The following is a 57,056-nucleotide window of genomic DNA, read 5'->3' as shown; positions in this document are numbered from 1 at the left end:
TGGGAACAAAATGTTCCCTCCCACGTAATAAATGCCGGGATATTTTTCTTCTAAGGTATATCCTTTCCTTTTCAATTCCAAAAATAGTTCTTTTGGATATGCCTCTCGAAATAAGGATACTGTTAATTCTTCTGCTGGAATTTCATTGGTCGTTTTCCCATATCCTTTATAAAGGCAGGCATATCCAAGTGTTTTGTAAAGAGTGTCTATCGACAGTTCATCCCCCGGTCCTTTGTATTCTAACACATTGTACTTTCGCATGATATGACCGATTTCATTTTTCATCACTTTTTCTGCATTTTCTTCTTTTATGATCAGAAGATCAATACGGATCGGTTCTTTACTCAAATGATACTCCGATATTAAATCAAGTTCCTCGATGTTTTCTTTTAGTTCCAGTTCCGCTGCTGCATAAAACGCAGGATGCCACTGGATCTTTTTGGCTTTGTCTGATGACGATTTCTTTGTCTTTTGCGCGATAATCGTTTCCTCCCTTTTTATTCGGGAGAATCGTCTGATATTTTCGAATCCTCCCTGCTTTTATTTTTATTTGGCTGGTGATTTAAAAGCATTGAAAATTCTGATATCCGACGTTGTGGCTCATATGTTGATAAGCAGCCTTAACGTGGTTTTGATTTGTTTTGAAACGGCTTATGTTGTGAGATAATTTCTCACAGTTTGCCTAATAGATTTTGTTAGAATGTAATGCTTTATTTTTATACATATTCGTGGGAAAACACTATTTTACAACATATCTATAAAATATGATCGTTTTCCCGAAAATGTGTACGTTTAACTTATATCATCTGCTTTCCGAAAGTCTTTAGGTATTCCTGCGCAGTCTTTAGTGATATGTTCAATTTTTTCTGCAAGCGCTCCAAAATTGCATCTTCCTTCAATCCAAGATCATAGCATGTGTCAATAATTCCACGCGCTTCTCCTCTCGCTTCTCCTCTCGCTACATCCTGCTCTATTTCATCTTTCATTAATTCCCGTAATGCTTCGCACATACCATTCGCCCTCCTTACCTTTTGATATATTTCATAGTTCGCACTAACACTTGCCTGCAATACCGCATCTATATTATTCCGCTCTCGCGGTGTCTTCATGTTTTCCGTTTGTTCTAAGAACTTCCTGATATCCTCTATATCGGCATTTGCAGATAAGATTCTTAGACTGCTGTGCATAACCCGGCTTAACCTGCTGATCACCACAATCTGCACTGGGAACAAAATGTTCCCTCCCACGTAATAAATGCCGGGATATTTTTCTTCTAAGGTATATCCTTTCCTTTTCAATTCCAAAAATAGTTCTTTTGGATATGCCTCTCGAAATAAGGATACTGTTAATTCTTCTGCTGGAATTTCATTGGTCGTTTTCCCATATCCTTTATAAAGGCAGGCATATCCAAGTGTTTTGTAAAGAGTGTCTATCGACAGTTCATCCCCCGGTCCTTTGTATTCTAACACATTGTACTTTCGCATGATATGACCGATTTCATTTTTCATCACTTTGTCTGCATTTTCTTCTTTTATGATCAAAAGATCGATACGGACCGGTTCCTTACTCAAATGGTACTCCGATATTAAATCCAGTTCCTCGATGTTTTCTTTTAGTTCCAGTTCCGCTGCTGCATAAAACGCAGGATGCCACTGGATCTTTTTGGCTTTGTCTGATGACGATTTCTTTGTCTTTTGCGCGATAATCGTTTCCTCCCTTTTGTTCGGGAGAGTCGCGTGATATTTTCGAATTCTCCCTGCTTTTTCTTTTATTTGCTGGTAATTTAAAAGCATTGAAAATTCTGATATCCGACGTGGTGGCTTGCTTATTGATATACAAAGCCCTTAACGTGGTTTTGACTTGTTTTGAAACGGCGTATGCTGTGAGGATACTTCCTCACAGTCTGCCTGATAGATTTTGTTAGAATGTAATGCTTTGAATGGATTGTAACATACCGACATATATCTGTCAGTAGTATCACATATTTTTTATTATTTTTGTAATATCTGCACAAAATATGTATTCCAATGTGAAATAGTGCTTCACAATATCTTATTTATTTCATTATCAATTATTCGATTTACCTTTTCCAACCTAGGAGCAAACATCAATCTGTATATTTGTTCGATGGGGCTTTCATAAGATGAATAAACCGGTGGATATAATATAATTTCTTCCAGTAATTCTCTCTTAAAATCCTCATTCTTTATTGGTTCTTCCAAATACTGATATAATTGTTCTAAACGCTGCTCCTACGATGTTGAAAAAATTCTTCTACATTGCGAACACTCATAACTGCCATCCTCTAATGTTCTCAATAACGAATTCACTTTAATTGCTCCAATTAGTTCTGGCTCTCCCTCCACACTCATTCCCAACATCTGTGAATTTATTGAAGACGCTACAGAAAACTTATAATTATAATGATGGCAGTTTTTAGAAAAAGGTTTCCCTGCTTTCTTCATGGCAATCTCTCGTCTGATCTGTTTTTCCTGTGCCTTTTTCCTTTTGCTTTTTGATAATTTTTTCACTGAACCACTCCATATACAATCCATTTTATCAGTCATTATTAAAAATAGCTGAAATTAAATTTGCTGTTTTCTTTGAATCTGTCTGATTACCTGTTTTGCTTATAATAGTCTTTACTTTGTCTATAAATTCGTTAGACAACTTAGACTGCAACACTTTCGTTACCCAGTCAATATCTTCAAAGCTTCTTTTTTCCAAATAAATCTGTTCAAATATATAGGTTGTTCCCTCACCTATCGCAGCTATGATACTGCCGGCAATAATTGCATTTAATATACTTGCACCGATATTAATTCCAGGAATGTTTTTCAAGGCAGCAATTGCTGTTTTCGCTGCAAAGCTTACTGTTCCCACTTCAATAATGGAATTAAAAAATTTTTTCGTCTGCTGGTCATTTTTAATTCCATAGACTTTGGCAATCGCATTAATTTCTGTAATTTCAATAGGTTTCAATATTACAGCATCTGCAATTGAAATGGGCACTGCTCCCACTACAGTACCTGATGTAGTTGCAACACCTATAATTCCCTGACAAAGATATCTTTTTCTGTTTAATTTAAAATTAGCAATATCCTCTGTTCCAGCCTGTAAGCCTTCCGGCATAAGGTCATTCGTTGCATCGATCAACTCCATAATTCCTTCCGGTGCAGCAAAAACGGCTTGTACCATCTCAATATTTTCTTTACGTTCAGGAACCGAATACGATTTTGTAATCACAACAATCACTGGAACACTTGTCTGCCACATCGGGCTTGACTTTTCACTGAACCTCTCTATCTGTGGTCGGTTTTATCTGATCCATTATTTTTAAAATTGCTTTCTCTGCAGTATGCTGTTTTATCAGTCCTTCTTTTGCGTAACCTAAAAAGCTTTCCTGACGGAATAAGGTACAGCACCACAAGTAAAAAGATTCCTCCAAATGTTCCAATCAGCGAAGCCGTATGTAATTTTGTCAGTCTCATTGCCTTTTTATATTTTGTAAAGGGATTCATCGGCAATGTATAATTCTCTTCTTTTGCAATATAATCAAGAATAGCATTTTCTTCTACAACATAATTATAATTTCTTCTTGAATCTTCCTTGCTGCGTATCACATGAATTATACCATCCTCAAGGTTCAGTCTGTGTTTTCCGTATTTTCCCTGCACCTCAACATTTCCCTGTTCATTGTAATAAACCTGTTTTACCAGAAAACAGTTCATGTTTCTGATAATCTGCATCAGTTCCTCTGAAGTTGGAATATTGGTTTTCAAACCATCCGCATACTCTTTGAATCTTTTATTGACAAAGATCCATCGGAAGAGTTCCCATCCACAACCATAAAAAAATGATACTCCAAAAATCCATAAAACAATTTCCCTTAAAGTTTCCATCTCATTTTCCTCCCTTGTTTTTTGATATCCTCATTCTAGCAGACCACACGGACACATAATGTCCATGTACATTTTTAAGAAAAAAAATAGACAGAAATGTTTTTCTTACATCTCTGCCTAAAAAGTATCTTTATTTTCTACTCTTTCCTTTTTTCTCTCAGCTCTAACACCAGCTCATACACCTCCGGTCTGCGCTCTTTCAAATGTTCATCTAACAGATGTCTGCGCTCTTTAAAGCGCTCCGCCAACTCCGGATGCTCCTTTGCGATACGGTCATGCACTTCTTTCCGGTGTGCCTCCAGTTTGCCCGCTAACGTCATCTCGTCCTTGCCGGAGATATTGACGATTTCCTTTAAGTGCTCCTCTAAATGTTCCAGCCACTCATCCTCATCGAGTGCCTCCATGTGCGCCCAACGGCCATGGAATAAATTTTCAACGTCCCCTGTCTGTTTTAATTGCTCAATCTGCAGGACAATCTGTTTTTCGATCTCCTCTTCTGTTTCCGAGCCAAACGCCCAGACAAACTCCTGCACACGGTTATCCGCGCGTTTTCTTGATGCGCTGCGTTCCTCGTTATCCACACCACCCTCAAGCGGATAAGGTCTGTTGATTCCCATATCTTTTAATGCGATATGTATGGTTCTTCGCACGCAGCCCTCCTCTATCAGATAACCGAGTCCTAATTTCCGGAGCTGCTCATTCACATCTGCAATGTGCTCCGTCATGTAAAAGCGGATTCCCTTTTCCTTCAAAGATCTGTATAAAATCTCCAGACGGTCTGCCGCCGTGATATCCAGGCTTCCGATACCTCCTGCATCTAAAATAACTGCTTTGGTATCGTCTTTGATATGCTCCTCAATATCCTTCTGCAGTACCCCGATATTTGCAAAAAACAGGTTGCTGCTGAAACGGTAGATCAGAACGCCCTCCACCGCATGAATCTGGCTGCCTTCCCGCAAATCCCTGAAATGCTGATGGCCGGGCTGGATTCCCAAGAAACATCTTGCCGGTTTTGAAGTACGGATGATCATTTCTGTAAAAGAAAGGATAATTCCGATCAAAACGCCGTTAATCGTGCCAAGCATCAATACACCAAAAAAGGCTCCTATAAAAATGAAGCACTCCGTCCGGCTGACTTTCCACAATCTGACCGCAAGTTCAAACTCCGTCGCACCAAGCAGTGCCGAAATCACGATCGCCGTCAGCACCGGAATCGGCAGATATCCGATAAAACCGGTTCCACATAAAAGAAGAATGATCATCGACACCCCTGCCACGATACCGGTAAGCTGTGTTTTTGCCTGATACTGTTCCCCCATTGCACTACGTGATACCGATCCATTGATCGGACAGCAGCCGGTAAACGCTGCGACAAAATTTCCTATGGAAAATGCAAAAAGTTCCTGATTATCGTCAATCTTATAACCGTTTTTCTGAGCAAAACTGTTCTCTGCGAGCAAAGTCTCAGCCATTATGACAACGGCAACCGACAGGCTTGTGATGATCGCATCCTTCGGTGCAATCACTGAAAAATCCGGTATGCTCCATTCCGGCATTCCGGGTTCTACTGCTGCAAGCGTCTGTACGCCCCACTCCCTGACCGGCAGGAGCCGTGTCATAAGTGCCCCTGCTGCCATCAGTGCAACTGCCATCGGAAACTTTGGGATCAGCTTTTTCGAAACCAGAAGAATCACAAGTGCAAAAAGTCCGATCACAAGCGACGGCAGATTGATCTGACCTGCCGTCCCTGCAATATGCTCTGCCAGTTCAAAAAGTTCTCCAACTCCTGCCGTTCCACCCATCAGCTTTGGCACCTGCATCAGTATGATCGTGGTACAGATTCCGGTGATAAATCCTCCCATGACCGGTGCAGAAATAAAATTGACCAGTTTTCCTGCCTTCATAAAATAAAATGCCAGAAGCCACAGTGCCACAAAAAAAGTCAGTACAGGCACTGCTGCCATGGCCTCTTTCGTTCCGCCTTCAATGCCAAGTCCCACAATAGCTGAACCGATCAATGCTGCCGGAGCCGCATCCACACCAAAAATAAATTGCGGTGACGTGGAAAAAAGCCCAAATAAAATGATCGGAAACACCGAGCCGTATAATCCATAAACTGCCGGAAGTCCTGCAATCTGTGCATACCCCATGGAAATCGGGATAGAAACTGCCATGATGATGATTCCAGCAAGAATGTCCTTTGGAAGATTTTGCTTATCGTAATGTTTTAATGTCTGAAATGGCTGTAATTTCACTTTTCAATCACACTTCTCTCTTTTTATTCAAACCTGACATGCTCTATATTTTTTCTTCCTTACTGTATCACAAATTTTTTAAAATCAAAAGATATTCCCTTGTAAAATCTTCCTATGAATGATACGATATTTTTATGCGCTTTTTCTTACTAATGTGATGAATCGCGAAGGAATTTTTAATGCAGCTGTTTTTATAAAACAGTGCAGAAACGGAGGATTAGATTTCTATGAGTGAATACAGAATGGGGACAAAATGTGTGCAGGCAGGTTACACACCTGGCAATGGAGAACCGAGACAGGTGCCGATCATCCAGTCTACCACTTTTAAATACAGTACCAGCGAGGATATGGGAAAACTTTTTGATTTAGAGGCAGATGGTTATTTTTACAGCCGCCTTCAGAATCCTACCAACGATATCGTCGCTGCAAAGATTGCAGCTATGGAAGGCGGTTCGGCTGCAATGTTAACTTCTTCCGGACAGGCAGCCAATTTTCTTGCCATGTTCAATATCTGTGAATGTGGCGATCATATCGTTGCTTCCTCCTCTATCTATGGCGGAACTTTCAACCTGCTCGCTGTCACGATGGCAAAAATGGGAATCACGACCACATTTGTTTCTCCTGATGCTACTGAGGAAGAATTAAATGCAGCATTTAAGCCAAATACAAAGCTTATGTTTGGTGAGACGATTGCTAACCCTGCACTCACCGTTTTAGATATCGAACTATTTGCAAAAGTTGCCCATGCCAACGGCGTTCCGCTTGTGATCGATAATACATTCCCGACTCCGGTCAACTGCCGCCCGTTTGAATGGGGTGCTGACATCGTAACCCACTCCACGACCAAATACATGGATGGTCACGGAGCTGCCTTAGGCGGAGCGATCGTGGACAGTGGTAAATTTGACTGGATGGCTCACGCTGATAAATATCCGGGACTGTGTACTCCGGATGAAAGTTATCATGGAATCACCTACGCAGAAAAATTCGGTAAAGAAGGTGCTTTTATTACAAAATGTACTGCACAGCTGATGCGTGACTTTGGCTGCATGCAATCCCCACAGAATGCCTTTATTTTAAATCTCGGCTTGGAGTCCCTGCATGTCCGTATGCCAAAACATGTGGAAAACGGTCAGGCTGTTGCTGAATTTTTAGAAAAACATCCTAAAGTTGCCTATGTCAACTATCCAGGACTGCCTTCCAGCAAATATTATGAGCGTGCAAAAAAATATCTGCCAAATGGTGGCTGTGGTGTTGTCTCTTTCGGTTTAAAAGGTGGACGTGGTGCTGCCTCCACATTTATGCAGAATTTAAAACTCGGTGCGATTGAAACACATGTTGCTGACGCAAGAACCTGCTGCCTAAATCCTGCAACATCCACACACCGCCAGATGACCGACGAACAGTTAAAAGAAGCCGGCGTTCCGGCAGAACTTATCCGTATCAGCCTCGGTCTTGAGGATAAGGAAGACTTAATTGCAGATATTTCCAATGCACTTGATTCGATCAGGGAATAAAATAAAAAACATATACAAAAAATGGATGTTTCCTCATTTAATCTATTGGAAACATCCATTTTTATAAATATAACGGATAAATATTAATATTTATCCTGATCTCTGCTCATACCGGCATCAACTGATTTTTTGCTTCTCCCACATACAACAGCGCGTTGTTATGGTTTGACTTAATTTCTTCCTCTGTCAGCTTTCTTATTATCTTCGCCGGATTTCCAAATGCAAGGCTGCCATCCGGGATTTCCATGTTCTGTGTCACAAGAGCCCCTGCACCAATGATACAATTATCGCCGATCACTGCACCATTTAATATGATCGCACCCATTCCGATCAATGTATTATTGCCGACCTCACATCCGTGTACAATCGCACCATGCCCGATCGTCACATCGTTTCCAATGGTAAGCGCATGCCCGTCTCCCACATGAAGGACCGCATTATCCTGTACGTTCGTCCTGCTTCCGATCGTAATCCTGTCAGTATCTCCACGCACCGTTGCATGATACCATATTCCTGAATCTTCTCCGATCGTAACATCTCCTTTTACAATCGCACCTTCTGCTAAATAGTATGCCATGCTGCTCTCCCTTCCGACCGTTTTTACTCCCAGTCCTGTTTCTACTATCCTTAGATCACTTCTTTCCCCTGATCTGACTGATATAAGCCGAGACAACTGCAGCCACACCATCAATCCCAAGTCTGCACTCATCTAAACACAGATCATAATTATCTGCTAATCCCCAGGTTTCCCCGGAATAATAATTATGATACTGCTTTCTTCGACGGTCTGTGTCATCCACGATCATTTTTGCTTTCGACTCTGATACCTGGTGTTTCTCTGCGATTTTTTCAATTCTTGTTTTCTTGTCCCCGCAAAGGAAAATACGAACCGCATCCGCATGTTCTTTGTACGCATAATCCGATGCACGACCGATCACGATGCACGGCTGATCATCAAACAATGCCGTTAATGCCTTTTTCGGTGTCTCACGCACCTTTAAATTCATATCATCCGCAACCATGCTCATCATATCATCAACCTGCCGTTCCCCAAAATAAAACGGATACTTTTCATACACTTTTTTCTCTTTTGCAAGCTCGATCAGTTCCTTTTTGGAATAACACGGAATACCGTATAATTCTGATAACCTTCTTCCTACTTCGTCCCCTTCACATCCGCATTGTCTGGCAATTGTTATAATCATAATGATCCTCCATTCCTGCAAGTCCTTTTATGAAAACCACATTCTTATTTTTATAAGAAGTGCTCTGACCATTCTTTTTCTTTAAAGCCGGTAATTACCGTACTTCCATCTACGATCAATGGACGTTTTACCAACATTCCGTTTGTCGCAAGCAGCTTTAACTGCTCGTCCCCGCTCATTTCGGGAAGCCTGTCCTTAAGCTTCATTTCTTTATATAAAAGTCCGTTGGTGTTGAAAAATTTCTTTAATGGCAGACCGCTCTTTTCATGCCAGTCTTTCAACTCCTCGTAGGACGGATTCTGCTCTACGATGTGACGGTCCGTATATGTAATCTCATGTTCATCCAGCCATTTTTTCGCTTTCTGGCAAGTGGAACATTTGGGATATTCTATAAAAAGCATTGGATGTCCTCCTTTTGGTATGGTATGTTGTTGTTAATTGATATTGTACCACAAATTGGATGGGAGTGGGTACACAAATCCTTTTTCAGATGGTGGCATTTTTTATCGTAACGGGGAACCGTGACAGCTTGCTTTCTCTCGCCTCTATTGTGGTAAAATCAAAGTTGGATTTTTCAACAGCGTGGCAATCACCGGGGCATATTTAGATATTCCATAATCTTCAACAATACTGGTTATTCTAGCGCCTGCATCTTTTGATGAAGCACCACATAAGAAAACCCTTTCATCAGCAGTTCCATAATCCAATACGATAAATCGATCATGAAATATACCGCCTGTCTTTTTCATTGACAAATTTACTGTTGGGTACTCCTTGCAGAAATCTGTAAATTCTATGTTGTGAAGTTTATTATTTCCAACATTATCACTGAATAAAATAATAGCTACTCCGGCCGGAGAATTCTTAAGGTGTACCAGCGTCCTTAAGCCAATATAATTGTCAACGACATATATTGACGACTTTGCCTGCTTATAAATGGTCTCATATACCTCATCTGCACTACTAAATTTTGCGTTAAACATGAGCCACTTTTCATCATCATCTGAAACAAAGCTGTTCATCATATCAGCCAACTCAGATTTTGTCACAACATCCTTCAAGCCTTCTGCAACATCTGAAATCTGCTTTTCAAGAGATATCATATCTGAGTTGATTTTGTTAATTTCTATTCTGTTGTTAGCAGTTTCCATGCTTAACTGAAGTATTTCCCGCTGACCTATTAAATCACGATTTTCTAATATGTAATCTTTCATTTTCTTAAAGGTTCTTATTAATGCCTTGCTCTGCTTAACAGCCAACGGTCCTTTCAAGACAGTCATCAGCATATATAATCCTTGCTCTGTAAATACATGAGGATTATAACGACTTTTTGAACTTATATTTGCGGTACAATTTTTGTACCGCAAATCTTCTAATTCCTCATCTGTCAATTCAAACATAAAATCTTCATCAAATTTTTCAATATTATTTTTTACCTGTCTATTAAATCCCTTCGTATCATAGCCATATATCTCTGCTAAATCAGCATCAAGCAATACCCTTTTACCCCTAATTTTATACAGTTTTTCTTTTAGATATTCTTCTGTTACTTCTATTACTGTAACATCGATTTCTTTCTTTTTATCTTCTGCCATAGAACTCCTCCATCCACTTGGCGTTATGTTTCTGACGACCGCTTAACTTACGATTTCTGTAATACTCCAATTCCTCCCGAAGTTCTGCATTCTCTTTTTCCAGCTCCTCAATTCTTTTTAATGCCTCTTCAAGTGTTACAGTTTTCTCCATTCCCCTGTCCGCCCCTTTCTGTGCTTAAATTGCTTTGGCAGCCAATTATCGTTATCTGCTTTCAACAAGTCATATACATATATCTTATTCGGCTTTCCTAATCCCTGATGGCTTCGATAAATCAGATTATGTACCTCCAGTTCCTTCAGCATCTTGTTAATTTTCTTATTTCCCAGATGCAACAGCTTCATCATTTCTTTGATTGTAAAAATGATAAATGTAGCTCCATATTCATCTCGCCATGCATCACCATTACACTCCGATAAGCAACGCCGATCCAACAAAATCATATAAAGTGCCTTTGCCTCATTCGTTATACTTCTAAATTGATTTTCTTGATACATTTACAACATTCCATAATTTTTGTACTCCTTTCCGATTCATTGTATGAAACTATTTTCTCAAAATTTTTATACGAATCCGGTATATCCAAGATGCTGGAAAAATATCCTCTTTATGATTTTTTCCAATATTCTGGATAAGACATGAATTCGAATTCACTTTATTCTGCACCAATATCATGGTAGTCTATCTATATCTGTGAAACGAGGAATGTACTATGCACACAAGGCTTACCATACCGGAACGGCTGAAAGATTTGAGAGTCGCAGAAAAAAGAATGTCATTGCAGGAATTGTCTGATGCTACCGGCATCCCAAGTTCCACACTTGGCAACTATGAGAAAGATGAAAATGTAGATATGTCACTTGGCAATCTACTGACACTTGCAGACTTTTATCAAGTAAGCACCGATTATCTTCTTTGCCGAACCGAACTACGTGAACATACAAATAAGTCAGTATCCGATCTGCATCTCAATGATGATGCAGTCCAAATACTGACTGATGAAAAATATAATCCACGGTTATTATCAGAATTACTCTCTCATGAAAGCTTCCACAAATTCATGACCGACCTGGAAATCTATATTGATGGATTTAATGATAAAGGCATTCAGATAGCAAACGCTTTTCTTGATGTGATGAGATATAAACTGAACGAACTCGGTGCCGATTCCACCGATGCATTTACAAAAATATTTGATACTTCCCACATTGAGACAGAACAGTATTACATAAACATCCTGTTGGAAGATTTAAAGCCAATCGTCTCTGACCTGAGAAATGCCCATATGAAAGACAGCAACACTGCCAGTGATATTGACTATCAAAGCATGATCAAAAATATCATTGATGGTTTTACTTCTCCAACTCAGTTTGCTACAGAGGATACTCCCGAAGCCTCTAATGATGCTTATATTAACGGACTACTCCTTTTGTTCTGCAAAAATTTGGGAATGAAAATTACCCAGCTTTCTGTCGAAGAAAAACAGACCTTAAAAGAAATATTTTCACGTTCCAAGCCGGCAAAGGAACATAGGAAACTGAGAAGACGAAATCCGAAGTTATAAGATTCAAATTATCCATTTTCAAAACAAGCCACCGAGCATTATCCCTATGTGGCTTGTTTCATCTATGATTATTTCCATTATAAAGTTTAGGTTTCATGTACAATCGACAGCCCAACTTAACTATCTGCTTTCTACTATTGTATATGTTCCTGATTCAAAATTTACATTTAATGTTGCAAATGCACTATTATATTCCCATCGGATTTGCAGAGAGCTCTCCCCTCCGGAGATTGCTACCTCTGCGCCTTCCGAAAATGCTTTATGGGTATTTCGCATGCGGATTAACGCAAGCTGTTTTTGAACCACATCTTTTTTCAGGTCTTCCGCGATCTGATCAGTGGAAAGGTTTGTCCGGTTGATTTCCTTATGTCCGGATTCTCCCGCGCGCCGCACCGCTTCGTGGTCATTTTTTCCGGCAAACAAATCCAGATACCAGACCTGAGGTTTGCCCGGCATAAACATCTGTATGGCACGCGCCAGAAGCATTTTTTCATCCGATTCTCCCAATGCACTGTAATATGTAGCGTTTACCTGATAATACAGATTCTTTTGTCCATGTAAATTTTTGACCATGCCTCCACGGGATACGATCCGGTCAATCAATGACTGGATCTCCTCTTCCGGAAGCAGCCCCTTTAAATCCAGAAGCGGGATGCCATCGTGACAGCCAAGCATGTTGACCGTAGAGATCTTCTTTGCCACGATCTCCTCTGCCCATGCCGCAAGGTACGTTCCGCGCCGGTTCTCAATCGCATCAATGACCAGTCCCGGCAGGAAAAAGTCATAGGTTGCATAGCCTTTTTCTGCAAGTGTCTCATATATTTTTTCATCATACCCTGCGTGGATCTCCGGCAAAAGCGTAAGTCCCAAAGGTTCTGCCAACGTATGGATCTTCTGTAAAAGTTCCCACGTCTCCGGATCATTGAGAAAGTTTTTCTTTCCCGGTGCTTTCGGCGCATAGGCAAAAGCATCCAGCCGCACGATTGCTGCACCGTAAGAGGCTATTTTTTCCAGTGTTTCACGATAAAACTCCCACACTTTTGGTGACTGGATGTTTACATCCATCTGCCCGAGATACTGTCTGCCATGCACCTCCTGATAAAAGGTATTCCAGTACGGCACTTTTTTTCCATCCGGAAATTCCACCATCAGGATCGGCAGCCCGGGTTTGCGGAAAAACATCTGCTTCAGGCAGCTTTCATCCGGCTGGATATAGCCTTCCTCCGTCATGGTTCCATGCCCTTCCCAGAAATGGTTCCAGTCGATGAAAAAATTGCGGTACGCAGAATCCTCCCCTTTTTCCACAAGATCCCGAAACTGCGGGGACTGTGCGGAAGCATGGTTTAAAATAAAATCCAGTTTCAGGTCGATTCCCATATCCTTTAACTGTTCAAGGTCTTTCCGGTTGGCAAGCTGCTCATTCAGGTCATAGTCGATCACGGAAAATCCCCGGTCGAGATCGGAATGGTACAGGCTCGGCAGAATGTAAAAAGAAGAAAATACATTCTGCAAAGCCTCCGTTTTCAGCAATGTTACGATATCCCCAAGATTTCCTCCAAGACTGTCTGGATATGCATTGAGCATCGGTTTACTGTTCATAAACACTTCCGTCCTTTCCCACGATCAATCCTGCATTTTTGCGCTGCACTTCGAGTTTTTCCTGTTCCAGTTCCACCACACGGCAGATAAACGGGCTTGCGGCATTCTCGTCGCGGTTTCTGCGGATGCGCCGCTCCTTTGTCTCCTCCGGGGAACTTTCCAGAAAGACGGATAGATCCACACCATGTAAATCGTCACTGCCTCCGTGCGTCCACTCCAGAAGCAATACAGATATTCCTGAAAAATCGGTTTCTTCTGATGAAATCTCACCATCTTCCCGTCCCAAATGCCGCAATGTGATCGTATCTTTTCCCTCATGAAATGCCGCAAGCACTTCATTGATCCGGTCGAAGTCAATCTCTTTCTTTGTCCCGAGATATCCACGCAGTCCGTCTTCCCCGGCTTCTTTATACACACGCAGCCGTTCTTCGTCGTTGCATTTTGGAATCCGGTGTGGATAATCATCGCCCGAGAGCAGATAACATCCGGTTCCGTCATTTAAAAAATACTGCTGCAATGCCGTTGCAAGTGTTGTTTTTCCGGAACCGGAGCCACCGTAAATGCTGATGACCACCCGGTTTTCGGCATTCCCGTCACACCATTTCTGCACTTTTTCATATAATCTTCCCGCCTCTTTCAGTTCGGTAAAGGCAAACTGATACGCCTCATATTCCCCGGTAAACGGCGGAAGCGGAATTCCCGCATGCATCAGTGCCACACCAGAATACTGTCTGCCGCTTTGTTCTTCCAGATACACAGCATCCGGTTTTAACCCACGCAGGCGGACATAAACGGCTGCCTGATTTGCCTCTGCCCTAAGACGCACTGCGCTGACTAATGCATGATCCTGTTCCTCTGATACCGTCATCCATGCCGCAATTTCATCCATAAACGGATCGGACAGCCGCCAGTAGGTTCCCTCGTTAATGAGTGTTTCATACTTCTTGTATGTTTTAATCTGCTCCCGGATCTGCTGTTTTTCCTCATCGGATAAAAGCGCCGGGTTTAATTCGTAACCGAAGGTTCCTGCCATCGCTGTCACCCCGCGGGTGTGGAAACTTGTCACCCGTCCGGTCTGGTGGTTCGGCACCGCCGAAACGTGCGCCCCCATTGCGGAAACCGGATAGAAAAACGAAGTTCCGTACTGGATCCTTGTGCGGTTGATTGCATCGGTATTGTCACTACACCAGATCTGTGGGGAATAATAAAGCATTCCCGCGTCAAATCTACCGCCGCCACCGCTACATCCCTCCAGCAGAAGATCCGGATACCGGCTGCACAGACGCTCCATAAAATCATAGACACCAAGCACGTAATCATAGGACAGATTTCCGGCATAGACATCTGCCATACTGCGGTTCATATCCCACTTGACATAATCAATTTTTCCCTGATCCAGCACGGCACAAATCTGATCAAATACACAGTCGCGCACTTCTTTTCTGGAAAAATCAAGCAGTAACTGGTTTCTCGAGCGCACCGGCTTTTTCCCCGGAATCTGAATTGCCCAGTCCGGATGTGCCCGGTAAAGATCGCTGTCTTCATTGACCATCTCCGGCTCAATCCAAATGCCAAATTTCACCCCCTGATTATGCACACGGGTAATAAGCTCTGCCAGGCTTCCCCCCAGTTTCTTTTCATTGACCTGCCAGTCCCCAAGGGAAGAATTATCATCGTTTCTTTTCCCAAACCAGCCGTCATCCATCACTACCATATCAATTCCAAGGGAAGCAGCTTCTTTTGCCAGATCCACGATCGTATCTCCCGTAAAATCAAAATAGGCTGCCTCCCAGCTGTTGATCAGTACCGGGCGCTGCATATGGACATATTTGCTGCGGCACACATGGTTGCGGATGCAGTTATGATACTGCTGCGACAGTGCTGACAATCCATCTGCCGAATAGGATAAAATAACTTCCGGCACCGTAAAGGTTTCTCCCGATGCAAGCGGATAAGAAAACAGTTCTTCATTTAATCCGAGAAGCAGGCGCGTCTGGTTGAACTGATCTTTTTCTGCCTCACAGGAAAAATTTCCGCTGTATACAAACAGCATTCCATAACAGTTTCCTGCGGTCTCTGTTGTTCCTTTTTCTGCCAAAATCACTGCCGGATTATACTGATGGCTTGACGTTCCCCTGCGGCTGCCAAACGCAATGGTTCCATGCCCCAGCGGCGTACGCTCCAGATTGCGCTCCATGGCATGCTTTCCATAAAACCGCAGGACATCAAAATCTCCCTGTACAAAATCCAGACAGGCTGCCGCTGCCTTTTCGATCGTAATCTGCCCGGTTCCCGTATTTTTAATCCGGACGCTCCTTGTAATGACATCGTTTTCTTCCAAAACACCATACAGCAGATGAACTTCAACCTGTGCGTTTTCGTCTGCAAGGACAATTTCCAGTGTCTGTGCTTCCTCTTTGTCTGCCCAGACAGCCGGAAGTCCCTGTAACTGGTATTTGCCGCTTCGGATCTCATAACTTTTAAAAAGCAGATCTGCGCTTTCCACCCCTTTTTCATTTTTGATATTCAGCGCAATATTGCGGTAATCCCCAGTTCCAATGGAAGGATACTCCTGTGGCAGCGCATCCAGCGAATATGTGCGATCCATGCCCGCTGCATAAGGATTTCCGGAAAATCCACGGTCTGCATAGGTTAAAACATAATCCATGGGGCTGTTTGTTTTATCTCCATAGTACAGATGCAGCAGATATCCCAGTGGATCGACCTGCATCTGATAAGTTGTATGCGCCGTATGCAGGTTAAATATTTTTTTATTTGGATTGTATATAATTGCCATAGAAGTCACCTCGTTTTATTTTTATCGTTTTATTTTTATCCTTTGACTGCACCGTTTGCCACACCGTTTAAAATCTGTTTCTGGCAGATCACATAAAAGATCAGGATTGGAATCAGTGCCAGAATATAGGAAGCAAATGCCAGATTGTAATTGGTTCCAAACTGTGTCTGGAAATTAAGCTGTGCAAGCGGCAGCGTATTCTGTCCGGTTCCAGACATGATCACAAGCGGTGTCATAACATCATTCCACGTTCCAAGAGCTGTCAGGATTGCAACTGTTGCATGCATTGGCATCATCATTGGAAAGACCACTTTCCAGTAAGTAGTCCATGTGCTTGCTCCGTCAATATCTGCCGCCTCTTCCAGCGCTATCGGAATATTTTTTAAGTACCCACTGTAAAGAAGGACGTTCATTGGCATATAAAATACCAGATACAACAGAATGACACCCGCGCGGTTTCCAAGTCCCATATGCGCCGTCTGCTTTACCAGAGGCATCATTAAGATGGAAAACGGAACAAACATTCCGCTGACAATATACAGATAGATAAATCGGAAACTTTTTCTTCTTGCCATGCCGCGTCCGATCACGTAGCCTGCAATTGAGTGGATCAGGATTGCCAGTACGATCGTTGCCAGTGTGATCAGTAAACTGTTTCCAAGAGAGTGCCAGAAATCGGTCACTTCCATTGCCTGACGGAAATTTTCAAAACTCCACTGTTTTGGGAAAGAAAGTGCTCCCGCCACATCGTTTGTCATCTCACTCGGTTTCTTAAACGCAATGATCACTGCCATATACAGCGGGAAAAATACCGTAACCGTCCCCAAAATCAGAACAATCGTAAGTACCCAGTTTGTTTTCTGTTTTTCTTTCATCATAACTGCTCCTCCTTCTTATTCATGACTGTCATCTGGAAAAGTGAAATCGCCACGATCACAATAAAGAAAATGACTGCATTCGCACTCTGGAATCCAAACTGTCCGCCATCCATACCATTTTTATAAATCAGGTAAGAGATGGATTCGGTGCTCTGTGCCGGACCTCCCTTGGTCAATGACATGATCTGGTCGAATACCATGAGGAAATTCTTTGTGCTCAGTACCAGATTGATCGTCACAAACGGCATCACCAGTGGAAATGTTACTTTCCAGAACTGCTTCCATTTACTGGCTCCGTCAAGCATACTCGCCTCGTAGACTTCCTCCGGTACAGTCTGCAGACCGGAAATATAGATGATGGTATTCATGGCAACTGCCTGCCATACACCAACAATCAGCACACCAATCCATGCGTATTTTTCACTTGCAAGAATACTGTTCTGTAAAAATCCAATATGGAACACATTTCCCACAGTTGGAAGAATGTAAGTAAAAATAAAACTGAAAATATAGCCGATGACAAGTCCTCCTAAAATATTCGGTACAAAATAAATACCGCGCAATGCACTTTTAAAACGGATTGCACTGTTTAATCCAACTGCCATGATCAGACTTAGCACATTTACCAGTATCGTTCCTGCCAGTGCATATTTAAACGTAAACAAATAGCTTTTTCCCACGCGGGAATCCGTAAACAGATCTGCATAGTTCCTGATCCCGACATAATCGTAAGTTCCGTATCCTTTATAATTGGTAAAACTGTAAATCACACCTTTGATCATTGGAAGTGTATTGAATGCAAAAAATAAGATTACAACCGGTATGATAACCGCCCAGAATGTTTTGTCCCTGTTTGACATTTTCTTTTTCATTGTGCATCCCCCTGTTCTTTCTGATAATCCTGTACTTTCCGAATCAGATCCCGGTTGTAGCGCTTCCAGTCGGAATCAAATTTTTTCAAAAACTTTTCCTGTGCATTGTCGCTTGTATCCAGCAGGAACGTCTGGATCATGGCATCCACACTCATCTCACTCGGATAATGGTGATCCTGATAATCTGCCATGCGGTTGTTTTCAATGTAAGGACGCATATCCTCGAGTGTTTCCGGAATTGCAAAATCCCCGTCTTTGCAGGCAATTCCGCCCTGATCATCCAGATAAATCTGAATGGTCTCATCGTCATACAGATATTTTAAAACTTCATATGCAGCCTCTTTATTTTTGCATGCTTTCATTACGGAAAACTGCAGATCAATTCCTGAATTTAATACATTGTCTGATTCGTTATCATTTGCAGGAAATGTAAAAGAGCCGATATTCATGTCCGGGTTGACCGATTTAATCTGGGGAATCGCATAGCTTCCAATCGGATACATGGCAGCTTCCCCGCGGGCAAATGCTGTACATGCATCGTTATAACCATATGCATACGGATTTTTTTCGGCGTAATCCAAAAGCGCACGCATCTTTTCTGCTACCGGTCCATACGTATCGGAAAATGTGGTATTTCCCATATTTACCTGATTGTAGGTATCCGAATCGGTAAGTCCGACTGCCAGCGCATTCCACGGAGCCAGACAGGTCCAGGTATCTTTAAAGCCCAGATACAGCGGAAGTGTTCCGCTCTGTTTTATTTCATCACACAGTGTGGTAAATTCCTGCCAGGTGGTCGGAACTTTCCAGCCATTTTCCTCAAACAGATCTTTGTTATATAAAATTCCTGCCGCGTTTGCCACATATGGAAGTGCATACGTGCCATCCTTTGGAATAAACTCCAGTTCCTTATCCATATCCAGATATGCCTGTTTTACGGTCTGGACTTCATCCAGATCGGAAATATCATCAAACAGATCTGCATCTAAAAAGTTGGAATAGTTGCTGTCCCCTCCGATTGCGATGATATCCGGATAATCCTCCCGGATAAAACGTGTCTTTAAAATAGTCATTGCTTCGTTTGGAGATGAAATCGTCAGATGGATGTCATCATGTGTTTCATTGAACCGCTTTTCAATTTTTTCAAATGCCTTAACTGCTTCCGGTTTGTAGGAAACCACTTCGATTTCGGTTTTCCAGTCTGCCCTTTTTTCACTTCCGCATCCGGCAAGACCCGTCATACACATGCCAAGTGCAAGCACCGCCGCAACACTGCGGAAAATACTTCTTTTTGCCATATTCTTCTCTCCTTTTTTTCAATATATCCGCTTACTCTTTTGATATTCTGATTATAACATACCTTTATGAGTCCTCAAATATCATCATTTTTTTAATTTTATATCAAAATGCGATATTTTATGTTATAATAGACATTGATATAGCATTTTGGTATATAAGGAGTATTTTATGGGCAATATATTATTTAATATTTTTCCGAATGAAAATTTTATTGATCTGTGTATGTATCAGTTTGGATATGAACAGTGTGATCCCGGCCATTCATTCGGGCCTGCAACACGCAACCACTACCTGTTTCACTATATTCTTTCCGGAACCGGAACCCTTATGGCTGACAATGCAAAAGGTGAAACACAGACCTATTCCATAAAAAGCGGGCAGGGATTTATTATTTTTCCCGGTCAGATCAACACCTACATTGCCGATAAACAGCTTCCCTGGGAATATATGTGGATTGAATTTGATGGCTTGCGTATAAAAGAAGCTTTAAGTGTCACAGATTTGTGTAAAGATGCGCCCATTTATCATTCACACTCCAAAGAATTGCGTGAAAAACTTGCTGATGAAATGCTTTATATTGTAAATCATTCTCATGAATCTTCTTTTCATCTCATTGGCCATCTGTATTTATTTATGGATTATCTGCTGCAGTCAGCAAAATCTACTAAGCTGGTTTCCAGTGGGCGCATGAGTGATTATTATATAAAAGAAGCAATCAATTATATTGAACAGAATTTTCAGAATAATATCTCGATCGAAGATATCGCTACAGTATGTGGCATCAACCGAAGTTATTTGGGGAAAATCTTCCGCAACTCAATTGGCCGCTCTCCGCAGGAATTTCTTATGAACTACCGCATGGTAAAGGCTACCGAATTGTTAAAGCTGACATCCTTATCTATTGCGGACATCAGTTCCGCTGTCGGATACGAAAATCAGCTTCATTTTTCCCGTGCATTTAAAAATATTTATGGTGTTTCTCCGCGGGAATGGAGAAACCAGAACAAGTAACAATAGATAAGATAGATATCATTCCTATCAGTCTTAATACTTCAGTATCATTACCTTGTCCCTTGAACACTTCCATATCAGTAAAAAGGACATCCCCTTACCTGTAAAATCTACAGTTCCGGAATGTCCTTTTCCCCATACTTTACTATATTTTTAACACATGATGCTGCTTATCCACAATCTATAAGATGCCAAAATGCCTAAACGCCTGCATAATTGCATCTTCCTTCTCCGGTGTACACTGTGGCTGTCTCGTATTCTCTGATTTAGCCAGATTGAAATTCTCGCCGACATCCAATCTACACTTCTTCTTAATCTGTGCGATATACAGTGATGAAACCTTAAGTCCTGTCTGCTCCAGTACATATGCCTTTATCTGCTCATATGTCGCTTTTCCTTTGAATTCAGATAAATCCATATCCTCCAGAGAGAAGTCCACCTTCACTTTTCTGCTGTCGACCATTCTCCGTTCCACTTCGGTCCGCGCTGAGCAAAGATCCACCGGATCTTTAGCGCCCTTGGAAAGTAAAACAACAGTCTCCACATGTGTTGTATTCCCAAACTGATCCACCGCCCTTACCTTGCAAAGCTCATATCCGCCCTCACAAAGCATCTTAAGATCCCTCGCTAACGTCGCCGAATCACAGCTTACATACACGATCCGCTCCGGCTGCATCTTAAGCATCGTCTCAAGACATACACCATCGCACCCCTTCCGCGGCGGATCGACCACGATCACATCCGGGTGCAGCATATCTGCATCTGTGTCTTTCTTTTTTTCATAAAATGCCGGCAGCACTTCCTCTGCTTTTCCTACAAAAAACTCAGCATTATTGATACCGTTGAGCGCCGCATTATTCTTCGCATCCTCGATTGCCTGTGGGACGACCTCCACCCCATAAACTTTTCCCGCTTTCTGTGCAAGAAAAAGTGAAATCGTGCCGATGCCGCAATATAGATCCCACACGGTCTCTTTTCCGGTCAGTCCCGCATAGTCGAGCGCAAGGCTGTAGAGTTTTTCCGTCTGGACAGGATTGACCTGATAAAATGACTGCGGTGAAATATGGTATGCGACCGCTGTATCAGTCAGTGAAAAATCCTTCGTATCGCGTAGATGGATCATATCGGTAATGTATGGATCGCCCCAGATACATTTCGTCACATCCCCGAGGATCACATTTGTTTTCTTCGTATTCTGATTGATGGAAATGCTCTTCATTCCCTCGATGGCTGTCAATCTGTCGATCAGTTTTTCCACTTTAGGAAGACTATTTCCATTGATAATCACACAGACCATAAGCTCTTTTGTGGAAAACCCATAGCGGATCAGGACATGACGAACCAGCCCCTTACCTGTATTTTCATCGTAAGATGCCACATGACATTCTTTCATATAAGAAAGGACTTCATTTAAAATAATCTGATTTTCCTCCACACCCAGTTTACAGTCATTGACCGGGATAATACTGTGGGTACGCGCTGCATAAAAACCGGCAACCGGATTCCCATCTTTATCCGCACCGATCGGAAACTGTGCCTTGTTCCGGTAGCGGTATGGTTCTTTCATCCCCACGACAGGAAGCATGATTCGGTCGATCAATTCCGGCGCAAAACCACCAATACGAATCAGATTTCCGCGCACTTTGTTCTGCTTAAATTCCAGCTGCTTTTCATAATCCAACGCCTGTATCTGACATCCGCCGCATCTCCTGTGAAGTTCACACTGTGGTGTCACACGAAATTTAGACGGCGATAAAATCTGCTCCACTCTCGCATAACCATAATTTTTCTTCATCTTTGTGATGCGGGCTTCGATCTCATCTCCAAGCACCGCATCTTTAACGAAAAAGGTCATGCCATCGTATTTTCCGATTCCTTCGCCGTCCACGCCCATATCTTCGATTTTCAGTTCTATGATATCATTTTTCTGCATAATTATAATTTCCCGGAGCGTCTGATATTGCTCTCAAGCAGACGGTTGTACCCCTGCCATTCCTGATTATTTTCCGGCACGTTGTTAAAGATTTCGCGCACCGTCTCCATCTTTGCATCGATATTATCCGCAAAACTGAGTGCTAATGCCTCCGGCAGCGCCGGTTTTTTCGGTGAACCAAACTCTAACTCGCCGTGATGTGCTAAAATACAGTGCTTTAACTCGCTTGCCAGTCCCTTTGGAAAATCCGGGATCGTGCGGATCCTGTCACCGACCATCTCGGTTCCGATAATAATATGTCCTAAAAGCTGACCGTCATCCGTGTAATCATTTTCCGGGAATGTGGAAAGCTCCTCTAATTTTCCGATATCATGGAAAATAGCTGCCGTGATCAAAAGATCGCGGTTTAACATCGGATAACAGCCTGCAAAATAATCACAGTGCTTTGCCACACTTAAGCTGTGCTCAAGCAGACCACCGACAAATCCGTGGTGCACAGTCTTTGCAGCAGAGTGGAATTTAAAGCGTTTTTCAAAATCTGCATCTTCCACAAAAAAGCTCTCTAACAGCTTCTTTAAATGCACTTCTTTGATGCTCGCAATCAGACCTTTTAACTCCTCATACATCTGGTCGATATCCTTATCGCTGACCGGAAGGTAATCTTTTGGATCATACTCCCCTTCCTGCACCTTGCGGACACGCTTTACATTCAGCTGTAAATTGCCCTGAAAGCTGGTGATATCACCCATTACGGCTATGTAATCCAGTGAATCGAACTCGTCGATTCCAACAGAACCAGGCTCCCAGATCTTCGCATCCAGTGTGCCCGTTTTGTCCTGTAAGATCAATGTATCATAAGGTTTTCCTGCCTTTGTCAGCGCAGACTGTTTTACTTTACATAGATAGATTTCATTAATTCGCTCGCCCTCTCTGAGGCTCTCAATATACTTCATACTACTCCTTATTCCCTCTTTTATTTTCTAAAATTATTATGCCTGTATCCGCATTTCTGCTTCTAAAACGCATACCAGTGTCCACATTTCTGTTTCTGACATGCATGACTGCATCCGCATTTCTGCTTCTAAAACGCATACCGGTGTCCACATTTCTGTTTCTGACATGCATGGCCGCATCCGCATTTCTGCTTCTAAAATACATGCCTGTATCTGGTTCACATCTCTATGGCAGTACACTGACTTCTACCGTGCAGGTGATTTCCGTATAACCTTCCGGTCCCTGCCGCTCAATCTTCACTTCCACCGTATCTTCCGGCTTTAACGAAAGCAGTTTTTTCTCATAATTTTCTGCCGTAAGAATCTCATCCCCGTCAATCTCCGTAATGACATCCCCGCTCTGAAGTCCGGCAGCCATTGCCGGTGAATCCATACATACATCCTTGATATATGCACCTTTCGGTATCTCATATTCACGTTCGATCGCTGCTGTAACCGTTGTCACTTCAAGTCCAAAGTAAGGGATATCCTGTCCGTTTGACAGCATCTCAATCAATGCTTTTAACTCGGAAATAGAGATCGCTGTCAGCGTATTTTCATCCCCCGCACTGCTGTATCCCTGCATCACGATTCCAATGATCTCGCCATCTACATTGACAAGTGCTCCGCTTCCGTTGCTGCTTCCTACAATATCTGTCGTAAACACACTGTAATTATGATCTATCGTAGAAATACTGTTCGTGGTGGATGTAATATTTCCAGTCAGGATTGAATAATTGGTTCCAAGCGGACTTCCGATCGCGATCGCGATCGTTCCCTGCGTAACAGTCAGTGAATTTCCAAGAACTGCAACTGCGATCGCATTCTTTGTACTTTCGGTAAGTTCTGACGCCTTTACGCTTAACACAGCTATCCCTGTATTGCCATCGTATTTTTTCATTTCAGCTTTCACGACAGCATCATTAATAAATGTGACATAGATTTCCTGTGCATCCGCAATCGCCTTGCGTTCTGTTAAAACCAGCAGTTCCCTGCCATTTTCCGCTACAATGATACCGGAAGCCTGCCCCTTACTCTCATATGGGTTATTAAACCAGTCGGTATCGCTCTTCACACCGGTTACCGTCACGATAAACTTGTTTGCTTCTTTTCCAACCGCATACAATTTATTCTGAAGTTTCTGAAAATCGGCAAGTTCAAGTTCCTGCATTTCATTGTTTGGAACATCCCCAGTGTTATGTTCCGTTTCCGGTTCATCCGTCTGCTCCTGCTGACTGTTTCCCGCTTCTTCTGTCTCCTGCTGCCCGTTTTCCGGCTCTTTATTTTCTCCCTGCTGTCCGTTATTCTCTGTGTCCTTTTGCTCTGTCGATTCCTGCGTATCGTCCTGTCCGCTTTCTTCCGTTTCTGTCACATCATCCTTCGGAATCGTAACGACAGGCTTCTCCTCCGGGTAAAACCAGTTTGAAAACTCCGGCTGCAATAAACTAAACACCAGTGCTGCCACCGTACCAAAAATAACGGCAAGCACTACGGTAAACAATGCTTTTTTTATAAGACGTTTTTTATTCAACGGCTTCTCCTTGATCTGCTCATTAATAAAAGAAAAGCCACCCTTCTCTTTCTCCTGCATGATTTTCCCTTCCTTAACAAAAATGAAAACCGCACCTTATTTATTATAGTTTGAATCACATACGCTTGCAACACTATTTTTGCATTTCCGGCTTTCCTTCCCCCAATTAATGGGATATAATGTGAATAAGCAATGAGCAGTGCCAAATGAGGGAAAAATAAAAAAAGACTGCTTGCAGGCTCTTTTTTGTTTTTTTCTCATTTGATAGGGCGAATGCCCGTCAGCCCGGAAAATCTCTGATTTTTCGGGCTGGCACTGCGGACTAAAGTCGAACACACATATCCGTCAGCATACTGCCACTGCAAACTAAATTTTCAACCACAAGGAATTATAAATCTTATGAATGAAAAAGTTTTAAAAACATTAGAATATAATAAAATCATTGCCCGCTTAGCGGAGCACGCCTCAAGTGAGGATGCAAAGAAACGTTGTCTCTCCCTCACACCGGGCACAGACATCAATGAGATCAATCTTTTACAGTTACAGACCAAAGATGCGCTAAACCGTCTCTTTAAAGGCGGCCGCATCTCTTTTTCCGGTGTCCATGATATCCGTGACTCCCTTAAACGTTTAGAGATCGGTGCAGCCTTAAGCATCACGGAGCTTTTGCGCGTCTGCTCTCTCCTTGAGGCAGCCAAACGTGCAAAAGCATTTTCCCGCGCCAGCATCGGACATACCGGACCGGACCGCCCTGTTTCAGCAGATGAGACAGACGAACTTCCGGTTGATTCCCTGACCGGATTTTTTGACCAGATCGAACCACTCACACCATTATGTGACGAGATCCGCCGCTGCATCTTATCGGAGGACGAAATCGCAGACGATGCCAGCAGCACACTCCGTTCCATCCGTAAATCCATGCGTGGTATGAACGATAAGATCCGTGCACAGATGAACTCGATGATCAACAATACAACTACACGCAGTTATTTGCAGGATGCCGTCATTACGATGCGTGACGGCCGCTATTGTCTGCCGGTCAAAGCCGAAGCAAAATCACAGGTTCCGGGTATGGTGCACGACCAGTCATCTTCCGGTTCCACACTCTTTATCGAACCGCTCGCTGTTGTAAACTTAAACAACGAATATAAAGCTCTTCTTATGAAAGAAAAAGAAGAAATTGAAGTCATTCTCGCCAACTTAAGCAACTTAACGGCAGGATACTCCATGCAGCTTCATACTGACTACAATATACTCACCGAACTTGATTTTATTTTTGCAAAAGCAGCTTTCGCTCAGACTTACAACGGTGTTGCTCCGACTTTCAATACCGACGGACGTATCAACATCAAAAAAGGGCGTCATCCGCTGCTCGACGCCAAAAAAGTTGTACCGATCGATGTACGTCTCGGAGAAGATTTTACGCTTCTGATCATTACCGGACCAAACACCGGTGGTAAAACCGTCTCCTTAAAAACAGTCGGTCTTCTGACATTGATGGGGCAGGCAGGACTTCATATTCCGGCTTCCGAGCGTTCGGAACTCGGAATCTTTGAGGAAGTGTTTGCTGATATCGGAGATGAGCAGAGTATTGAACAGTCTTTAAGTACTTTCTCCTCCCATATGACAAATATCACACGCATTTTAAGTCAGGTAAATGACCGTTCCCTCGTGCTTTTCGATGAGCTTTGTGCCGGAACCGATCCAACGGAAGGTGCAGCACTTGCAATTTCTATTTTGTCAAAATTAAAACTATACGGTGCACGTGTCATGGCAACCACACACTACAGTGAATTAAAAGTATTTGCCTTGCAGACTTCCGGTGTGGAAAATGCCTGCTGTGAATTTGACGTTGAATCATTAAGTCCGACTTACCGCCTGTTGATCGGTATTCCCGGAAAAAGTAATGCGTTTGCGATTTCCACCAAACTTGGTCTGGGTGGGGATATCATCGAGGATGCCAAAGGACGGATCAGCGAAAATGATATGAATTTCGAGGATCTTTTAGCAGATCTTGAAAAGAGCCGCATCACGATTGAAAAAGAACAGCTTGAGATCAACCAGTATAAAGAAGAAATCCAGAAATTAAAAGAACAGCTTGAACAGAAACAGGAACGTTTAGACGCAAGCCGTGACAAGATCCTGCGCGAGGCAAACGAGCAGGCTTACAATATCATCAAAGAGGCCAAAGACCTTGCCGATGAAACGATCCGTAATTTCAATAAATACGGCACCGCACATGCCCCGGTCAGCGAAATGGAAAAAGAGCGTACCAGACTGCGCGATAAGATGAACAACGCACAGAAAAAAATGTCTGATCAGAAAAAAAATGCTGCGCCAAACCATAAAGTTCCCAAAAAACTCCGCATTGGTGACCGCGTGAAAGTCATCAGCATGAATCTAAACGGAACCGTTCACTCCCTGCCAAACGCAAAGGGTGACCTTTATGTACAGATGGGTATTTTACGTTCTCTTGTCAACATCAATGACCTGATCCTGTTAGAGGAAGAAACTTCCCCGACCAGCAAAAAATACGGTCGTACCAGTGCCGGCAAGATCAAAATGAGCAAGTCTGCCTCCGTCTCCACAGAGATCAACCTGATCGGCAAGACCACAGACGAAGCGATCGCTCTTTTAGATAAATACTTGGATGATGCCTACCTTGCACACATTCCGTCCGTGCGTATCGTCCACGGAAAAGGAACCGGTGCACTGCGCAACGCCGTACAGGCACATTTAAAACGTTTAAAATATGTGAAATCATTCCACCTCGGAGAGTATGGCGAAGGTGATGCCGGCGTAACGATTGCCGAATTCAAAGACTGATTTCAGACAAAAAGTAATTTCAGTAAGACAGATTTTATCTGATCCCATGCACAAAGCACTGCCGAAGCAATACCATTTCGTCTGATTTACAAACAGAATAACAACTAACAGGAGGTAATTTTATGGCAGCAAAACAAAAAATACTGATCGTCGATGACGATAATAATATTGCAGAACTGATCTCTCTTTATCTTACGAAAGAGTGTTTTGATACAAAAATTGTAAATGACGGTGAAGAAGCCTTAAAAGCATTCGAACAGTACAATCCGAACCTGATCCTTCTTGATCTGATGCTTCCGGGCATCGACGGCTATCAGGTATGCCGCGAAGTCCGTGCAAAAGCAAACGTGCCGATCATCATGCTCTCTGCAAAAGGCGAGATTTTTGATAAAGTACTCGGTCTTGAACTTGGAGCAGATGATTATATCATGAAGCCGTTCGATTCCAAAGAACTTGTTGCCCGCGTCAAAGCCGTTTTGCGCCGTTACCAGCCGGTCAAAATTGAAGAACCTGCTCCTGAATTAAAATGCGTAAAATACCCGGATCTGATCGTCAACTTATCCAACTACTCTGTTATTTATAAGGACAATCCGATCGACATGCCGCCAAAGGAATTAGAGCTTTTATATTTCCTTGCATCCTCGCCAAATCAGGTATTTACCAGAGAACAGCTTCTCGACCATATCTGGGGCTATGAATACATCGGCGACACCCGCACCGTGGATGTCCATGTAAAACGCCTCCGTGAGAAAATAAAGGACAATGACAGCTGGAGTCTCTCGACTGTCTGGGGAATCGGTTATAAGTTCGAGGTTAAAAATATATGAAACGAACACTCTACCCGAAGCTGCTCGGCGGCTATCTGATCTATGGACTGATCTGTTTTATTATTATTTCAACCTTTGGTTACCATATTACTTTTAACTTCTTAGAGCGCCGGGATGCCTCGACGCTCTATCGGGAGTCTGCGCTGATTTCCTCTAACTATGCGGAAAACTATTTTAAGCGTTCCACAACCTTAGAGGAAATGAAAACACAGCTCTCCACCCTAAGCACTTACCTTTCCAGCGAAATCTGGATCATCGATAAGCAGGGACAGATCCTTTTAAACACAGCTTCTGCTACTTCTCCAGTGGAAAATGCAGAGCCGGAAGTAATTCCTGATTTTGACGTGACTGATTTTGGAAATAAATATTACCGCACCGGAAACTTTTACGGTCATTTTGACTCAGAAACATTAAGTGTGTTTTCACCGATCACTGTAAATTACAAAGTACGCGGCTATGTGATCATACATAAACCGGTCAGCTCCATCGTCAATTTATCCAACCTGCTGACCAATCTTTCCTATCAGACGTTTGCACTTTTATTTCTGGCAGCATTTGTTGTTTTAGCACTCTTTACCTGGATCGTCTATATCCCGATCCGCAAAATTGCCAAAGGCGCCAATGAATATGCCGCCGGAAATTTTGAGGCAAAGATCGATGTCCACTCCAATGATGAGATCGGTTATCTTGCTGCCTCGCTCAACTATATGGCAAATGAATTAAACACGCTTGAGGAGGATCAGCGAAAATTTGTCTCCAATGTCTCACATGACTTCCGCTCTCCGCTGACCTCGATCAAAGGCTACGTAGAAGCAATGCTTGACGGAACAATCCCGGTTGAAATGCAGGATAAATATTTAAACATCATCCTTTTTGAGACAGAACGTTTGAACAAACTGACAAAAAGCCTTCTGGAATTAAACAAATTCGGCTCACACGGTGTTATGTTAGACATCACCAGTTTTGATATCAATCACACAATCCGCATGACCGTACAGACCTTTGAGGGAACCTGTATGGAAAAACATATCCGTTTTAACCTGATCTTAAGCGGTGAGACACTGTTTGTCTCTGCTGATTTCAGCAAAATTCAGCAGGTGCTTTATAACCTGATCGACAATGCACTCAAATTCAGCCATGCAAATTCATCGATCACGATCGAGACGACCGAAAAAAATGAAAAGGTCTTTGTATCAGTCAAAGACACCGGAATTGGTATTCCAAAAGACAGTATCAAGAAAATCTGGGAGCGTTTCTATAAAACCGATCTTTCCCGTGGGAAAGACAAGAAAGGAACCGGTCTTGGTCTTTCCATTGTCAAAGAAATCATCCAGGCTCACGGAGAAAACATCAACTGTATCAGTACCGAGGGTGTTGGTACGGAATTTATCTTTACACTGCCGTTAGCGAAAGAACAGGAGGAGCATGCCTGATGGCATGCTCTTTTACATAACGTGATTATTAAAATTCACCTTTTCAAGGATTTACCGTCTTAGTTTTTGTATATAATCATATTTGTTTCCACTCTTAAGCATTTTCAGCCAAGATATATAATTATTTTTCCCATTCCTTATATTTCTGAATATATTTGTTATTTCCACTCCCATTCTTAATGTATAAGGTAATGATTCTGTCCCAGATACATAAATTACTTTCTCTACTGAAATATCACCTATAATTTTATCTATCTTTGGGATTGCCAAATCTATGGTAACCAACACCTTGCAATTTCTTTCCGTTATATACTACTTTATTCTCTCTGCTCCAGTTCTCGGATCAATCGGAACAAAGCATGCTCCCAAATCATTTAAGGCATACTCCGCATATATTGTTTCCGGTAAATTTGGAAGCATCAACGCAACACTATCATTATTTTTTACTCCTAATGCTGCAAATGCCGATGCTACCCGAGTAATATTAGACAATAATTTTTCATAAGATATTTTATTTCCAAAATAAATGATAGCAGTTTCCTTTAAATGTTTTTTGGCACTGTTTCTCATAAAATCAACTAATTTTACGTCACAGTATTCCATATCATAATTAATGTTTGCACCATAATATTTCATCCACGGCTTGTCTATGGATGGATAGCCCGTGTTTCCCATTTGTTTCTCATCCATTTTCTGCAGCCTCCTTTAACATTTTCATCAATCGTTATCTGACTTTCCAGGCATTTCCCCTCGAATCAACAAATCCGCTATCTTCTGCTTTCAACGCCTCCACGTTTCTTTTTCCATTTGGATGAACCGGCAGTGCCTGACGCAGTTTATATGCCACCGGAATTGCATTCTCTGAAAGCTGTTCTGATAACTTTTTATGAATCCGTGGAATTACAGTTCTGGTATCTGTAACTCCATTTTTTTTCAGTACAACATGAAGTATTGGTTTAAATTTTCCATTGATCTGTACTGCAACTGCTTTGCACTGGGAGACCGCCTCATCCTCTAAAACAATATGCTCTATATCAAACAGATAAATGCGTTTTCCATCCTCACTATAAAAACTGTCACTTGCCCGCCCTTCCACAAAAAGGTAACCATCCTCGTCCACATACCCAATATCTCCGGTACATCCCCATATACAATGGTTCTGATCTTCGTAAAAGTACTTTTTTGTTTCTACCGGATTTTTATAATATTCCTTCATTCTTGCAGGAGAATTGACTCTGATTTCTCCTCTTTGACCATATGATAGTTCCTGATTTGTCTCAGTATCAAACGCAGCAACTGTCACACCCTTTATCGGATACCCAGATGATCGTACCTTATTATGTTCAGGTGAAGTGGACGTAACTGTACTTCCAAGCTCACACATTCCATATCCTTTGATCAATGGTGCATTACACCCACTCTTTCTTAGAAAATCAGTGATTATTTTTTCTTCCTGCGGCGTTACCGCTTCGCCTCCGGTAATCGGATATTTCATCTTTTTCAGGTTTATCTTTTTCCATTTTTTTGATCGTGCAAGTGCCATCCATATACTTGTCGGATTCAGAGTCATTGTCGGTTTATATTTTCTTATGCCATCAATCACCCTTTCTTTTTCAAATTGCAGTTCTGGTATTACTGTCATTCCCATGCGAAGCGGCATTAAAATATCAAGCACATTTCCCGTAGAAAACCAGATTGGAATAACTGCATAAAACGTATCGCCTCTTTCATAATTGAAATCTTCGTTATCATAATGAGCTATTGTTGCATTGATTCCATCATTTGTTAACAAAATCCCTTTTGAAGCGCCTGTAGTTCCGGATGAATACACCATAATACATCCACGATTTTTTTCATAAGATCTCTCAGTCTCTCCATTATAGTCATTCCCATATTTTATAAACGATTTCCAGGAATAAAATCCTTTATGATCTGTTCTTTTTTTATTCCAGTTTTTTTGCCCTGCACATACAACTAATTTTGCCAGCTCTGGCATAGATTCCGTAACAGGCATAACAACTGTTTTATTTATGCCGATACGAGGTACAGCATCCACAATATAAGAAAGCATTTCATCCATAACAAACAAAATTTTCGACTTTGTGTCATTGATCCGCTGTACCATCTGCTCTGTAGTAAATAACGGATTAATAAAATTTGCGATTGCTCCTATCTTACTGCAGGCAATCATCAGATATATAGCTTCCGGTACGGCTGCAGTACAAAGAGTGACACAGTCCCCTTCCTTTATTCCATATTTCACAAGTGATTTTGCACATGCATCCACATTATTAAACAACTGCGCATATGTAATTTTATTTCCATAATACGAAATAGCTGTATCTTTCAGATATTTTGAATTATTGCTATAAATATTCTGATACAACGTACACGCTGGTTCCTTGTTTTGTATATCTGACTGCGTGTAATATTTTAGCCATGGCTTGTCTATGGATGGATAGCCAATTTTCTCCTGTATATTCATCTGTCTGCTCCTTCAAGCTGCAATATTCTTATCGTTTTCTTCCCACTCACCTTGTCATCTTCTCCAACGTTTTATAATCAATCTTCCCACTCTGTGTCAGCGGTATTTCATCCATTTCAATAATTTGTTTCGGTACAAGGTGTACCGGTAATTTTTCTTTGCAATACTGCTGCAAACCTGTCAAAAAGTTATTATTATTTTTACTTTCTGCTGTTCGCTTTACACAGGCAATAGCAGTCGCTATATTTTGTGCATCAAGCTCCACAACCACTGCACACATATCTACCTCTGGGTATTCAGTGATGGTTTCTTCTATACGTTGTGGGAACAGTTTATAAACTATTCCATCTGCATCCTGTGTGATATATATTCTTTTGATTCTTCCCACAAAATGTACAAATCCATCTTCATCCACAAATCCTAAATCACCTGTATGAACCCATAATCTATTCTCTTCATCCCTGTCACAAATCTTCTTTGTTTCTTCCTCATTATCCAGATATCCCAGCATATGACTTGGTGTGCAAAAACATAATTCACCAGTTTCGTTATATTTCAGCATTTCTCCATTATCTGGATTGATTACTTTGATATTTACCTTACAAAGCGGAATTCCAAGTGTGCCTGCTTTATACACATGATTCATAGACGTTGTTACTGTAGCTGCAAATTCGGTCATTCCATATCCCGTTAAATATTTTGCATCTGAATGGTGATTTCGCAACGTTTCATTAAGATAATTTTCTTCTTCCAAACTTAATGATTCTCCCCCTCCCGCCATCGTGATGCAATAACTCATATTCCCGCTTAAACGTTGAACCAATTTTCTGATAATGACAGGTCCAGATACACAGTGATTTGGCTTGTATTTCTTATACTCTTCTATAAATTTTTCAGGATCAACGATCATAATAGAAGTCGTTCCAAGACTCAACGGAAGATGCACATTTAAGCTCAACCCAATTGACAAAAAAGGCGGCATAAACGTAAGAAACGTTTCCCCTCTTGTAAATTTCATTCCTGATTTTTCATATTGCCATGCTACCGCATTAAGGCTGTCATTACTTAACATTACGCCCTTGGGTGTTCCGGTTGTTCCACTTGTATACACAATCACTGACAATTCGTTCTCATGGTAAGATGTCTGCTGTGCTTTCTGATGTTCTCCGGCTTTCAGAAAATCCTTCCACTTCCAAAATCCTTTTGTATTAATTTTGCTTTTTAAAGCAGAAAATTTTTGTACCGGAAAGCCCAAAGAATCTGTCGGTGAAATTGCGAGCACCCTTATTTTTTCTATATCCTCTACAACATTTCTGACTTTTTCTGCTGCCACATCCAGAAAAATAAACATTTTAGAATCTGTATTTCTTACCGTCTCTACAATCTCCTCTTCCGAAAGCGTCATATAAACCATGTTCGCAACCGCACCTATATAATTCAGCGCATATATGCAGTAAATTGTTTCCGGTGTATTCAGTGACATAATCGTAACAGCATCCCCTTTTCGGATTCCCTGTGCCCAGAACGCATCTGCTGTTTTACGGATATTTTCAAAAAGTTTTTGGTATGTAATTTTTTTAGTAAAATACCGCAGGGCTATGCCATCTAAATGTGACTTGTTGTGATCAAATATATACTCATACATCGTACATTTCGGGATTTCACCATAAAGAGCTTCCTCGCTGTAGTATTTCATCCACGGCTTGTCTATGGATGGATAGCCGGTTTTCTTTTGTGTATTCATACATTTTCCCCTCATTGTATCATTTCAAAATCTTCTTCTAACATCTCTATTCCAACACATTCATTACAATATTCTTTATATGTATAGACAGTTTCTTCTCCATAATTACACTCATCAACTTTTATAAATCGCACAATATCACTATTATCTGGACTGTTTGAAACATAAATTGTTTGCTCATATTCCCACTTATAAAATTCATCTAATAATTCCTCTTTACCATCGTCAGTTACATCCACAATAAAAGACATAACCAAATTTTTTGCTACATCTAAATCACAATTTTCATATCCTTCAAAATGACTTACAAAAAATCGCAACATTTTTTCATCATTTATTTCATATCCCTGCTTTATCAACTCAACTCGATCATCTTGTTTTGTACGAAAATGAAGCGCCAATTTATTTTCATATGCTTTTATATCTCCATTCGCAATTGCTTTGTCATAATAAAAATCTGCCTGTTCTATATTTACTGGATAATAAAGTCCATTTGCATACATATATCCCATATTATTCTGCACTAATTTATTATTATAAATTTTTTGTATGCTATAAATTTCTGCCAACTGTTGATAATTTTGTGCACCATATGCATTTTGTGCAGCTAACAACAACGACTCCTCGCTCATAGATTCATTTACAATAGCTGCATTATTATTTGTAATCGTATTAGCAACTGTATTGGTATCTCCATTAATTATGGTAGATTCGATCTTATCTATTCTTTGTGTGATATCCGTCTCGTATTGTGTTATTTTTTCATTTATTTGACTATATTGCTGTATCTGATTACCAGAAACAATGTTTACCCGCTCTATTAAATAACCGCCTAAAACTATATCCAGAATTGGAATAATCACTGTCGTAATCACTTTTAGAAGTTTATCTAAAATACTTTTCCGCTTGCTTTCTGTAGCTTCATCCATATGCACCTTTTCCCCTTTATTTACATTGCATATTTGTATTTCATAAGTCTATTGTTTCCTTAACTCCATACCATTTGTTTATTTAACTTTTGATATATTGTCTTTTTCTCCAATCCCTCTTTGTATCCATAAATCTTTCTAAACCATCCTGCTGTTATTTCACATGCTACTACTCTTCTCTCCTAATACAACTCATCTCATACTTGTAATTTAATTTGGGATATTCTTTTAATCTCTTTTCTTTTTCCCTATCCCACTCTTTCAGATCGATCTCACTACGTTTTTCCATCGGGAAATATTCCCATATATTCCAACGCAATGTTGCCATTGTGTCTCTTAACATATCCGCACTTTGCTTTTTATCCTGATCTTTCCTATAATATGCAGGCTTGTCGAAAGCAATATAAACATCATCCTTCCTATATTCCATAACAACCGGAATAAGTGGCTTTCCAGTTTCCATTGCCAATGTAATTCCTCCCCAATAGATAGGAAGCATTGGAGAAGAAGGCAGCAAATTCCATGTTCCTTCCGGGAAAATGAGTAAATTATTTTTCTTCATTAGTAACTTTTTCATTCTTTTATACGCGAATGATCTGCTATTTCTATTTTTTCTATCAACCCAGACAGTTCCATTTATTTCAAATCCAAGCCAGTCCATAAATTGAAGTGATTGTTTTCCTGCCAAAACATAGGTATGACTTTTTAAAAGATCTACCGCAACTGGCACATCCCATCTACATGAATGATTCGCCATATAAATTGCTCCGTCTCTCTCCATAGGTATTTCACTTAATATATGTAAAGTCTTTCCATGTATTTTTCTTGATATTTTCAATGAAATCGGATGCAGTATCTTATAAATTATCATTTGTCATCCATCCCAATCCTTCCTCGTTTTTTAATATCTCTAGCCATGTAGGAATGTTCTTAGTTTTTAATTCAATCTGAGTAAGCCAATATTGCCTTTTTTCTTCTGGAATATATGTATTAATAATCTGCTCTCTCAGACTATATTCCTTCCACTCTCTTCTTCTCTGTTCTATAAAATTTTTCCAATAATCATCTGAAATATCTGATCTTTTCTTCAGCCCCTCCCGTTCCCAAATCTGCCACTTTAATGTTGCTAACATATCCCGCAATTCACAATTCAATTTTTTCTTATTTATGTTTTTACCTGTTACTTCAATAGTTTTCCCCATGTTAATAACAAATCTCTTATCATATTGTTCTATAGCAATTGGGCAAATGGATGCACCTGTTTCAATTGCACTGTAGACCGCACCGTATGCAATATCATTTACAATCGAATTTTCCGAAAGATTCCATGTCCCTTCCGGAAAAATCATAATATTAGCACCACACCTGAGCAAACGAATCATTATCTCTTTTGTATTCATCTTATCTGCTTTATCTCTTTCATCCACATAAACGATTCCATTTGCTTTTAATATAATTCCATTCAAACCTCTGCTTAAATTTTTATAATCTGCAGCTATTACATAAAATTGTTCCTGTATCTGCTCATTTACAATCTCAAAATCCCATTTTCCTATATGAGTTACCACGAAAATAATTGGTTTATTATGAAAAGCAGACTTTTCATTCATTATCTCCACACTAAAACCATTTATTTTTCGTTGAATAAATAAACCGGATCTGATAATCGGTCGAAATACTTTTTTCAGTTTTAGAAATTTACATTTTTCATTTTTTATCAAAAAATTTCTTTTTCTATTTTTATATTTCTGTAATTTCTTTTCCCATTTATTGTTTTTCATTTGTATTTATATTTATCCCCATTTACTACTATATATCGTACTAATTATACGATAATGCGTTTAAAATTTCAATATTTATACTACGCATTAATACATGTTTTATACGCATTTCAAAATTATTTTACTACGATATTGCACACTATAATAAACGATATAACGAAGTATTAAGGAGGCAGAAAATGAACGTATTAGATCGAATTGTAGAATTTAGAACTGCAAAAGGATGGTCTGAATACCAACTTGCAGAAGAGTCCGGAATGACTCAATCTACAATTTCATCCTGGTATCGCAGACATATGACACCTTCTATCCCCTCTCTGGAGCGAATTTGCGATGCATTTGGTATCTCTTTATCCCAGTTTTTTATGGAGAGTGGTGCCCAGCCCGTATTTCTTACTGATAAACAAGTTGAATTGATCAATGCCACAAATAAACTTTCACCGGAACAGTTAGATTCCCTGATTACTTTTTTAGAAACATTAAATAATAAAAATGTTTGATTCTTTAACAAAAGAAAGCCAGTTCAAACTGCTTTTCATCTGCAGTTTAAACTGGCTTTCCTGTACATAATCGGTATTTCTCACTTTTTCAATTTTGTTACTTTCCTATTTCTTTTTCTTCCCTTTTACCTCCGGCAGCTCCTCATACATCGCAACGAACAATCCCTGCAAAAACTCTTTATCATCCACCTCGTCTACCAGCAGCATTCTTTTGCTCCCTCATACGGCAGTTCGTAGGAGGCTTCCCACAGATAGGAAAGTGCCGCTTTTACCGGCTTTACCAACAGCCTGTCATCATAGATACCACCAACGATTTTACCGCAGTAATAAATAATAAATTCGCCCATCATAGCCCGGTATGAGATTTCTTCCAACTCCGCTAACTGTCCTAAAATAAATTGTAAATATTCCTTACTTGATGCCATATCCTACTGCTCCTTCCAAAATCCACCCTTATGGAAGTTTTCATTTCCTAACGGTGTTGCCGTCAGTCGGAACATCACACATCCGTCCGGACACACGATATCTTTCACATATCTGCTGCTTCCGCCAAGATTCTCAAGATCTCCGCCACTTCTAACCGCCTCCATGAGTGGATAAAGCATCATCATTGTTTTTGAGCAGATTCCCTGACCATCTTTATTGACCGGACATCCATAGGTGCAGGTATATTGATCCCCAACCTCTTCCCCATTTCTGCAATAATGTTCTGTGTGATCTCCTCGTAAAAACCCTGTAACTTCTATTTCAAATTCATATTCTTCATTGTACCATTTTTTCATAGCTGGTCTCCTCTAAGTAATTTATTGCAACTGGGCAGCGAAAATCTCAAATTGGTATGCAGGCACATTTCTTATCCAACCCGCTTTTTATGTGCTTTGATTTTCTTCATCGCCCAATCATAATGACTGCTTGTATTACTGATAAAATAATTTCCAATACAGCTTCCCCCCACCCATGGATAATAAGTCCTGGTAAAAAGTTCTTCCTGTGAAAACGTATCTAATGCCTCCATCACTCTTTTGTGTGAATCCTTAAACCGTTCGAGTGCCTCTTCTTCGGAAATATTCTGACAGCGCCGAAAGAATACCATATTCATATCACCATACGTTTTCCAGTTATATCCTTCCAGCAGGAATGGCTTATTGCTGCCGTTTTCACGGTTTTTGACCCATTCTAAAAGCAGCAGATGCCACTCATTCAGATGCATCAGTACGTCTCTTAAATTTCTATCACGTCTCCAGTGTGCTTCCTTTTTCTTTTCATCATCCAGAAAATCATACGGTGCACTTTTCTCCGCTTCTGTTCTCCGTTCAATCATAGAAAGCAGTTTCTCATAATTTGTGTTTGCAGCCTCTATTAACTCCTGTTTATTTTTCGGTCTTGCCATTTTCAATCCCTCCATTTTAGCACGGCAGCTATATATCATGTTTAGCATAACATCTTTCAACACATATGAACAGACTTCGACCAGAAACTTCGTATGAAACAAATTTTCTTATTTTCATACAACGGCACAAAACAGCCTCGGCTTAGTGCAATTTTCCACTCAAAAGACTGAAAACCACCTTTTGATATCCAAACCTATCTACAACATACAAAAAAGCCAGCCCAGTCTGCATCATCTGCAGCCTGGACTGGCTTTTTTCACGTTCTCATATTTTGGATAGTGATTATACTAACTCAAGTAATACCTCTAAAGCGCCATCACCTTTACGCTGACCGATCTTTACGATTCTTGTGTAACCACCGTTACGGTCTGCATATTTCGGAGCGATCTCATCGAATAATTTAGCAACAAGATCAACTTCTTTGGTGTTTTTCTTTCTTCCGGCAGCTTCAGTCGGAACTTCTTTTACGGTGTAAAGAACTTTTAACATCTCTCTACGAGCATGAAGACGGGATGGCTTATCTTTCTTGATAGTCTTCTCAACTTCATCGTATACAGTAACTTTCTTACCGTCTACAACTTCTTTTACTCTCTTACCGTCTTTATCTTTGCGGGCAACTTTTGCTTTTACAGTAACTTCTTCGTAGTTGTCTTTCTCTTTTACTGCTAAAGCAATGATTCCCTCAGCGATTTTACGAACCTCTTTTGCTTTTGCTTCTGTGGTAACGATCTTACCATTGTTTAATAATGCTGTTACCTGACCTCTTAATAAAGCTTTTCTCTGGCTAGAGGTTCTGCTTAATTTACGATACTTTGCCATTTTTAATATCCTCCATTTTGTGGAACATCCGGCCACGCGCTTTGGACTTACTTACCGGACGCCATATTCTTGTTTCGGAGTGGTTCTGTGATACCGCACAGTGCCATTCCAAGTGCCACTCATGATCCGTGTGTCAGAATCTCGTCTGCCTCATCCCTCTGACTGTCTCTGACGCATTTCCTCGTCAGGCATATCAGAGCAACAAATGCATACACTCTGCACACCAGACATACTCCATGCCATATGGACTTACTGTTTCTGCCTGTATTGGTGAAAAAGGTATCTTCTGAACATTAGCAGTTCAGAAGAAAGCGCGTGACAATCACAAGGAACTTATGGAACATTAGCAGTTCCATAAGTAGCGCACCCTGTGAAAGGTATCTTCTGAACATTAGCAGTTCAGAAGAAAGCGCTCGGCTTACGCCTCGCTTTATTCTTCACCCTGGTTTAACTGAAGTCCTAACTCTTTTAATTTAGCAAGAACTTCCTCTAATGATTTACGTCCTAAGTTACGAACCTTCATCATATCTTCCGGTGTTCTGTTTGTCAGTTCTTCGACTGTGTTAATGCCGGCTCTCTTCAAACAGTTATAAGAACGAACGGAAAGCTCAAGTTCATCGATATTCATCTCAAGAACTTTCTCTTTTGCATTGTCCTCTTTCTCGATCATGACATCAGCCTGCTGAGCAGCTTCGGAAAGATCGATGAAAAGACTTAAATGCTCGCTTAAAACCTTAGCAGCTAAGCTGACAGCCTCATCTGGCTCTAAGGTACCGTTTGTATAAACGTCCAAAGTAAGCTTATCATAGTCTGTAATCTGACCAACACGGGTATTTTCAATCAAAAGATTTACTCTTTCTACCGGTGTATAGATAGAGTCGATGGCAATAACGCCGATCGGAATATCCTCTGTCTTATTCTTGTCTGCACTTACATAGCCTCTGCCGTTTGTAATGGTAAGCTCCATGTAAAGCTTGCAGTCAGGTCCGCCATTTAAATTGGCAATTACCAGATCCGGATTTAAAATCTGAATATCAGAATCAACCTGGATATCTGCTGCTGTGACTACACCTTCGCCCTCGAATTCAATGTAAGCAACTTTAGGTTCATTTGTAGAGCTGTTATTTCTGATGGCAAGATTTTTGATATTCATAATAATCTCAGTTACATCTTCCTTAACACCAGGAATGGAACTGAATTCATGTAAAACACCGTCGATCTTAACCTGGCTTACAGCAGCACCCGGTAAAGAAGAAAGCATGATTCTTCTTAAAGAATTACCAAGTGTCGTACCATAGCCTCTTTCCAAAGGTTCTACAACAAACTTTCCGTACTTCTTGTCTTCTGAAATTTCTGCGATTTCAATTTTTGGTTTTTGAAAATCGAACACTACAAAGTCCCTCCTTCTCGGGTAATTTGCTTAACTATTACTTAGAATATAACTCGACGATAAGCATCTCATCAACAGGAACGTCGATCTGCTCTCTGGAAGGTAATTCTTTTACAGTTCCCTGTAATTTCTCAGCGTCAACATCTAACCACTCCGGAACTAATCTTCCGCCGGTAACTTCAACGATGTCTTTCATTCTCTGAAGACCTTTGTTTTTCTCTTTGATCTCGATAACATCGCCAGCTTTTACTAAGTAAGAAGGAATGTTAACCTGTTTACCATTTACTAAGATAAATTTGTGGTCAACGATCTGTCTTGCTTCTTTTCTTGTTCTTGCGAATCCCATACGGAATACAACGTTATCTAATCTGGACTCTAACATGGTCATTAAGTTTGTACCAGTCATGCCCTTCATCTGATCAGCTTTCACATAGTAGTTGTGGAAAGGTTTTTCCAGAACACCATAGATGAATTTTGCTTTCTGTTTTTCTCTTAACTGAAGTCCGTACTCGGAAACTTTCTTATTTGCTCTCTTTAACTCTCTGTTGGATTTTTTATCATATCCAAGGTAACTTGGCTCTAAACCAAGTGATCTACATCTTTTCAGAACAGGAACTTTATTTACTGCCATCTTCGTCTTTCCCTCCTAATTAAACTCTTCTGCGTTTTGGTGGACGACATCCATTGTGAGGTACTGGAGTTACGTCTTTGATGCTGGTAACCTCAAGACCACATGCAGAAAGTGCACGGATCGCTGCTTCTCTTCCTGAACCCGGTCCTTTAACCATAACATCTACAGTCTTTAATCCGTGGATTAAAGCAGCCTTTGTAGCTGTCTCAGCTGCCATCTGTGCAGCATACGGAGTAGATTTCTTTGAACCTCTAAATCCAAGACCACCGGCACTTGCCCATGATAAAGCATTACCTTCAGCATCTGTGATAGTTACGATTGTATTGTTAAAAGATGACTGAATATGTGCCTGTCCGCGTTCAACGTTTTTCTTTACACGCTTTTTTGTCACTTTTTTTGTAACTTTAGCCATATCTAAACTAACCTACTTTCTCTAAAATATAAAATATCGACTGATACGAATTACTTCTGTTGCCAGAATTATTTTTTCTTGTTAGCAACGGTACGCTTTGGACCTTTACGGGTTCTTGCGTTTGTCTTTGTCTTCTGTCCACGAACCGGAAGACCTTTTCTGTGACGGATTCCACGATAGCATCCGATCTCCTGAAGTCTCTTGATATTGAAAGCGATCTCTCTTCTTAAATCACCTTCTACTAACTGAGTCTCATCGATTACTGCGCTGATTCTCTTTACTTCATCGTCTGTTAAATCTCTGACACGAGTATCAGGATTTACGTTTGCTGCTGCAAGGATACGGCTAGAGCTTGTTCTACCAATTCCGTAGATGTATGTCAAACCGATCTCGATGCGTTTTTCTCTTGGTAAATCTACACCTGCAATACGAGCCATGTGCTTTTTAACCTCCATTAATTCATCCGATGCATTCTGCACCTGTTATATTGTTTCATTTTTCAAATCACCTGACGTTGTGACTTTATTTCGGAAAATCGTCTGAGACAGCTCCGTTGTCAGCGGTCTGAAATGTGTGTCCCCTCCGTCTTTCTTCTTATTTGGATATGTCCCTTTATGTCCTCGGTATGTAGACATAAAAAAGCAGCTATCCCGGCTGTCTGATTATGATAACAGTGTGAACAACCCTACCAGGCGTTCCACTGCAGCCGCACATAATTTGGCGGGTTCCTGCTCATTAAAATGCGCATATTACCCCATTGGCACAAATATGACAAGAACTAAATCAACCCTGTCTCTGTTTGTGTTTCGGATTCTCACAGATAATTCTGATGCTTCCTTTTCTCTTGATGACTTTGCATTTTTCGCAAATAGGTTTAACTGATGATCTTACCTTCACAGCAAATCCTCCTTTCTTAACAAGGCTCTTTTTTGTGTTGTTGCACTGAAATATGCACGCACAAAAAGGCACTATCCAAAAGTGTCCGTCTAACATTATAGCACGGACACTGTTTAGAAGTCAACTATTATTTTGTATAAGATCTGTAATAAAATCTTATTTGTCTCTCCAGATGATTCTTCCCTTAGTCAGGTCATATGGAGACATCTCGATGGTAACTTTATCACCCGGTAAAATACGAATAAAGTTCATGCGAAGTTTTCCGCTGATGGTTGCTAAAATCTGATGTCCATTCTCTAACTCCACTTTAAAAAATGCGTTCGGGAGTTTCTCAACAACGGTTCCTTCTACTTCAATTACGTCTGCTTTTGACATTGAATAAATCCTCCTATTTTATGATTCCTGTCTGCCTTCATTTATACGGCAGTACTGTTTGATTGCTCTTTTTACTGTAAGATCTGATAAATTTTCATCCAGAATCTCCGTAACTTCTATCGGTAAATTTTTGATAATCTGAATATGCTTTGCATTTTTTTTCTTTGGCATATCCAGGGTACGGGTCGTTCCGTTTACCAGATATACAGATTTTTCATCTTTTTCTTTTATAAGATAAATCTGATTTCTGTCGTGTCCCGACTTGGATTTTGCAAATTCCATTTCTGAAATATCCTCCGGTTCTTTTCTCTATGCTTTACAGAATTGGATCATTACTCCAGATTCCTTCGGCGATTTCAGAATCCGTAAGTGATAATATTTCCGGTTTTCCCTCCCGGATCAGTATGGTATTTTCATAATGAGCCGAAAGATCCATATCCTCTGTCACTACGGTCCAGTCATCATCCATCCATACGACTCTCTCTGTTCCCAGATTTATCATGGGTTCCACCGCTAATGTCATTCCTGCTTTCAGCTTAATGCCCCTGCGGAATTTGCGGTAATTCGGGATCTCCGGGTCCTCATGCATATGTGTACCGATTCCATGTCCACATAAATCACGTACCACACCATAACCAAAACTCTCGGCATAATCACCGATCGCACCTGAAATATCATGCAGATGATTTCCTGCCACTGCATATTTCATTCCTTCAAAAAAGCTCTGTCTGGTACGTTCGATCAGAAGTCTTGCATCCTCAGTGATCTCGCCAACACCATGTGTCCTTGCGGCATCTGACTGATACCCTTTATAGATCACACCGGTATCAAGACTTACAATATCTCCCTCTTCAATGATTCTGTCTTTGCGCGGAATCCCGTGTACAACTTCTTCATTGATGGAGACACAGACGGATGCCGGATATCCCTGATAATTCTTAAAAGATGGTTCGCATCCAAAACTCCGAATCATTTCCTCCCCGATCCTGTCAATATCAAATGTCGACATTCCGGGTTTTAATTCTTTTTTTAATCCCTCATGCACCTTTGCAAGAATCTTTCCTGCCTGGCGCATCAGTTCTATTTCCTGGGAAGATTTTATTGTTACAGCCATTACTCCGGTTCCTCTACTCGCCTAAAATCGCAACGATATCTGCAAATACCTTTTCCATCGGCTGCGTACCGTCAACTGTTTTTAAGATACTCTGTTTCTTGTAATAATCGATCAATGGCTGGGTCTGCTCATGATATACTGTAAGTCTTTTCTGAACAGTCTCCGGTTTATCATCATCTCTTAAGACAACCGGCTGTCCGCATCTGTCACAGATTCCCTCTACCTTTGTTGGAATGGAAACAATGTGGTATGTAGCACCACAGTTTAAGCATGCGCGTCTTCCGCTCATACGATTTACGATGTTTTCATCCGGTACATCCACATCGATTGCATAATCCATTTTTTCATTGATCTTCTCAAGTGCAGCTGTAAGTGCTTCTGCCTGCGGAATAGTTCTTGGAAAACCATCAAGTATAAATCCATTCTCACAGTCATCCTGTCCGATTCTGTCCATAACAAGATCGCAGGTTAACTCATCCGGCACTAATAAACCCTGATCCATATACTGTTTTGCTTTCTTTCCAAGCTCGGTTCCATTCTTGATGTTTGCACGGAAAATATCACCGGTTGAGATATGCGGGATACGATATTTATCTGCAATCTGCTTCGCCTGTGTTCCTTTTCCTGCTCCCGGAGCTCCTAACATGATAATCTTCATAAAATTCTTCCTTCCTGCGTTGCTTTTTACGCATCTCAAGATTTGTGCGTAAGCACTAATCTTGCGTGTGAAAAATCTTATTTTTCACACTAATACCTCCATTGTCCAAAATACCTTCATCATACAAATATTGCTTATATAGGAAAGTAACGCTGAACTTTAAAAGCCCAGCGTTGCTCCTTTGCAAATCTGACTTACGCCGTCAGATTAATCATTTAAAAATCCTTTATAGTAACGAACACGCATCTGTGATTCGATCTGTTTTAATGTCTCAATGACAACACCTACAATAATTATGATAGATGTTCCACCAAATGATACATCGGCACCGAATACTCCGTTGAAGAAGATCGGAACGAATGCGATAAATGCAAGTGCTACTGCTCCTATAAATACAATGTAATTTAACATCCGGTTCAGATAATCACTGGTTGGTTTACCAGGTCTGATACCCGGAATAAACCCGCCGGCTTTCTTCATATTATTAGCAATCTCTAAGGGATTGAATGTAATTGAAGTATAGAAGTAAGCGAAAGCAATGATAAGTACGATGTATACCACCAATCCGATGGAATAAACCGGCTCATTCGGATTGCACCAGTTTGACTGGGACATTCCTTTTAAAATCTTACTTCCGATACCGGTTCCGTTTCCTTTTCCAAGAAGACTTGCAATGATAACCGGTGTCTGCAACAAAGACTGTGCAAAGATAACCGGGATAACACCGCCGGTATTAACCTTTAACGGGATATATGTTGACTGACCGCCAACCTGTTTTCTTCCCTGAATCTTTTTGGAATACTGAACCGGGATTCTTCTCTCGCCGCCCTGTAAGAATACGACAAATACGACCATTGCAACAATGATTGCAATAATGATTACTGCCGCAAGAATTCCCTTAGGTATGGATTTTCCTGTGATGAACTGCTGATACAGTGTACCCATATCATTTGGAATACGGGAGATGATGTTAATGGTAAGTACGATAGAAATACCATTTCCAACACCTTTTTCTGTAATACGCTCACCAATCCACATTAATACTGCTGATCCTGCAGTTAATGTGAAAATAATCATAATAATTGTAAGAATACCATCACTCTGTAACATCTGACCTCTCTTAAAGCTGATTGCCATTGCGATCGCTTCAATTAAAGCAAGAGCTACTGTAAGATATCTGGTAATCTCTGCAATCTTTTTACGTCCTTCTTCTCCGTCGCGCTGCATCTCTTCCAGTTTTGGAATTGCGATAGTGAGAAGCTGCATAATAATGGATGAAGTAATATACGGTGTAATGTTCAATGCAAAGATTGACATGTTATAGAATGATCCACCGGTAATTGCATCAAAAAATCCCATTCCATCTGCGGTCTGACTTGCAAACCAGTTTGAAAACAGTTCATTGTTAACACCAGGAATCGGAAGCTGGCTTCCGATCCTGATTACAACTAACATGAGAAATGTAAAAATAATTCTGTTTCGAATATCTTTAATCTTGAATGCATTACGGAGTGTTTCCAGCATTAGATCACCTCTGCTTTTCCACCAAGAGCCTCAATTTTTTCTTTTGCAGCTGCGCTGAATGCATTTGCCTGAACGGTGAGTTTCTTAGTAAGTTCGCCATTACCCAGAATCTTAACTCCATCTCTAGGATTTTTAACGATACCAGCCTCGATTAATGTCTCTACTGAAACAACGGAATCGTTCTCAAATGCCTCAAGAGCGGAAAGGTTGATTCCGATGATTGTCTTAGAGTTTCTGCATTTGAAACCTCTCTTTGGCAATCTTCTGTATAACGGCATCTGACCACCTTCAAAACCTGGTCTCGGAGCTCCGGAACGAGCTTTCTGTCCCTTGTGTCCCTTACCAGCAGTCTTACCGTTTCCTGAACCGTGTCCACGTCCTCTTCTGAAATTATCGCTATGTGCAGAACCTGCTGCTGCCTGTAAATTGGATAAGTCCATTACTGACACCTCCTTATCTTATTATTAGATCTCTTCTACCTTTACATAAGGTGCTACTTTACGAAGTGCACCTGCTGTTGCTGCGTTATCTGGCAGCTCAACAGTTTTATATAACTTATTCAGTCCAAGTGCTTCGATTGTTTTTTTGTTCTTCGGAACAGCACCGATTGTAGATTTTACAAGTGTTACTTTTAATTTCTTATCTGCCATCTTAAAACTCCTCCTTAACCTACAATCTCTTCAACTGATTTTCCACGAAGTTTTGCAACTTCTTCCGGGGATTTTAACTGACTTAAAGCATTGATTGTTGCAAGAACAACATTCTGCTTGTTGTTAGATCCCAGAGATTTTGTACGGATATTTTTAATACCAGCCAGCTCACATACGTTACGAGCAGGACCACCGGCGATGATACCAGTACCTTCTGGAGATTTCTTTAATAATACAGATGCACCTGTATGTTTTCCGGTAACATCATGTGTAACACTGCCAACCTCATCTAATTTTACAGTGATGAGTTTCTTCATAGCATCTTCTTTTCCTTTACGGATTGCTTCCGGAATCTCGGATGCTTTTCCTAAGCCAGCACCAACATGGCCATTGCCGTCGCCGACAACAACTAAAGCTGTAAAACGGAAGTTACGTCCACCTTTAACAACTTTTGTTACACGTTTAATTGATACCACTTTTTCGTTTAATTCTAATTGACTAGCATCAATGATTTCACGTTTCATGTTTTGCGTTTCCTCCTATTAAAAGTCTAAACCAGCTTCTCTTGCTGCTTCGGCTAATGCCTTTACTTTACCTGCATATATAAAGCCGCCTCTATCAAAGACAACCGTTGAAATACCCTTGTCTAAAGCTTTCTTTGCAATAACAGTACCAAGCTTAGCTGCTGCTTCGACGTTATTGGTCTTCTCTAACTCTGCTTTTACATCCTTATCAAGTGTAGATGCAGAAACAAGTGTATTTCCAACTGTATCGTCAATAATCTGAGCGTACATATGATTATTACTTCTGAAAACAGCCAGACGTGGTCTCATCGCTGTACCTGCAAGATGATGACGCATTCTTCTATGTTTGTTTTCGCGAACTGCTGTTCTTGATTTCTTACTAACCATTTTTCGTCACTCCTTTAATTATTTCTTACCAGTCTTACCAACTTTACGTCTAATAACTTCATCAGCATATTTGATACCTTTTCCTTTGTAAGGCTCAGGTCTTCTCTTATCTCTGATTTCAGCTGCGTATTGGCCAACTTTTTCTTTATCGATACCAGATACAATGATTTTATTTCCATCAACTTTGGACTCAAGTCCTTCCGGATCTTCCATCTCAACCGGATGAGAATATCCTAAGTTCAGTGTGAGCACTTTACCAGCTTTAGAAGCTCTGTAACCAACACCGTTAACCTCGAGTTCCTTGGTATATCCATTGGTAACACCAACAACCATGTTGTTGATCAGTGTTCTTGTTAATCCGTGTAAGGATTTCATTTTCTTCAAATCGTTAGGTCTTGTAACGATGATCTCGTCACCCTCTAATTTGATGTCCATCTCAGATGGAAGGGTTCTTTCCAGAGTTCCCTTAGGACCTTTTACAGTCACATGATTATTTTCTGCAATATCCACTGTAACACCAGCCGGAACTGCGATTGGCATTCTTCCTATACGTGACATGCCCGTACCTCCTAAATTTTTTTGTGACAACAGATCGCATGACCTGCCATCGTGAATGTATAATTGCGGCTTACGCCGTAGTTACCTGATTCTTTAAGAACCTTCTCTCCCAGGTTGCAATAACCCGGAAGAAATGAAAGTTTTAAATAACATTGTATGAAAGGCTTAAAATATACCGAAAGAACCGAAGGTTCTTTCAATTTTGTCCGTCCAATGGCGGGCAAAATTTACCATACGAATGCTAATACTTCGCCACCAACCTGAAGCTTTCTAGCCTCTTTATCAGTTACGATACCCTGGTTGGTAGAAAGGATTGCGATACCTAAACCGCCAAGTACTCTAGGAAGCTCATCCTTGCCTGCGTATACACGAAGACCTGGTTTAGAGATTCTCTTAAGTCCTGTGATGATCTTTTCATTCTTATCTGCACCATATTTTAATGTGATGCGGATTGTTTTGAAGTTACCATCTTCAACGATATCATATTTTTCGATATATCCTTCATCTACAAGAATATCTGCGATTGCGATTTTCATTTTAGATGCCGGAACATCAACTGTATCATGTTTAGCAGTGTTTGCGTTACGGATTCTTGTAAGCATATCTGCGATTGGATCACTTGTTGTCATGATGTATATTTCCTCCTTTATTAAGTTACTGTGCCGTACATGCCGGACACAGCCGTCTGATTACCAGCTTGCTTTCTTAACGCCTGGTATCTGGCCTTTGTATGCTAATTCACGGAAACATACTCTGCAGATTCCGTATTTTCTTAAAACAGAATGTGGACGTCCACAAATTTTGCAACGTGTGTAAGCTCTGGTAGAGAACTTTGGTTTACGCTGCTGTTTTACTTTCATAGATGTTTTAGCCATTAAAATTCCCTCCTATTATTTGGCGAACGGCATATTGAACAATGTCAATAACTCACGAGCTTCTTCGTCTGTTTTTGCAGTGGTAACGAAAATGATATCCATACCACGAACTTTATCAACTTTATCATACTCGATTTCCGGGAAGATTAACTGCTCTTTGATACCAAGGGCATAGTTTCCACGACCGTCAAATGCATTCGGGTTAACACCTCTGAAGTCACGTACACGTGGTAATGCAAGGTTAATTAAACGATCCATAAACTCGTACATTTTCTCGCCACGCAGTGTTGTTTTACATCCGATTGCCATTCCTTCTCTGATCTTGAAGTTTGCAATTGCGTTTTTAGCTTTTGTAGGAACTGCTTTCTGACCTGTGATAGTCTCCATGTCTTTGATTGCAGCCTCTAATAATTTTGCGTTCTCTTTTGCTTCGCCAACGCCCATGTTTACAACGATCTTATCGAGCTTCGGCACTTCCATGATATTTTTATATCCAAATTTTTTGATCATAGCATCTACGATCTCATTCTGGTACTGTTCTTTAAGTCTGCTCAACTGTTTTGCCTCCTCTCTTCAATTAATCGATCACTTCGCCTGTTTTCTTTGCGAAACGTACTTTTTTATCTCCATCCATCTTGAAACCTACGCGGGTAGCTGTTCCTTTGTGAAGATACATAACGTTTGAAATGTCAACAGGTCCCTCCTGATGGATGATACCACCCTGCTGATTAGCCATGCTTGGTTTTGCATGTTTTGTCACCATGTTGATACCCTCTACCAGAACGGTATTGTTCTTTGTATTTACAGCAATAACTTTGCCTTCTTTGTCTTTATCTTTACCAGCGATCACTTTGACCATATCGCCTTTTTTAATTTTCATGGTTGCCATATCCTGGTCCTCCTACAATACTTCCGGAGCTAAGGAAACAATTTTCATGAACTGTTTCTCACGAAGCTCTCTTGCTACTGGTCCAAAAATACGTGTTCCTCTTGGAGTTTTGTCATCTTTAATAATAACTGCTGCGTTTTCATCAAATTTGATATAAGAACCGTCTTTACGACGTGCACCTTTTACTGAACGAACAACTACAGCTTTTACGACATCACCTTTTTTAACAACACCGCCTGGTGTTGCCTCTTTGACCGTAGCAACTACTACATCACCAATATTCGCATATCTTCTAGTAGATCCACCCATAACACGAATAACGAGTAACTCTCTTGCTCCTGTGTTATCGGCTACCTTAAGTCTACTTTCCTGTTGTACCATGCTTGTAGCCTCCTTTAATTATTTTGCTCTTTCCATGATTTCTACAAGTCTCCATCTCTTATCTTTCGATAATGGTCTTGTCTCCATAACTTTTACTTTATCACCGATCTTACATTCGTTATTCTCGTCATGAGCTTTTAATTTGTATGTTTTCTTAACGATCTTGTTGTAAAGAGGATGTCTTACGTTATCCTGGATTGCAACAGTGATTGTTTTATCCATCTTGTCGCTTACAACAATACCAACACGTGTTTTTCTAAGATTTCTTTCTTCCACGACCGATTAATCTCCTTTCTGGAATCCTACTGCGCAACTTTTTCTTTCTCAGTAATGATTGTCTGAATTCTTGCAATATTCTTTCTTACTTCTTTGATTCTGCTTGTGTTGTCCAGCTGATTCGTTGCGTTCTGGAATCTCAAATTGAAAAGTTCTTTTTTAGCTTCTACTAACTGCGCATTTAAGTCTGTTACAGACTGGCCTTTTAATTCTTCTAAATATTTACTAGTTTTCATTTGATACACCGCCTTCTAAATCTGCACGTGAAACTACTTTACATTTGCAAGGTAATTTGTGTGTAGCAAGACGTAACGCTTCTTTCGCAACGTCTTCCGGAACACCGGAGATTTCAAATAATACACGACCTGGTTTCACAACGGCTACCCAGTACTCTGGAGCACCCTTTCCTTTACCCATACGAACACCCATAGGTTTATGAGTAATTGGTTTCTCTGGGAAAATTTTGATCCAAACTTTACCACCACGTTTGATATATCTTGTCATCGCAACACGGGCTGCCTCGATCTGGTTTGCTTTGATCCAGCATGGCTCAGTTGAAATAATACCATACTCACCATAAGTGATCGTATTACCTCTTGTAGCCTTTCCGCTCATAGAGCCACGGAACTGTTTACGATGTTTTACTCTTTTTGGCATTAACATTACTGTACTCCTCCTTCCTTATTAGCTCTTGTAGGAAGTACCTCGCCTTTGTAGATCCAAACCTTAACACCAACTTTACCGTAGGTTGTATCTGCTTCAGCGAATCCATAATCAATATCAGCTCTTAATGTCTGAAGCGGAATAGTTCCCTCAGAGTAGAACTCTGTACGAGCCATATCAGCACCGCCAAGACGTCCGGAACAGGATGTTTTGATTCCCTTTGCTCCTGATTTCATGGTTCTTCCCATGCAGGATTTCATTGCTCTACGGAAAGAAACACGGTTTTCTAACTGTAATGCAATGTTCTCAGCTACTAACTGAGCATCACGATCCGGTCTTTTAACTTCTTTGATATCAACAACTAATTTCTTATCTGTGAATTTCTGAACTTCGCCTTTGATCTTCTCGATCTCAGCTCCGCCTTTTCCGATTACTACACCCGGTTTAGCTGTGTAGATGATAACTTTCACACGGTCAGATGCTCTCTCGATCTCGATCTTAGAAACACCTGCTGCATATAATTTCTTTTTCAGATATGTTCTGATATTGTAATCTTCTACTAAGAAATCTGCAAAATCTGCTTCCGCATACCATTTAGAGTCCCAGTCTTTGATAACGCCGACTCTTAAGCCATGTGGATTAACTTTCTGTCCCATATTTGACCTCCTTATTTCTCGTCAAGCACGATTGTGATGTGGCTCATTCTCTTTTCGATTCTGTAAGCTCTACCCTGTGCTCTCGGTCTGATTCTCTTCATTGTCGGTCCTTTATTTGCGTAGCACTCTGCAACATAAAGGTTTTCTGCTTTCATTCCATTGTTGTTTTCAGCGTTTGCGATTGCTGACTCTAATAATTTCTTTACTAAGCTTGAAGCATATCTCGGATTGTATGTTACGATAGCTAATGCTGTCTGAACATCCTTTCCACGGATTGCATCTAATACGAAACAAGCTTTCTGAACAGACACTCTTGCGTAAGATAACTTAGCGGAAGGTCTGGTATCTTTTACTTCATTTCTTTCTCTTTTAATCTGACTTCTATGTCCCTTAGCCATGGATGAAACCTCCTTTCAAATATCTTATCTAACGCCTGATTTCTTTTCGTCTTTTCCATGTCCTCTGTAAGTTCTTGTTGCAACGAACTCACCAAGTTTATGTCCAACCATATCTTCTGTTACATATACAGGTACATGTTTTCTTCCGTCATGAACAGCGATGGTATGACCAACGAACTGAGGGAAGATTGTAGAACGACGTGACCATGTCTTAATAACAGATTTGTCACCAGATGCATTCATAGCGTCTACTTTTTTCAGCAGGCTGGCATCAGCGAATGGTCCTTTTTTTAATGAACGAGCCATAATTTACCTCCTATTTTGTCAGTCCCCTTTACACACTGCCGTGTGTTTCCTCGGACTCCGAACATCTTGTTTATTATATCAGAGATTACCGGAAGAAGCAAGCAAAACTTCTCCCGGTTTTCTAATTTTTTATTATTTTTTCAAAGACCGGAAGAAACAGTTTCTGCTCCTCATCCAGTCACCGTTGCAATTTCAAAAAACATATCTGTTTTTATTAGTCATTGCCACGAACCGGAAGAAGCGCTTTCTGCTTCTTCCAAGCCTTAAAATAATAAGCCCCAGCTTATTATTTTAAGGCTTTACCATCTCTACGTCTTACGATTAACTTGTTAGAAGCTTTATTCTTCTTTCTAGTCTTAAGACCAAGAGCAGGTTTACCCCAAGGAGTACATGGACCCGGACGTCCGATCGGAGCACGTCCTTCACCACCTCCGTGTGGATGGTCATTCGGGTTCATAACAGAACCACGAACTGTCGGGCGAACACCCATGTGACGTTTACGTCCTGCTTTACCGATGTTAACTAAGTTGTGATCACCGTTTCCGATAACACCGATTGTTGCACGGCATTTTAAAGGTACCATACGCATTTCGCCTGAAGGAAGACGAAGTGTTGCATATTTTCCTTCTTTAGCCATTAACTGAGCGCTCATACCAGCGGAACGAACTAACTGTCCGCCCTTACCCGGATATAACTCGATGTTGTGTACCTGGGTACCAACCGGGATATTCTCAAGTGGTAAGCAGTTACCAACACGAACTTCTGCAGTTGCACCGCTCATAACTGTCATGCCGTCTGTTAAACCAGCCGGAGCAAGGATATATGCTTTCTCGCCATCTGCGTAGCAGATCAAAGCGATGTTAGCTGTTCTGTTCGGATCGTACTCGATTCCGACTACTTTAGCCGGGATTCCGTCTTTACCGTTTCTCTTGAAATCGATAACTCTGTATTTTCTTCTGTTTCCACCGCCATGGTGTCTTACAGTGATTTTACCCTGATTGTTACGACCAGCGTTCTTCTTTAAAGAAGTTACCAGTGATTTTTCCGGAGTTGTTTTTGTGATCTCGGAGAAATCAGAGCCAGTCATATTTCTTCTGGAAGGTGTATATGGGTTATATGTCTTAATTCCCATTGTTGTTCTCCTTTCGATGTTTGTTATCGCGCATCGCTGCGCTTAGTTTGCTATCTAAAATTTATCTTACAGTCCAGCAAAGATCTCGATATCTTTGCTGTCTTCTGTTAACTGAACGATAGCTTTCTTTGTCTTAGCAGTTTTTCCATAAACCATGCCACGTCTTTTGTTCTTTCCATCCATGTTCATGGTGTTAACGCTGGCAACTTTTGTGCCCTCGAACATTTTCTCAACTGCTTCTTTGATCATGGTCTTATTTGCTTCCGGATGAACTAAGAAAGTATATTTCTTCTCAGCCATAGCTGCCATGGATTTCTCGGTAATAACCGGTTTGAGGATTACATCATAATACTGTACGTTTGCCATTATGCATACACCTCCTCGATAGTCTTAACAGCGTCTTTTGTTACAACAACTGTATCATATTTTAATACATCAAATACGTTTAACTCGTTTGTCTGAGCAGTTTTAACAGTCGGAACGTTGCTTGCAGATTTGATCACGTTTGCATCCATATCGTTTAATACAACTAATGCTTTCTCAACTTTTAAGTTGTTCAGAACCTGAACGAAGTTCTTTGTCTTAATGGAGTCAAGTTTTAACTCATCAACAACGATGAACTTGCTCTCATTTACTCTGGATGTGAGTGCAGATTTTAATGCTGCTCTCTTCTCTTTTTTGTTTAATTTGAAAGAGTAGTCTCTTGGTACCGGAGCAAATACAACTCCACCATGAGTCCACTGTGGAGCTCTTGTTGAACCCTGTCTTGCATGACCGGTTCCTTTCTGTCTCCATGGTTTTCTACCACCACCGCGAACTTCAGAACGTGTTTTTGCTTTCTGAGTTCCCTGACGGTTATTTGCAAGCTGCTGAAGTACTGCCATGTGTACAAGATGCTCGTTAACTTCTACTCCGAAAACAGCATCGTTTAACTCCAGGCTTCCTACTTCTTTGCCTTCCATATTATAAACAGCTACGTTAGCCATTGTTGTTTCCTCCTTTCCTATCTAAGCACTATTTACCTGCTTTTACAGTTTCTTTGATTGTTACCATGCATTTCTTAGCGCCTGGTACAGCACCTTTAACTAAGAGCAGGTTGTTCTCAGCGTCAACTCTTACAACTTCAAGATTCTGTGTTGTAACTTTTACGCTTCCCATATGTCCAGGCATTCCTTTTCCTTTGAATACACGGCTCGGTGAAGAACATGCACCGTTAGAACCCTGATGACGATGGAATTTAGAACCATGAGCCATAGGACCTCTATGCTGTCCTAATCTCTTGATAGCGCCCTGGAAACCTTTACCTTTGGAAATTGCAGTAGCGTCGATCTTGTCGCCCTCTGCAAAAATATCAGCTTTGATAACATCTCCAAGTTTGTACTCGTCTGCGTTCTCAAATTTGAACTCTCTGACATATCTCTTTCCGGATACACCAGCTTTTGCAAAGTGTCCCATCTGAGCTTTGTTTACGCCATGTCTGTTTCTGATTTCTTTCTTACCATTTGCATCTTTGCTGACAACTTTTTCTTTCTTGTCTGCAAATGCAACCTGAACTGCGCTGTATCCGTCGTTCTCTACAGTTTTGATCTGTGTTACGGAGCAAGGACCAGCTTCCAATACAGTAACCGGCACTAATACGCCGTCTGCGTTGAAGATTTGAGTCATTCCGACTTTTGTTGCTAAAATCGCTTTCTTCATTCTTTTACCTCCTGTTTACTCTACAGCGGAACGCTTCATGCCCATCGATGTGGGGTAGCGGAACCGTTCATCCTAGAAAGTCCATATAAGTGGATGTGGAAAACCACATAGAATGGAGGCTGATGCCGAACATTCTTTGCTTCTATATAAAACCCTTCAGGATATTAACAAATTTGTTTGAAGAATTATTTGTTCTTCATTTTGATATCGATGTATACACCAGCCGGCATCTCTAAACGAGATAAAGCATCAACTGTTTTCTGAGTTGGTGTTACGATATCGATCAGTCTTTTATGAGTTCTCTGCTCGAACTGCTCGCGGGAATCCTTATATTTGTGAGTAGCTCTTAAGATAGTAACTACTTCCTTCTTAGTAGGAAGAGGTACCGGTCCGCTCACCTGTGATCCGTTCTTCTTTACAGTCTCGATGATTTTTTTTGCTGATGAATCTACTAATTCGTGATCATAAGCTTTTAATGTGATTCTCATTACTTGACTTGCCATAAAAAAAGTCGCCTCCTTTTCGCACTTTTGCAAGCGATAAACTCGCTTTGGTACGACAAGCGGTGACTGCACACATTCCCGTGCGTATCATGAGCTTTTACCCATAAAAAGAAACTTCTTTGCACCATCGAATGCTTAAAGTTCTTCTGACAGCCTTCCGGTCTGCCCGCACGTTGTTTCTACTTTGTAGATGTTACTCGTATACAGTGACTTGTCGCCAGTTTCCTAACTTGACATTCGCTCCACGGAAAACCTGCCATATCGGCAGCAACCTCACGCTTCTACGCTATCAATGTCACAGCAATGCTTAGTATACACGATGATCTGCAGAAATGCAAGTACTTTTTTCACTTTTTGTGTTTCTTCTATTATAGAAGATACTCATCAAATGATGGTTTGTTTATGAAATAAATCGCCCGTCCAAATGGTGAGTCGTAGGTTTGTGAATGGCATCTTGCGCAAAGCCGGAGTTAATT

68 protein-coding genes and 1 pseudogene (1 of these 69 running past the window's edge) are annotated in these 57,056 nt (G+C 40.9%); 7 read left to right on the top strand and 62 right to left on the bottom strand.

What is annotated here, in order from left to right; all coding sequences use genetic code 11:
• The 6 genes from DW650_RS13625 to DW650_RS13605 form a co-directional block, all read right to left on the bottom strand.
• A protein-coding gene (locus tag DW650_RS13625; protein ID WP_243102964.1) for a flagellar biosynthesis protein FlgM crosses the window boundary here: on the bottom strand, positions 1-348 show its beginning. Its footprint begins 444 nt before the window's first position; only the first 348 of its 792 coding nucleotides appear in the window; it begins with the start codon at positions 346-348; its stop codon lies beyond the left edge, outside the window.
• A gap of 449 nt (positions 349-797) precedes the next feature.
• Entirely contained in the window at positions 798-1,793 is a 996-nt protein-coding gene (locus tag DW650_RS13620; RefSeq protein WP_118210214.1) for a hypothetical protein, read from the bottom strand.
• A 459-nt stretch (positions 1,794-2,252) separates the two neighbouring features.
• Positions 2,253-2,531 (bottom strand): hypothetical protein, encoded by a 279-nt coding sequence (locus DW650_RS13615; protein WP_118210213.1) that lies wholly within the window; start codon positions 2,529-2,531, stop codon positions 2,253-2,255.
• 28 nt (positions 2,532-2,559) lie between these two features.
• Positions 2,560-3,276 carry a DUF697 domain-containing protein gene (locus tag DW650_RS13610; protein WP_118210212.1) on the bottom strand — a complete coding sequence of 239 codons (717 nt, stop codon included), beginning with the start codon at positions 3,274-3,276 and terminating at the stop codon, positions 2,560-2,562.
• A 26-nt stretch (positions 3,277-3,302) separates the two neighbouring features.
• On the bottom strand, positions 3,303-3,902 hold the full coding sequence (locus DW650_RS19565; protein ID WP_158576229.1) for a hypothetical protein: 600 nt from the start codon (positions 3,900-3,902) through the stop codon (positions 3,303-3,305).
• A 137-nt stretch (positions 3,903-4,039) separates the two neighbouring features.
• Positions 4,040-6,157, bottom strand: coding sequence for a SulP family inorganic anion transporter (locus DW650_RS13605; RefSeq protein WP_118210211.1), 2,118 nt, complete (start codon positions 6,155-6,157; stop codon positions 4,040-4,042).
• 227 nt (positions 6,158-6,384) lie between these two features.
• On the opposite strand from DW650_RS13605, the gene DW650_RS13600 reads away from it, so the two are divergent.
• The gene (locus DW650_RS13600) at positions 6,385-7,674 is read left to right on the top strand and encodes an O-acetylhomoserine aminocarboxypropyltransferase/cysteine synthase family protein (RefSeq protein WP_118210210.1); all 1,290 of its coding nucleotides are present in this window, start codon (positions 6,385-6,387) and stop codon (positions 7,672-7,674) included.
• 106 nt (positions 7,675-7,780) lie between these two features.
• Here the strand turns inward: DW650_RS13600 and DW650_RS13595 are convergent, their stop codons facing one another.
• The 6 genes from DW650_RS13595 to DW650_RS13570 form a co-directional block, all read right to left on the bottom strand.
• Entirely contained in the window at positions 7,781-8,251 is a 471-nt protein-coding gene (locus DW650_RS13595; RefSeq protein ID WP_117922668.1) for a gamma carbonic anhydrase family protein, read from the bottom strand.
• A 55-nt stretch (positions 8,252-8,306) separates the two neighbouring features.
• Positions 8,307-8,879, bottom strand: a complete 573-nt coding sequence (locus tag DW650_RS13590; protein ID WP_118210209.1) for a cytidylate kinase-like family protein — start codon at positions 8,877-8,879, stop codon at positions 8,307-8,309.
• Positions 8,880-8,929: 50 nt separating this feature from the next.
• Positions 8,930-9,280, bottom strand: a complete 351-nt coding sequence (locus DW650_RS13585) for an arsenate reductase family protein (RefSeq protein ID WP_118210208.1) — start codon at positions 9,278-9,280, stop codon at positions 8,930-8,932.
• 144 nt (positions 9,281-9,424) lie between these two features.
• Positions 9,425-10,474 (bottom strand): ORF6N domain-containing protein, encoded by a 1,050-nt coding sequence (locus tag DW650_RS13580; protein ID WP_117920782.1) that lies wholly within the window; start codon positions 10,472-10,474, stop codon positions 9,425-9,427.
• The gene (locus DW650_RS13575; RefSeq protein ID WP_243102963.1) at positions 10,461-10,625 is read right to left on the bottom strand and encodes a hypothetical protein; all 165 of its coding nucleotides are present in this window, start codon (positions 10,623-10,625) and stop codon (positions 10,461-10,463) included. The genes DW650_RS13580 and DW650_RS13575 overlap by 14 nt, the downstream gene beginning before the upstream one ends.
• Positions 10,610-10,969: a replication initiator protein A gene (locus DW650_RS13570; RefSeq protein WP_118210207.1), complete on the bottom strand. Its 360-nt coding sequence runs from the start codon at positions 10,967-10,969 to the stop codon at positions 10,610-10,612. Before DW650_RS13570 ends, DW650_RS13575 begins: the two co-directional genes overlap by 16 nt.
• Positions 10,970-11,184: 215 nt before the next feature.
• Between DW650_RS13570 and DW650_RS13565 the strand changes: the two genes are divergently transcribed.
• A complete protein-coding gene (locus tag DW650_RS13565) occupies positions 11,185-12,036 on the top strand; it encodes a helix-turn-helix domain-containing protein (protein ID WP_118210206.1) in 852 nt (283 codons plus the stop codon).
• Between the two features lie 120 nt (positions 12,037-12,156).
• Here the strand turns inward: DW650_RS13565 and gtfA are convergent, their stop codons facing one another.
• The 5 genes from gtfA to DW650_RS13540 are packed head-to-tail and all read right to left on the bottom strand — an operon-like array spanning position 12,157 to position 19,480.
• Complete coding sequence (gene gtfA / locus DW650_RS13560) at positions 12,157-13,635, bottom strand: sucrose phosphorylase (protein WP_118210205.1); 1,479 nt, start codon at positions 13,633-13,635, stop codon at positions 12,157-12,159.
• Entirely contained in the window at positions 13,625-16,432 is a 2,808-nt protein-coding gene (locus DW650_RS13555; protein WP_118210204.1) for an alpha-galactosidase, read from the bottom strand. The genes gtfA and DW650_RS13555 overlap by 11 nt, the downstream gene beginning before the upstream one ends.
• A gap of 35 nt (positions 16,433-16,467) precedes the next feature.
• Complete coding sequence (locus DW650_RS13550) at positions 16,468-17,310, bottom strand: carbohydrate ABC transporter permease (RefSeq protein WP_117920775.1); 843 nt, start codon at positions 17,308-17,310, stop codon at positions 16,468-16,470.
• Positions 17,307-18,182: a carbohydrate ABC transporter permease gene (locus tag DW650_RS13545; RefSeq protein WP_117920774.1), complete on the bottom strand. Its 876-nt coding sequence runs from the start codon at positions 18,180-18,182 to the stop codon at positions 17,307-17,309. Before DW650_RS13545 ends, DW650_RS13550 begins: the two co-directional genes overlap by 4 nt.
• Entirely contained in the window at positions 18,179-19,480 is a 1,302-nt protein-coding gene (locus DW650_RS13540) for an ABC transporter substrate-binding protein (RefSeq protein WP_118210203.1), read from the bottom strand. The genes DW650_RS13545 and DW650_RS13540 overlap by 4 nt, the downstream gene beginning before the upstream one ends.
• A gap of 169 nt (positions 19,481-19,649) precedes the next feature.
• Here DW650_RS13540 and DW650_RS13535 point away from each other — a divergent pair, with 169 nt between their 5' ends.
• Positions 19,650-20,492, top strand: a complete 843-nt coding sequence (locus DW650_RS13535) for an AraC family transcriptional regulator (protein WP_118210202.1) — start codon at positions 19,650-19,652, stop codon at positions 20,490-20,492.
• Between the two features lie 181 nt (positions 20,493-20,673).
• On the opposite strand, the gene rlmD is transcribed toward DW650_RS13535, so the two are convergent.
• The 4 genes from rlmD to DW650_RS13515 are packed head-to-tail and all read right to left on the bottom strand — an operon-like array spanning position 20,674 to position 25,008.
• Positions 20,674-22,425, bottom strand: coding sequence for a 23S rRNA (uracil(1939)-C(5))-methyltransferase RlmD (gene rlmD, locus DW650_RS13530; RefSeq protein WP_118210201.1), 1,752 nt, complete (start codon positions 22,423-22,425; stop codon positions 20,674-20,676).
• A gap of 2 nt (positions 22,426-22,427) precedes the next feature.
• On the bottom strand, positions 22,428-23,378 hold the full coding sequence (locus DW650_RS13525; RefSeq protein WP_015560103.1) for a 3'-5' exoribonuclease YhaM family protein: 951 nt from the start codon (positions 23,376-23,378) through the stop codon (positions 22,428-22,430).
• Positions 23,379-23,414: 36 nt separating this feature from the next.
• Positions 23,415-23,546: a hypothetical protein gene (locus DW650_RS20330; RefSeq protein ID WP_279216830.1), complete on the bottom strand. Its 132-nt coding sequence runs from the start codon at positions 23,544-23,546 to the stop codon at positions 23,415-23,417.
• A 58-nt stretch (positions 23,547-23,604) separates the two neighbouring features.
• Positions 23,605-25,008: a S1C family serine protease gene (locus DW650_RS13515; RefSeq protein WP_243102962.1), complete on the bottom strand. Its 1,404-nt coding sequence runs from the start codon at positions 25,006-25,008 to the stop codon at positions 23,605-23,607.
• A 339-nt stretch (positions 25,009-25,347) separates the two neighbouring features.
• On the opposite strand from DW650_RS13515, the gene DW650_RS13505 reads away from it, so the two are divergent.
• From DW650_RS13505 to DW650_RS13495, 3 genes are all read left to right on the top strand, one after another.
• Positions 25,348-27,774 carry an endonuclease MutS2 gene (locus DW650_RS13505; protein WP_118210199.1) on the top strand — a complete coding sequence of 809 codons (2,427 nt, stop codon included), beginning with the start codon at positions 25,348-25,350 and terminating at the stop codon, positions 27,772-27,774.
• Between the two features lie 122 nt (positions 27,775-27,896).
• Positions 27,897-28,601 (top strand): response regulator transcription factor, encoded by a 705-nt coding sequence (locus tag DW650_RS13500; RefSeq protein ID WP_117920745.1) that lies wholly within the window; start codon positions 27,897-27,899, stop codon positions 28,599-28,601.
• Positions 28,598-30,034 (top strand): sensor histidine kinase, encoded by a 1,437-nt coding sequence (locus tag DW650_RS13495; RefSeq protein WP_118210198.1) that lies wholly within the window; start codon positions 28,598-28,600, stop codon positions 30,032-30,034. The genes DW650_RS13500 and DW650_RS13495 overlap by 4 nt, the downstream gene beginning before the upstream one ends.
• Before the next feature lie 312 nt (positions 30,035-30,346).
• Here the strand turns inward: DW650_RS13495 and DW650_RS13485 are convergent, their stop codons facing one another.
• The 6 genes from DW650_RS13485 to DW650_RS13460 all read right to left on the bottom strand — a co-directional run bounded on the left by DW650_RS13485 (position 30,347) and on the right by DW650_RS13460 (position 36,973).
• On the bottom strand, positions 30,347-30,724 hold the full coding sequence (locus DW650_RS13485) for an AMP-binding protein (protein ID WP_118210196.1): 378 nt from the start codon (positions 30,722-30,724) through the stop codon (positions 30,347-30,349).
• Positions 30,725-30,758: 34 nt separating this feature from the next.
• Positions 30,759-32,519: a class I adenylate-forming enzyme family protein gene (locus DW650_RS13480; protein ID WP_118210195.1), complete on the bottom strand. Its 1,761-nt coding sequence runs from the start codon at positions 32,517-32,519 to the stop codon at positions 30,759-30,761.
• 46 nt (positions 32,520-32,565) lie between these two features.
• A complete protein-coding gene (locus tag DW650_RS13475; protein WP_118210194.1) occupies positions 32,566-34,263 on the bottom strand; it encodes a class I adenylate-forming enzyme family protein in 1,698 nt (565 codons plus the stop codon).
• Between the two features lie 11 nt (positions 34,264-34,274).
• A complete protein-coding gene (locus DW650_RS13470) occupies positions 34,275-35,192 on the bottom strand; it encodes a sel1 repeat family protein (RefSeq protein WP_118210193.1) in 918 nt (305 codons plus the stop codon).
• Positions 35,193-35,361: 169 nt separating this feature from the next.
• A complete protein-coding gene (locus DW650_RS13465; RefSeq protein WP_118210192.1) occupies positions 35,362-36,063 on the bottom strand; it encodes a lysophospholipid acyltransferase family protein in 702 nt (233 codons plus the stop codon).
• A complete protein-coding gene (locus DW650_RS13460; protein ID WP_118210191.1) occupies positions 36,050-36,973 on the bottom strand; it encodes a lysophospholipid acyltransferase family protein in 924 nt (307 codons plus the stop codon). Before DW650_RS13460 ends, DW650_RS13465 begins: the two co-directional genes overlap by 14 nt.
• Before the next feature lie 179 nt (positions 36,974-37,152).
• Here DW650_RS13460 and DW650_RS13455 point away from each other — a divergent pair, with 179 nt between their 5' ends.
• Complete coding sequence (locus DW650_RS13455) at positions 37,153-37,473, top strand: helix-turn-helix domain-containing protein (RefSeq protein ID WP_118210190.1); 321 nt, start codon at positions 37,153-37,155, stop codon at positions 37,471-37,473.
• Between the two features lie 105 nt (positions 37,474-37,578).
• Here the strand turns inward: DW650_RS13455 and DW650_RS13450 are convergent.
• The 35 genes and pseudogenes from DW650_RS13450 to rpsJ all read right to left on the bottom strand — a co-directional run bounded on the left by DW650_RS13450 (position 37,579) and on the right by rpsJ (position 56,580).
• Positions 37,579-37,898: pseudogene (locus DW650_RS13450) on the bottom strand (TfoX/Sxy family protein).
• 3 nt (positions 37,899-37,901) lie between these two features.
• Positions 37,902-38,255: a TIGR04076 family protein gene (locus DW650_RS13445; RefSeq protein WP_118210189.1), complete on the bottom strand. Its 354-nt coding sequence runs from the start codon at positions 38,253-38,255 to the stop codon at positions 37,902-37,904.
• Between the two features lie 71 nt (positions 38,256-38,326).
• On the bottom strand, positions 38,327-38,863 hold the full coding sequence (locus tag DW650_RS13440; protein WP_118210188.1) for a ClbS/DfsB family four-helix bundle protein: 537 nt from the start codon (positions 38,861-38,863) through the stop codon (positions 38,327-38,329).
• 283 nt (positions 38,864-39,146) lie between these two features.
• Positions 39,147-39,683, bottom strand: a complete 537-nt coding sequence (locus DW650_RS13435) for a bL17 family ribosomal protein (RefSeq protein ID WP_006857842.1) — start codon at positions 39,681-39,683, stop codon at positions 39,147-39,149.
• Between the two features lie 430 nt (positions 39,684-40,113).
• Positions 40,114-41,073, bottom strand: a complete 960-nt coding sequence (locus DW650_RS13430) for a DNA-directed RNA polymerase subunit alpha (RefSeq protein ID WP_006857843.1) — start codon at positions 41,071-41,073, stop codon at positions 40,114-40,116.
• A 37-nt stretch (positions 41,074-41,110) separates the two neighbouring features.
• Positions 41,111-41,704: a 30S ribosomal protein S4 gene (gene rpsD / locus DW650_RS13425; RefSeq protein WP_117920743.1), complete on the bottom strand. Its 594-nt coding sequence runs from the start codon at positions 41,702-41,704 to the stop codon at positions 41,111-41,113.
• A 19-nt stretch (positions 41,705-41,723) separates the two neighbouring features.
• On the bottom strand, positions 41,724-42,116 hold the full coding sequence (gene rpsK / locus DW650_RS13420; RefSeq protein ID WP_006857845.1) for a 30S ribosomal protein S11: 393 nt from the start codon (positions 42,114-42,116) through the stop codon (positions 41,724-41,726).
• 68 nt (positions 42,117-42,184) lie between these two features.
• Positions 42,185-42,553, bottom strand: a complete 369-nt coding sequence (gene rpsM, locus DW650_RS13415; protein WP_015560096.1) for a 30S ribosomal protein S13 — start codon at positions 42,551-42,553, stop codon at positions 42,185-42,187.
• Between the two features lie 346 nt (positions 42,554-42,899).
• Positions 42,900-43,013, bottom strand: a complete 114-nt coding sequence (gene rpmJ, locus DW650_RS13410) for a 50S ribosomal protein L36 (RefSeq protein ID WP_003022746.1) — start codon at positions 43,011-43,013, stop codon at positions 42,900-42,902.
• A gap of 156 nt (positions 43,014-43,169) precedes the next feature.
• A complete protein-coding gene (gene infA / locus DW650_RS13405) occupies positions 43,170-43,388 on the bottom strand; it encodes a translation initiation factor IF-1 (RefSeq protein ID WP_006857846.1) in 219 nt (72 codons plus the stop codon).
• Between the two features lie 18 nt (positions 43,389-43,406).
• The gene (locus DW650_RS13400; protein WP_118210187.1) at positions 43,407-43,670 is read right to left on the bottom strand and encodes a KOW domain-containing RNA-binding protein; all 264 of its coding nucleotides are present in this window, start codon (positions 43,668-43,670) and stop codon (positions 43,407-43,409) included.
• Between the two features lie 34 nt (positions 43,671-43,704).
• Positions 43,705-44,502, bottom strand: coding sequence for a type I methionyl aminopeptidase (map, locus tag DW650_RS13395; protein ID WP_118210186.1), 798 nt, complete (start codon positions 44,500-44,502; stop codon positions 43,705-43,707).
• Between the two features lie 13 nt (positions 44,503-44,515).
• Complete coding sequence (locus DW650_RS13390) at positions 44,516-45,160, bottom strand: adenylate kinase (protein WP_117920740.1); 645 nt, start codon at positions 45,158-45,160, stop codon at positions 44,516-44,518.
• A 207-nt stretch (positions 45,161-45,367) separates the two neighbouring features.
• Complete coding sequence (gene secY, locus DW650_RS13385) at positions 45,368-46,684, bottom strand: preprotein translocase subunit SecY (RefSeq protein WP_117920739.1); 1,317 nt, start codon at positions 46,682-46,684, stop codon at positions 45,368-45,370.
• Positions 46,684-47,124 (bottom strand): 50S ribosomal protein L15, encoded by a 441-nt coding sequence (gene rplO, locus DW650_RS13380; protein ID WP_006857851.1) that lies wholly within the window; start codon positions 47,122-47,124, stop codon positions 46,684-46,686. The genes secY and rplO overlap by 1 nt, the downstream gene beginning before the upstream one ends.
• Positions 47,125-47,148: 24 nt before the next feature.
• Positions 47,149-47,334 (bottom strand): 50S ribosomal protein L30, encoded by a 186-nt coding sequence (gene rpmD / locus DW650_RS13375; RefSeq protein WP_006857852.1) that lies wholly within the window; start codon positions 47,332-47,334, stop codon positions 47,149-47,151.
• Between the two features lie 14 nt (positions 47,335-47,348).
• Positions 47,349-47,858, bottom strand: a complete 510-nt coding sequence (gene rpsE / locus DW650_RS13370; protein ID WP_006857853.1) for a 30S ribosomal protein S5 — start codon at positions 47,856-47,858, stop codon at positions 47,349-47,351.
• An 18-nt stretch (positions 47,859-47,876) separates the two neighbouring features.
• A complete protein-coding gene (gene rplR, locus DW650_RS13365) occupies positions 47,877-48,245 on the bottom strand; it encodes a 50S ribosomal protein L18 (protein WP_006857854.1) in 369 nt (122 codons plus the stop codon).
• A gap of 18 nt (positions 48,246-48,263) precedes the next feature.
• Complete coding sequence (gene rplF, locus DW650_RS13360; protein ID WP_044999228.1) at positions 48,264-48,803, bottom strand: 50S ribosomal protein L6; 540 nt, start codon at positions 48,801-48,803, stop codon at positions 48,264-48,266.
• Between the two features lie 227 nt (positions 48,804-49,030).
• A complete protein-coding gene (gene rpsH / locus DW650_RS13355) occupies positions 49,031-49,432 on the bottom strand; it encodes a 30S ribosomal protein S8 (protein WP_117920738.1) in 402 nt (133 codons plus the stop codon).
• Positions 49,433-49,492: 60 nt separating this feature from the next.
• On the bottom strand, positions 49,493-49,678 hold the full coding sequence (locus DW650_RS13350; protein ID WP_006857856.1) for a type Z 30S ribosomal protein S14: 186 nt from the start codon (positions 49,676-49,678) through the stop codon (positions 49,493-49,495).
• Positions 49,679-49,693: 15 nt separating this feature from the next.
• On the bottom strand, positions 49,694-50,233 hold the full coding sequence (gene rplE / locus DW650_RS13345) for a 50S ribosomal protein L5 (RefSeq protein ID WP_006857857.1): 540 nt from the start codon (positions 50,231-50,233) through the stop codon (positions 49,694-49,696).
• A gap of 22 nt (positions 50,234-50,255) precedes the next feature.
• A complete protein-coding gene (gene rplX / locus DW650_RS13340) occupies positions 50,256-50,567 on the bottom strand; it encodes a 50S ribosomal protein L24 (protein ID WP_006857858.1) in 312 nt (103 codons plus the stop codon).
• A 12-nt stretch (positions 50,568-50,579) separates the two neighbouring features.
• Positions 50,580-50,948 (bottom strand): 50S ribosomal protein L14, encoded by a 369-nt coding sequence (gene rplN / locus DW650_RS13335; protein WP_006857859.1) that lies wholly within the window; start codon positions 50,946-50,948, stop codon positions 50,580-50,582.
• An 18-nt stretch (positions 50,949-50,966) separates the two neighbouring features.
• Entirely contained in the window at positions 50,967-51,224 is a 258-nt protein-coding gene (gene rpsQ / locus DW650_RS13330) for a 30S ribosomal protein S17 (protein WP_006857860.1), read from the bottom strand.
• Positions 51,225-51,250: 26 nt separating this feature from the next.
• A complete protein-coding gene (gene rpmC / locus DW650_RS13325; protein ID WP_006857861.1) occupies positions 51,251-51,460 on the bottom strand; it encodes a 50S ribosomal protein L29 in 210 nt (69 codons plus the stop codon).
• The gene (rplP, locus tag DW650_RS13320; RefSeq protein WP_006857862.1) at positions 51,450-51,887 is read right to left on the bottom strand and encodes a 50S ribosomal protein L16; all 438 of its coding nucleotides are present in this window, start codon (positions 51,885-51,887) and stop codon (positions 51,450-51,452) included. The genes rpmC and rplP overlap by 11 nt, the downstream gene beginning before the upstream one ends.
• Positions 51,887-52,543 carry a 30S ribosomal protein S3 gene (rpsC, locus tag DW650_RS13315; RefSeq protein WP_015560094.1) on the bottom strand — a complete coding sequence of 219 codons (657 nt, stop codon included), beginning with the start codon at positions 52,541-52,543 and terminating at the stop codon, positions 51,887-51,889. The genes rplP and rpsC overlap by 1 nt, the downstream gene beginning before the upstream one ends.
• 11 nt (positions 52,544-52,554) lie before the next feature.
• On the bottom strand, positions 52,555-52,941 hold the full coding sequence (rplV, locus tag DW650_RS13310) for a 50S ribosomal protein L22 (protein ID WP_006857864.1): 387 nt from the start codon (positions 52,939-52,941) through the stop codon (positions 52,555-52,557).
• Between the two features lie 24 nt (positions 52,942-52,965).
• Entirely contained in the window at positions 52,966-53,247 is a 282-nt protein-coding gene (rpsS, locus tag DW650_RS13305) for a 30S ribosomal protein S19 (protein WP_006857865.1), read from the bottom strand.
• A gap of 286 nt (positions 53,248-53,533) precedes the next feature.
• Complete coding sequence (gene rplB / locus DW650_RS13300; protein WP_117920737.1) at positions 53,534-54,379, bottom strand: 50S ribosomal protein L2; 846 nt, start codon at positions 54,377-54,379, stop codon at positions 53,534-53,536.
• Between the two features lie 66 nt (positions 54,380-54,445).
• On the bottom strand, positions 54,446-54,745 hold the full coding sequence (gene rplW, locus DW650_RS13295; RefSeq protein WP_006857866.1) for a 50S ribosomal protein L23: 300 nt from the start codon (positions 54,743-54,745) through the stop codon (positions 54,446-54,448).
• Positions 54,745-55,365, bottom strand: coding sequence for a 50S ribosomal protein L4 (gene rplD / locus DW650_RS13290; RefSeq protein ID WP_118210185.1), 621 nt, complete (start codon positions 55,363-55,365; stop codon positions 54,745-54,747). Before rplD ends, rplW begins: the two co-directional genes overlap by 1 nt.
• A gap of 28 nt (positions 55,366-55,393) precedes the next feature.
• Entirely contained in the window at positions 55,394-56,077 is a 684-nt protein-coding gene (rplC, locus tag DW650_RS13285) for a 50S ribosomal protein L3 (RefSeq protein ID WP_117920735.1), read from the bottom strand.
• A 185-nt stretch (positions 56,078-56,262) separates the two neighbouring features.
• Positions 56,263-56,580: a 30S ribosomal protein S10 gene (rpsJ, locus tag DW650_RS13280; protein WP_015560093.1), complete on the bottom strand. Its 318-nt coding sequence runs from the start codon at positions 56,578-56,580 to the stop codon at positions 56,263-56,265.
• Positions 56,581-57,056: the final 476 nt, after the last annotated feature.

The organism is Roseburia sp. AM23-20, assembly GCF_003470905.1.
In the GTDB taxonomy this organism is placed as follows: domain Bacteria; phylum Bacillota; class Clostridia; order Lachnospirales; family Lachnospiraceae; genus Roseburia; species Roseburia rectibacter.
This window is presented reverse-complemented; position numbering and strand designations above follow the sequence as displayed.

Coding starts and splice junctions, on each gene's coding strand:
- DW650_RS13590 (WP_118210209.1), bottom strand. CDS start 8,879: ATGATTATAACAATTGCCAGACAATGCGGATGTGAAGGGGACGAAGTA.
- rpmC (WP_006857861.1), bottom strand. CDS start 51,460: ATGAAAACTAGTAAATATTTAGAAGAATTAAAAGGCCAGTCTGTAACA.
- DW650_RS13485 (WP_118210196.1), bottom strand. CDS start 30,724: ATGGATGAGAAACAAATGGGAAACACGGGCTATCCATCCATAGACAAG.
- rplP (WP_006857862.1), bottom strand. CDS start 51,887: ATGTTAATGCCAAAAAGAGTAAAACATCGTAAACAGTTCCGTGGCTCT.
- DW650_RS13445 (WP_118210189.1), bottom strand. CDS start 38,255: ATGAAAAAATGGTACAATGAAGAATATGAATTTGAAATAGAAGTTACA.
- rplO (WP_006857851.1), bottom strand. CDS start 47,124: ATGGACTTATCCAATTTACAGGCAGCAGCAGGTTCTGCACATAGCGAT.
- DW650_RS13440 (WP_118210188.1), bottom strand. CDS start 38,863: ATGGCAAGACCGAAAAATAAACAGGAGTTAATAGAGGCTGCAAACACA.
- rplN (WP_006857859.1), bottom strand. CDS start 50,948: ATGGTACAACAGGAAAGTAGACTTAAGGTAGCCGATAACACAGGAGCA.
- DW650_RS13460 (WP_118210191.1), bottom strand. CDS start 36,973: ATGAAAAACAATAAATGGGAAAAGAAATTACAGAAATATAAAAATAGA.
- rpsM (WP_015560096.1), bottom strand. CDS start 42,553: ATGGCTCGTATTGCAGGTGTAGATTTACCAAGAGAAAAACGCATCGAG.
- infA (WP_006857846.1), bottom strand. CDS start 43,388: ATGTCAAAAGCAGACGTAATTGAAGTAGAAGGAACCGTTGTTGAGAAA.
- DW650_RS13515 (WP_243102962.1), bottom strand. CDS start 25,008: ATGCAGGAGAAAGAGAAGGGTGGCTTTTCTTTTATTAATGAGCAGATC.
- rpsD (WP_117920743.1), bottom strand. CDS start 41,704: ATGGCAGTAAATAAAGTTCCTGTTCTGAAAAGATGTAGATCACTTGGT.
- DW650_RS13500 (WP_117920745.1), top strand. CDS start 27,897: ATGGCAGCAAAACAAAAAATACTGATCGTCGATGACGATAATAATATT.
- DW650_RS13610 (WP_118210212.1), bottom strand. CDS start 3,276: ATGTGGCAGACAAGTGTTCCAGTGATTGTTGTGATTACAAAATCGTAT.
- DW650_RS13470 (WP_118210193.1), bottom strand. CDS start 35,192: ATGGATGAAGCTACAGAAAGCAAGCGGAAAAGTATTTTAGATAAACTT.
- DW650_RS13595 (WP_117922668.1), bottom strand. CDS start 8,251: ATGGCATACTATTTAGCAGAAGGTGCGATTGTAAAAGGAGATGTTACG.
- DW650_RS13565 (WP_118210206.1), top strand. CDS start 11,185: ATGCACACAAGGCTTACCATACCGGAACGGCTGAAAGATTTGAGAGTC.
- DW650_RS13620 (WP_118210214.1), bottom strand. CDS start 1,793: ATGCTTTTAAATTACCAGCAAATAAAAGAAAAAGCAGGGAGAATTCGA.
- rplX (WP_006857858.1), bottom strand. CDS start 50,567: ATGGCAACCATGAAAATTAAAAAAGGCGATATGGTCAAAGTGATCGCT.
- rplW (WP_006857866.1), bottom strand. CDS start 54,745: ATGGCAAACGTACAGTATTATGATGTAATCCTCAAACCGGTTATTACC.
- rpmD (WP_006857852.1), bottom strand. CDS start 47,334: ATGGCAGATAAGAAATTAAAAGTAACACTTGTAAAATCTACAATCGGT.
- DW650_RS13550 (WP_117920775.1), bottom strand. CDS start 17,310: ATGATGAAAGAAAAACAGAAAACAAACTGGGTACTTACGATTGTTCTG.
- DW650_RS13580 (WP_117920782.1), bottom strand. CDS start 10,474: ATGGCAGAAGATAAAAAGAAAGAAATCGATGTTACAGTAATAGAAGTA.
- DW650_RS13600 (WP_118210210.1), top strand. CDS start 6,385: ATGAGTGAATACAGAATGGGGACAAAATGTGTGCAGGCAGGTTACACA.
- DW650_RS13390 (WP_117920740.1), bottom strand. CDS start 45,160: ATGAAGATTATCATGTTAGGAGCTCCGGGAGCAGGAAAAGGAACACAG.
- DW650_RS13495 (WP_118210198.1), top strand. CDS start 28,598: ATGAAACGAACACTCTACCCGAAGCTGCTCGGCGGCTATCTGATCTAT.
- map (WP_118210186.1), bottom strand. CDS start 44,502: ATGGCTGTAACAATAAAATCTTCCCAGGAAATAGAACTGATGCGCCAG.
- DW650_RS13350 (WP_006857856.1), bottom strand. CDS start 49,678: ATGGCTAAAACATCTATGAAAGTAAAACAGCAGCGTAAACCAAAGTTC.
- rlmD (WP_118210201.1), bottom strand. CDS start 22,425: ATGCAGAAAAATGATATCATAGAACTGAAAATCGAAGATATGGGCGTG.
- rpsC (WP_015560094.1), bottom strand. CDS start 52,543: ATGGGACAGAAAGTTAATCCACATGGCTTAAGAGTCGGCGTTATCAAA.
- DW650_RS13545 (WP_117920774.1), bottom strand. CDS start 18,182: ATGAAAAAGAAAATGTCAAACAGGGACAAAACATTCTGGGCGGTTATC.
- rplD (WP_118210185.1), bottom strand. CDS start 55,365: ATGGCTAACGTAGCTGTTTATAATATGGAAGGCAAAGAAGTAGGAAGC.
- rpsJ (WP_015560093.1), bottom strand. CDS start 56,580: ATGGCAAGTCAAGTAATGAGAATCACATTAAAAGCTTATGATCACGAA.
- DW650_RS13435 (WP_006857842.1), bottom strand. CDS start 39,683: ATGGCAAAGTATCGTAAATTAAGCAGAACCTCTAGCCAGAGAAAAGCT.
- rpsS (WP_006857865.1), bottom strand. CDS start 53,247: ATGGCTCGTTCATTAAAAAAAGGACCATTCGCTGATGCCAGCCTGCTG.
- DW650_RS13535 (WP_118210202.1), top strand. CDS start 19,650: ATGGGCAATATATTATTTAATATTTTTCCGAATGAAAATTTTATTGAT.
- DW650_RS19565 (WP_158576229.1), bottom strand. CDS start 3,902: ATGGAAACTTTAAGGGAAATTGTTTTATGGATTTTTGGAGTATCATTT.
- DW650_RS13465 (WP_118210192.1), bottom strand. CDS start 36,063: ATGATAATTTATAAGATACTGCATCCGATTTCATTGAAAATATCAAGA.
- DW650_RS13540 (WP_118210203.1), bottom strand. CDS start 19,480: ATGGCAAAAAGAAGTATTTTCCGCAGTGTTGCGGCGGTGCTTGCACTT.
- DW650_RS13400 (WP_118210187.1), bottom strand. CDS start 43,670: ATGGAATTTGCAAAATCCAAGTCGGGACACGACAGAAATCAGATTTAT.
- DW650_RS13570 (WP_118210207.1), bottom strand. CDS start 10,969: ATGTATCAAGAAAATCAATTTAGAAGTATAACGAATGAGGCAAAGGCA.
- DW650_RS13575 (WP_243102963.1), bottom strand. CDS start 10,625: ATGGAGAAAACTGTAACACTTGAAGAGGCATTAAAAAGAATTGAGGAG.
- rplR (WP_006857854.1), bottom strand. CDS start 48,245: ATGGTTAGTAAGAAATCAAGAACAGCAGTTCGCGAAAACAAACATAGA.
- rplV (WP_006857864.1), bottom strand. CDS start 52,941: ATGGCTAAGGGACATAGAAGTCAGATTAAAAGAGAAAGAAATGAAGTA.
- rplB (WP_117920737.1), bottom strand. CDS start 54,379: ATGGGAATTAAGACATATAACCCATATACACCTTCCAGAAGAAATATG.
- rplC (WP_117920735.1), bottom strand. CDS start 56,077: ATGAAGAAAGCGATTTTAGCAACAAAAGTCGGAATGACTCAAATCTTC.
- DW650_RS20330 (WP_279216830.1), bottom strand. CDS start 23,546: ATGTCAGAAACAGAAATGTGGACACCGGTATGCGTTTTAGAAGCAGAA.
- DW650_RS13585 (WP_118210208.1), bottom strand. CDS start 9,280: ATGCTTTTTATAGAATATCCCAAATGTTCCACTTGCCAGAAAGCGAAA.
- rpsE (WP_006857853.1), bottom strand. CDS start 47,858: ATGAAACGTGAAATCATTGATGCTAGTCAATTAGAATTAAACGAAAAA.
- DW650_RS13480 (WP_118210195.1), bottom strand. CDS start 32,519: ATGAATATACAGGAGAAAATTGGCTATCCATCCATAGACAAGCCATGG.
- rplF (WP_044999228.1), bottom strand. CDS start 48,803: ATGTCACGTATAGGAAGAATGCCAATCGCAGTTCCGGCTGGTGTTACA.
- DW650_RS13475 (WP_118210194.1), bottom strand. CDS start 34,263: ATGAATACACAAAAGAAAACCGGCTATCCATCCATAGACAAGCCGTGG.
- DW650_RS13505 (WP_118210199.1), top strand. CDS start 25,348: ATGAATGAAAAAGTTTTAAAAACATTAGAATATAATAAAATCATTGCC.
- rpsH (WP_117920738.1), bottom strand. CDS start 49,432: ATGACAACAAGTGATCCAATCGCAGATATGCTTACAAGAATCCGTAAC.
- DW650_RS13525 (WP_015560103.1), bottom strand. CDS start 23,378: ATGAAGTATATTGAGAGCCTCAGAGAGGGCGAGCGAATTAATGAAATC.
- gtfA (WP_118210205.1), bottom strand. CDS start 13,635: ATGAACAGTAAACCGATGCTCAATGCATATCCAGACAGTCTTGGAGGA.
- DW650_RS13555 (WP_118210204.1), bottom strand. CDS start 16,432: ATGGCAATTATATACAATCCAAATAAAAAAATATTTAACCTGCATACG.
- DW650_RS13455 (WP_118210190.1), top strand. CDS start 37,153: ATGAACGTATTAGATCGAATTGTAGAATTTAGAACTGCAAAAGGATGG.
- secY (WP_117920739.1), bottom strand. CDS start 46,684: ATGCTGGAAACACTCCGTAATGCATTCAAGATTAAAGATATTCGAAAC.
- rpsK (WP_006857845.1), bottom strand. CDS start 42,116: ATGGCTAAAGTTACAAAAAAAGTGACAAAAAAGCGTGTAAAGAAAAAC.